Origin of the sequence: Pseudomonas sp. Q1-7, from assembly GCF_028010285.1 — a bacterium.
GTDB lineage: Bacteria > Pseudomonadota > Gammaproteobacteria > Pseudomonadales > Pseudomonadaceae > Metapseudomonas.
Genome location: NZ_CP116304.1, coordinates 1,609,344 through 1,665,630 on the forward strand (window position 1 = coordinate 1,609,344; position 56,287 = coordinate 1,665,630).

Below are 56,287 nucleotides of genomic sequence, written 5' to 3' on the forward strand. Positions count from 1 at the left end.
ACGCGCTTCACCGGGTCGTCCACCAGCATCACCGTGCTGTCCAGGCGCAGGGCCTTGTCCACCGGGTCGAGGGCGCCGGGGCGGGCGAAGTGCTGGCGCACGAAGTCGCCGGCCAGGTCGTCGGTGAGCCAGGCCGGCTGCACCGTGGCCTGGTATTCGCTGTGGGCCCGGTCGAAGAAGGCCGCGCGGTAGCTGCCGAACGGGTCGCGGGTGTCGGCCAGCGGCGGGTACCAGTGGTAGCCGCCGAACAATTCGTCGGCGCCCTGGCCGCTCTGCACCACCTTGCAGTGCTTGGACACCTCGCGGGCGAGCAGGTAGAAGGCGATGCAGTCGTGGCTGACCATCGGCTCGCTCATGGCGGCGAAGGCGGCGGGCAACTGTTCCAGCACTTCGTGTTCGCCGATGCGCAGTTGCTGGTGGCGGGTGCCGTAGTGGCGGGCGATCAGGTCGGAGTATTCGAACTCGTCGCCGCGCTCGCCGCCGGCGTCCTGGAAACCGATGGAAAAGGTCGCCAACTGTTCGACGCCGGTTTCCGCCAGCAGGCCCACCAGCAGGCTGGAATCCACCCCGCCGGAGAGCAGCACGCCGACTTCGCGGGCGGCGCGCTGGCGGATCGCGACAGCATCGCGCAGGCTGTCCAGCAGCCGGTCGCGCCAGTCATCGAAACCGAGGCCCTGTTCGTCCTCGCGGGGACCGTACTCCAGTTGCCACCAGAGCCCCTCGTGGCTATTGCCCAGGGCGTCGATCTGCATCCAGCCGGCTGGTGGCAGCTTTTCCACGCCCTTGACCAGGGTGCGTGGCGCCGGCACCACGGCGTGGAAGTTGAGGTAGAAGTTCAGCGCCTGCGGGTCGAGGGTGGTATCCAGGTCGCCACCCTGGAGCAGGGCCGGCAGGCTGGAGGCGAAGCGCAGGCGTTGCCCGGTGCGCGACAGATACAGCGGCTTGATGCCGAGGCGGTCGCGGGCGAGGAACAGGCATTGCGTATCCCGCTCCCAGATGGCCAGGGCAAACATGCCGTTGAGCTTGGGCAGCATGTCCTTGCCCCAGGCGTGCCAGGCCTTGAGCAGCACTTCGGTGTCGCCCTCGGAATGGAAGCGGTAGCCCAGGGCGAGCAGTTCCTTGCGCAGTTCGGGGTAGTTGTAGAGGGCGCCGTTGAACACCATGGCCAGCCCGCGTTCAGGGTCCAGCATGGGCTGCCCGGAGGCATCGGCGAGGTCCATGATCTTCAGCCGGCGGTGGCCCAGGGCGATCGGTCCCTGGCTGTGCAGGCCCCAGGCGTCGGGGCCGCGAGGTGTCAGGTGGTGGGTAATTCTATCGAGGGCGGCCAGGTCGGCCGGTTGCTTGTCGAAACGCAGTTCTCCGCAGATGCCGCACATGAGTCCTTACCGGTGTTGCCGTTGGGGATTTCGTGCTCCTCGGAGGGGAGGCACTCAAGGGTCCGACCCCAGTGTGCGCCATCCGTTTTATATCGATTGGTTATGTGGACGGTACCCGATTCACGCCAGGAGTTTCTGCACCGCCAACGACAGGCTCACGGCCACCAGCATCAGGGCGAACAGCCGTTGCAGGGTGGCGCCGCGCAAGCGCAGGGCCAGCAGGTTGCCGCACAGCACGCCGATGGCCCCACCGGCCGCCAGGCCACCCAGCAGCGCCATGGGCGGCTGGGCGCCGGTGAGGTAGAGGAGGAAACCGCCGCCGGATACCAGGGCGATGACCGCCATGGACGTGGCGGTGGCGGCCAGCATCGTCAGCGGGGTGAACCAGAGCAGGGCCGGCACGATAAGGAAACCGCCGCCCACGCCCATCACCCCCGAGAGTAGGCCCACGCCGGCGCCGATGGCCACCAGTGGCGCGCTGCGCAACGGGCCGGAGGTGCCAGGGGGCAGCCCCGCGCCGCGCCACATGCGCCAGGCGGACCAGAGCACCAGCAGGCAGAAGCCCAGGATCAGGGCGGATTCGGGAATGAAGCGTCCCAGCCACTGGCCGAGCGCGTTCCCCGGCCAGCCGGCCAGGGTCAGCAGCAGGACCGGGCGCCAGGACACCAGGCCTTGTCGCGCGCGGGGGATGGCGCCGACGGCGGCGGACAGGGCCACCGCCCCCAGGCTGACGCCGATGGCGTCACGCAGGGGCAGGTGCAGGCTGAGCAGCAGGGGCAGGGCCACCAGCGATCCGCCGGCGCCGGTCAGGCCGAGCAGCAGGCCGAGCACGGCGCCGATGCCCAGGGCTTCAAGCAGCAGGAATTCCATGCTCAGGCACTCTGGCCGCGAATCAGGCGGCGCAGGGCGAAACGGTTGGGATGGCAGGCTTCCGCCACGGCACGGGGAACCGGTAGCGGCTCGTCGTCAAGCCAGGCCGCCAGCAGCTCGCCGGACAGCGGCGCGGTGATCAGTCCGCGCGAGCCATGGGCGCTGTTCAGGTACAGGCCGTCGAACCAGGGAGCCGGAACATCCGGCACCTGGCGGGCGTCCCTGGCCAGCACGGCGTAGGCCGTGGCGAAGGCTTCGGCATCGGCCAGCGGACCGACGATGGGCAGGTAGTCCGGGGTGGTGCAGCGGAAGGCGGCACGGCCTTCGAGCAGGGCTGGGTCCAGTTCGTCGGCGTGCAGGCGGCGGCAGAGGTCGGGGGAAATCTCCTCCAGCAGGGCGAGGTTGCCGGCGTGTTCGGCGGCGGTAGGTTCCAGGTCCGTGCTGTGGAAGTCGAAGCTGGCGCCCAGGGTGTGCTCGCCGTCGCGCGGCGGCGCCACGTAGCCCTCGGCACAGAGCACGGTGCCGAGTCCCGCGCTTTCGGCAGTGACCGGCAGGCGGCTGATCTGCCCTCGAATCCGCTTGAGCTGCAGCCCCGCGGCCTGGGGAAAGCGCAACACCTCGGCGGCGCCGGCCAGCACCACCACCGGTGCGGTGGCGAGTGTGACGTCGCCGCTTCGGGCGCTCCACAGGTCGTCTTCACGCTGCAGTTCGAGTACTTCGCGATGGGGAACCAGGTGGATATTCGGGTGCTCGCCCAGCAGGCGGCACAGCGCCGGCGGATGCACCCAGCCGGCCTCCGGGTAGAACAGGCCGCCGGCGGGCAGGGCGACGCCGGCCAGGGCGCTGGCGGCGGCCTGGTCCAGGCGGTGCAGCAGGTTGGCGGGGAACGCCTCGGCCAGCCTGGCCTGGCGTTGCGCTTCCTTGTCGTCGAAGGCCAGTTGCAACACGCCGCAGGCCTGCCAGTCGCGGCCCTGTTCCAGCCGCTGCAGGAGCCGGCGGGTATGCCCGAAACCGCTGAGGATCAGTCGCGACAGCGGTGTGCCATGGGCGGAGAGCTTCAGATAGAGCACGCCCTGGGGATTACCTGAGGCCTCGCGCGCCGGGGCGTCGTGACGCTCCAGCAGGGTCACCCGCCAGCCCCGGGCGGCCAGGCTGGCGGCGCTGGCGCAACCGGCCAGTCCGGCACCGATCACCAGCGCCTCGCGCCGCGCCGGGGCGAAGCGCGGGCGGGCGTACCAGGGCTTGGCCGCGTCGCGGGCCTCACCCGTGAAGCGGCCCTGGCTCATCTCCCACTTCTTGCCGAAGCCCGGCGTGCGCCGGATGGCGAAACCCACGTCCTTCAGGCTCCGGCGCACGAAGCCGGCGGCGGTGAAGGTGGCCAGGCTGGTGCCGGGGGCGGATAGCCGCGCCAACTGGGCGAAGAGGGCGGGGCTCCACATCTCCGGGTTCTTCGCCGGGGCGAAGCCATCGAGGAACCAGGCGTCGATGCGTGCGTCCAGCTCCGGCAGGCAGTCCAGGGCGTCGCCTATCAGCAGGGTCAGGCTGACGCGACCGCCGGCCAGGTTGAAGCGCTGGAAGCCGGGGTGGACCGCCACGTACTGGTCGAGGAGCTGGGCGGCCAGCGGCGCCAGTTGCGGCCACAGGCCCAGGGCGCGCTGCAGGTCGTCACGGGTCAGGGGGAATTTTTCCACGCTGACAAAGTGCAACCGGGCGTCCTCCGGCGCGCAGCGTTCGAACAGCTGCCAGGCGCAGAGAAAATTCAGGCCGGTGCCGAAGCCGGTTTCGCCGATGGTGAAACGCCCGCCCGCTGGCAGCTCGGCGAAGCGTCGGGCCAGGTCGTTGCCGGCAATGAACACATGGTGGGTTTCGTCGAAGCCTGAGACGGGGGAGAAGTAGACATCGTCGAATTCCCGCGACAGCGGTCGGCCCTGTTCATCCCACTCGAGCCGGGCGTGATGGAAATCGGACATGGAGGGTTCCGTGACTGCGAAGCGCGAATGGTAGCCGATCGGCGATGGATCCGAGATCGGGCTTCCGGCTTTTCTTGTGGGGGTGCCTCTCTGGAAAGGCCCACAGACAGCCTCGCACCCATCCGCTACCTTTTCCCCATCACGCCAAGGAGGTCTGCATGTTCGAGTCCGCTGAAATCGGCCACGCCATTGACAAGGAAACCTACGAGAAGGCCGTGCCGGAGTTGCGCGAAGCCCTGCTGGACGCTCAGTTCGAGCTGAGGGAGCAGGGCCGCTTCCCGGTGCTGATCCTGATCAATGGCATCGAAGGCGCCGGCAAGGGTGAGACGGTGAAGCTGCTCAACGAGTGGATGGACCCGCGCCTGATCAACGTGGAAAGCTTCCTGCGGCCCACCGACGAAGAGCTCTCGCGTCCGCCGCAGTGGCGTTTCTGGCGCAAGTTGCCGCCCAAGGGACGGATCGGCATTTTCTTCGGCAACTGGTACAGCCAGATGCTCCATGCCCGGGTCGAGGGCGATATCAAGGATGCCCGCCTGGACCAGGCCATCAACGATGCGGAAGATCTGGAGCGCATGCTCTGCGACGAGGGGGCGCTGATCTTCAAGTTCTGGTTCCACCTGTCCAAGAAGCAGCTCAAGGAGCGTCTCAAGGCCCTGGAAAAGGACCCCCAGCGCAGTTGGCAGCTCAATCCGCTGGACTGGAAGCAGAGCGAGGTCTACGACCGCTTCGTGCGCTTCGGCGAGCGCGTGCTGCGCCGCACCAGCCGCGAATACGCGCCCTGGTACGTGATCGACGGTTCCGACGAGTATTACCGCAGCCTCAGCGTCGGCCGCATCCTTCTCGAAGGCCTGCAGGCGGCCCTCAGGCAGAAGGGCAGGCCCAAGCCGCAACCCCATGCCGCCCCGTTGATGTCCAACCTGGACAAGCTCAGCCTGCTGGACAGCCTCGACCTCAGCCTCACGCTGGAGAAGAGCGACTACAAGGAACAACTGGCCACCGAACAGGCGCGCCTCAATGGCCTGTTGCGTGACAAGCGCATGCGCGGCCACGCGCTGATGGCGGTGTTCGAGGGCAACGACGCGGCCGGCAAGGGCGGCACCATCCGCCGCGTCACCGGTGCGCTGGACCCCCGCCAGTACCGCACCGTCCCCATTGCCGCGCCCACCGAGGAGGAGCGTGCGCAACCCTACCTCTGGCGCTTCTGGCGGCATGTGCCGGGGCGAGGGCAATTCACCATCTTCGACCGCTCCTGGTACGGCCGGGTGCTGGTGGAACGGGTCGAAGGCTTCTGTTCCGAGGCCGACTGGCTGCGGGCCTATGGCGAGATCAACGACTTCGAGGAGCAGTTGCACAACTACGGCATCGTGCTGGTGAAGTTCTGGCTGTCCATCGACAAGGAGACCCAGATGCAGCGCTTCAAGGAGCGCGAGAGCGTGGCCTTCAAGCGCTACAAGATCACCGAGGAAGACTGGCGCAACCGCGAAAAGTGGGACCTCTACGTCGACGCGGTGGACGACATGGTCAATCGCACCAGCACCGAGATCGCGTCCTGGACCCTGGTGGAGGCCAATGACAAGCGCTATGCACGGATCAAGGTCCTGCGCACCATCAACGATGCCCTGGAGCAGGCCTTCAAGGAAGACTGAAGGCGGGATGGGCGCGCATACGCGGGATGAATGATCGTGGTGGCCGAGAATGCAGCGGAACTATGCTCGGTCCACTTCCATTCCCAACGAAAGCGAGGTGCGTCATGCGTGAAGTGGTGATCGTCGACAGCGTGCGGACTGGCCTGGCCAAGTCCTTCCGCGGCAAGTTCAACATGACCCGGCCGGACGACATGGCCGCCCACTGCGTGAACGCCCTGCTGGCGCGCAACGACCTCGACCCGGCACTGGTGGACGATTGCGTGGTCGGCGCCGGCTCCAACGAAGGCGCCCAGGGCCACAACATCGGCCGCAATGTGGCGGTGCTTTCGGGGCTGGGTATCGGCGTCGCCGGCATGACCCTGAACCGCTACTGCTCCTCGGGCCTGCAGGCCATCGCCATTGCCGCCAACCAGATCGCCTCCGGCTGCAGCGACGTGATGGTGGCCGGCGGCGTCGAGTCCATCACCCTGACGCTAAAGAGCATCAACCAGGACAACTTCGTCAACCCGCGCCTGAAACTGGAACACCCCGGCATCTATTACCCCATGGGGCAGACCGCCGAAATCGTCGCCCGCCGCTACAACGTCAGCCGCGAAGCCCAGGACCTCTACGCCCTGCAGAGCCAGCAGCGCACCGCCCGCGCCCAGGCCGAAGGCCTGTTCGCCGACGAGATCGTGCCGATGAACGTGAAGTACTTCGTCGAAGACAAGGCCAGCGGCGAGAAGCGGGTGCTGGACGGCGTGGTGGAGCACGACGACTGCAACCGCCCCGACACCACCCTGGAAGGCCTGAACGCGCTGAAACCGGTATTCGCCGAGGAGGGTTCGGTCACCGCCGGCAACTCCTCGCAGCTCTCCGACGGCGCCTCCATGACCCTGCTGATGAGCCTGGACAAGGCGCTGGAGCTGGGGCTCAAGCCCAAGGCCATCTTCCGTGGCTTCACCGTGGCCGGTTGCGAGCCGGACGAAATGGGCATCGGTCCGGTGTTCTCGGTGCCGAAGCTGCTCAAGGCCAAGGGGTTGTCCATCGACGACATCGACCTCTGGGAACTGAACGAGGCCTTCGCCTCCCAGTGCCTCTACGCCCGAGACCGCCTGGGCATCGACAACGACAAGTACAACGTCAACGGCGGCTCCATTTCCATCGGCCACCCCTTCGGCATGACCGGTTCGCGCCAGGTCGGCCACCTGGTGCGCGAGCTGCAGCGGCAGGGCAAGCGCTACGGCATCGTCACCATGTGCGTCGGCGGCGGCATGGGCGCCACCGGGCTGTTCGAGGCGTATCGCTGAGGCTGTAGGGGGACTCGCGCCGGAAGCCCGCTCGTTCCCTGAACCTTCACCCGGGGCGGCGGCGTCGCCCTTGGCGATGCGTGTCATTCCCGCAACGACGGCGCCTGCCACCACGTTGAACCGTAGACAAGAAAAACCCGCGCCAGGCGCGGGTTCTTTCATGGCGGGGCGGTTATCGGCCCCGAAAGGCGAGTATGGCGTTAGCCTGCTGAATACGGCGGATGTACAACGCAATTTCCCGTTCTGTATCCACACGGGTGAAAAAAGGCCCTTCCAGAGTCCCTTCCCGGGTGGAAAAAAAGTATTGCCCGTTCACGGCACTGACGCGCTCACTGCGGTAGTGGGTGCCTGGCGCCATGTCGGACGCACGTCGACCGAACATCGAACCACCTCCATTTCCCCGTTGGCTATATGAGTCTAACCAGCGCCACCGGCCTTGTTGCGGGGCTCGACGGGCGGCAGCCGGGGACAGGTACAGTTGCGTTTCCGACCGCTCGGGAACTGTTCCTGTGCCCTGGGAACCGGCGCTCCTAGAATGGCGTCCCTTGTCCTGCCCGCCGCCCTGGCGGGCTCGTCTGCAGAGGTTCCCATGCATATCGCTTCCGGCCGTTGGCTCTACGGCCTGTTCCTCGCCCTGGTCACCGCCGTGCTCTGGGGTGTCCTGCCCATCTGGCTGAAGGAAGTCCTGCAGACCATGGACCCGGTGACCGTCACCTGGTACCGCCTGATCGTCGCCGGTTCGCTGCTGTTCCTCTACCTCGGCGCCAACCGCCGGCTGCCGGCCTTCCGCCCGCTGGGCGCGCGTGGTCGCTGGCTGGTGGTGCTGGCCGTGGGCGGCTTGACCGGCAACTACGTGTTCTACCTGATCGGCCTGAAGATGCTCAGCCCCGGCACCACCCAACTGGTGATCCAGGTGGCGCCGATCCTCTTCCTGCTGAGCAGCCTGTTCGTGTTCAAGGAAAGCTTCAGCCTGGGCCAGGCCCTCGGCCTGATGGTGACGGTGCTGGGCTTCGGCCTGTTCTTCAACCAGCGTCTGGAAGAACTGCTCACCTCCATGAGCCAGTACACCCTGGGGGTGCTGGTGATCCTGCTGTCCGCGTTCGTCTGGACCTTCTACGGCCTGGCGCAGAAGCAGCTGCTGAGCCACTGGGGTTCGGCCCAGGTGATGATGGTGATCTACCTCGGTTGCGCCGCCCTGCTGACCCCTTGGGCGCATCCTCTGGAGCTGCTCGACCTGAGCCCGCTGCAAGGCTGGCTGCTGCTGGCCTGCTGCCTGAACACCCTGGTGGCCTACGGCGCCTTCGCCGAGGCGCTGGCCCACTGGGAAGCCTCGCGGGTCAGCGCCACCCTGGCCATCACGCCCCTGGTGACCTTCGCCAGCGTGGCCCTTTGCGCCAGCCTCTGGCCGGACCATGTGCAGCCGGAAACCATCAACTGGATCGGCTATGCCGGTGCGGTGTTCGTGGTCCTCGGTTCGGCCCTCACCGCGTTGGCCCCGTCGCTGATGCGCAGCTGGCGGACGCGCCGTGAGACAACTCTGGTGGGGGGTGAATAGAGGGCACCTGTGGGAGCGAATCCGTTCGCGATGGACAGCGCAGCTGTCCCGTAGGGGGCATGCCGCTCTTTTTATCCACCGTCGGTGTCCGGCCGAGCCTCGATGGTGGACCGGTGAAACATGGTCCACTTGATGGGTTTCGCTCCGCTCAACGCCATCCTACGAAAGCTCTGCGCGCCCCTGGGGGAGGAAAATCATTCGCGAACGACTTCGCTCCCCCATCAGGAAACTAGCAACGGGTGCCGAGCATTTCCGCCTTGCGCAGCCAGGTCTGGCGCTGCTCCTCGGAGGACGGGCGTACCGGGGAAAATTCGGTCAGGCGGCGGGTCTTGATGCCGCAGAAGCCGAGGATGGTGCGCACCATCTGGCGGTGCGCCGGGGCACCGTAGATCCAGCGGAAATACCAGGGCGGGGTGTCCAGGGTCACCAGCAGGTCGGCGGTGCGTCCGCTCAGCAGCTTGTCCCAGGCCTGGGACTGGCCGCGGTAGCGAAAGGCGAAGCCGGGCAGGAAGACGCGGTCGAAGAAGCCCTTGAGCAACGCCGGCAGGCCGCCCCACCAGACCGGGTAGACGAACACCAGGTGCTCGGCCCAGTGGATTTGCCGCTGGGCCTCCAGCAGGTCGGGCTCAAGGGTCTGGTTGTGGTCGTAGCCCCCGCGCAGCACCGGGTCGAACTGCATCTCGCCGAGCTTCAGCAAACGCACCACGTGGCCTTCGCTGCGCGCGCCCTGGGCGAAGGCTTCGCTCAGGGCGTGGCACAGGCTGCCGCCCTTGGGCGTGCCGAGGATCATCAGGATGCGCTTGCCGTCGCCTTCCAGTGGCGTGGCGCCGTGCTTGAGCGCTTCAACCATGCTGACCGGCCTCCAGCATGCTTTCCGGGCGGACCCAGGCATCGAACTCGGCCTCGGTCAGATAGCCCAGGGCCAGGGCCGAGGCGCGCAGGGTCGTGCCTTCGGCATAGGCCTTCTTGGCGATCTGCGCGGCCTTGTCGTAGCCGATGTGCGGATTGAGCGCGGTGACCAGCATCAGGCCGCGCTCAAGGTGTTCGGCCATGCGCGCGGCGTCCGGCTCCATGCCAGCCACGCAATGCTGCTGGAAGTTGCGGCAGCCGTCGCCGAGCAGTCGGATGGATTGCAGCAGGTTGTGCACGATCACCGGCTTGAACACGTTCAACTGCAGGTGACCCTGGCTGGCGGCGAAGCCGATGGTGGCGTCGTTGCCCATCACCTGGCAGGCGAGCATGGACAGCGCCTCGCATTGGGTGGGGTTGACCTTGCCGGGCATGATCGAGCTCCCCGGCTCGTTGGCCGGCAGCTTCACTTCCGCCAGCCCGCCGCGAGGACCGGAGCCCAGCAGGCGCAGGTCGTTGGCGATCTTCATCAGGGCCACGGCCAGGGTTTTCAGGGCGCCGGCCAGGTTCACCAGTGGCTCGTGGCCGGCCAGGGCGGCGAACTTGTTCGGTGCGGAAACGAAGTTCATCCCGGACAGCGCCGCCAGCTCGGCGGCCATGGCGTCGGCGAAGCCATGGGGCGCGTTGAGCCCGGTGCCCACGGCGGTGCCACCCTGGGCCAGTTCCAGCACGGCCGGCAATGCCGCGCGGATGGCCTTGTCGGCGTAGTCGAGTTGGGCGACGAAAGCGGACAGTTCCTGGCCGAAGGTGACCGGCGTGGCGTCCATCATGTGGGTGCGGCCGGTCTTCACCAGGTGGGCGTGGCGTGCCGATTGTTCGGCCAGGCCGCCGGCGAGTTCGGCGATGGCCGGCAGCAGTTCGTGCTGCACCGCCTTGGCGATGGCGATGTGCATCGCGGTGGGGAAGCAGTCGTTCGAGCTCTGGGCGAAGTTGACGTGGTCGTTCGGGTGAACCGGGCTCTTGCCGCCGCGCTGGCCGGTGGCCAGTTCGTTGGCGCGGCCGGCGATCACCTCGTTGACGTTCATGTTGCTCTGGGTACCGCTGCCGGTCTGCCAGACCACCAGGGGGAACTGGTTGTCGTGCTTGCCGGCCAGCACCTCGTCGGCGGCCTGCTCGATCAGGCGCGCGACATCCGGCGGCAGGTCGCCGTCGCGACCGTTGACTCGCGCGGCGGCCTTCTTGATCAGGGCCAGGGCGTGCACCACCGCCAGCGGCATGCGTTCGCCGCCAATGGCGAAATTCTCCAGCGAACGTTGGGTCTGGGCGCCCCAGTAGGCGTCATCGGCGACTTCGACGGGCCCCAGGCTGTCGGTTTCTGTGCGGCTCATGTGGGTTGGCTCCGGCTATTGATTCCGCAGTTTAGGCTCTATCCCAGGCACTCGGTTCAACCGTTCGGGCAATTACCAGCGCGCGCGGGTGGCCCCCAGCCAGCCGAGGATATTGTTCACCGGCACGCATTCGCCGTCCGGACTGCGCAGCACACCGTCGAAGCGGCCGAACCACTGGCGCGTGTCGGCGTACAACGGGCCCAGGCGCGGGCAGGCCTGGTGCAACTGGCGCGGGGTGAAGGTGAGTTCCACCTGGCGGCAGGCGGTGGACAACTGCCAGGGGGCCAGGGGTGTGCTGGGAGTCTGTTCGATCCGCACCGGGCGATCGAGCTTGGCCAGGCGGCCGCCGAACCACAGGGCGTTCTCGGTCAGGCCGCTGGAGTCGGTCCAGCCGGAGCCGAAGTTTCCGGCGATGCCGCCGGGGCCGGCGAAGGCGGCGCGGGTCCAGCGACTGTGGAAGGGCCAGACGCCGCGGCCGAAGTCCAGGGAGGCAAAGCTATGGCCGACGGCGCAGAGGTACTGGCGTTCCCCCAGTTGCACGCTGCCGCTGGTCGGCAGGCCCAGTTGGCGGCTGCTGGCATGGAAGCCGCGGCCGGGCAGGGGGGCGACCAGGTTCACCGAGTCCAGGTGGGCGGGGCGCAGCACCTCCAGGGCGACCTGCAGCCGCTGGCCGCCCAGGTCCGGCGCTTCCACCCGCAGGCTTACCCGGCCGGGGTGTTCGCCCACGCGTATCCGCAGGCGCGGATGCTCGAAGTCATGGCTTTCCAGCGGCGTGTCGGGCAGCCGGCAGCCCAGGGAGAAGGGTCGCAACTGGGTGTGGGCGACGGCCTCGCCGCTGTCGAGATCGAGGAAATAGGCGGCGCCGTAGCCGATGTAGTCGAGGTCCGCCAGGGTCAGCGAGAGCACCCAGCGTGGGGTGGTGATGCACCAGTGGTTCCAGCGCTTGCGCCGGCCGAAGTGGCCGGGAATCGCGCAGTTCAAGCGGGGCCGGTTGGACCAGCCGATGGCGGCGGGCGCGAGCAGACCGCGGGCATCGCAAAGCGCGGGAATTCCCGGCGGCAGGGTGGAAATGTGGCTGTTCATCGGGCACGTCCGTGTGTGTGCGAAGCCTGGGCAGTTCAGAAAACGGCTGGCGGTCGACCTAGGGTCGTTAACTTTTCATACAGTTCTGTCGGCCGCAAGTAGTCGTTTGGTCGGAAATTTCCTCAACCAGAAAGAAAGGATTCCGAGTCATCAAAGGATGCCCAGTGGAGGGGAGCCTGGGCAAGTGATAGCCAGTCGATTCGCGGCGGTATCGCACATTTCGGCGGCCCGATTGTCGAAAGAGTCGCCCTTGAGCCGGATATCCGCTTGAGCGCAGAATGACCGGCCCCCCGGGGCCGCCCCCGCTATCCGTGCCAGACAAGGATTCCCGATGACCAAGTTTCGCGTTCTCTGCACCGCCTTGCTGCTGGCGTGCGCCAGTGGCCAGGTCCTGGCCGATGCCGCCAGCCACGCCGCCGATGCTGAACGTTTCCTCAAGCTGGCCCGCGCCGACAAGCTGACCGTCCCGGTCTACGCCCAGGTGCAGCAGATGTTCGAACAGCGCTTCGAGCAGGCCCAGGCGCCGGCCAGCAAGAAGGCCACCCTGGAAACCTACCAGGCCAAGGCCAATGCCGCGCTGGACAAGGCCGTCGGCTGGGACAAGCTGAAGCCGGAACTGGTGAAGATCTACACCAGCGCGTTCAGCGAGAGCGAACTGAAGGAGTTGATCGCCTTCTATGAGTCGCCCCTGGGCAAGAAAGTCCTGGAGAAGATGCCGGCCCTGACCCAGCAATCCGCCCAGCTCACCCAGAGCCGTCTGGAGGCTGCGGTGCCCGAGGTCAACAAGCTGCTCAGCGAGATGGCCAGCGAGCTGGCGCCCCAGGACAAGAAAAAGCCGTAAGCGGAGTCCACCGATGACCATGCGCAACCGTATCCTGACCGCCCTGGAAGCCTTGGAGCCCCAGCATCTCGATGTGCTGGACGAGAGCCACATGCACAGCCGTGGCCTGGAAACCCACTACAAGGCGGTGATCGTCAGCCCGGTGTTCGCCGGGTTGAACGCCGTCAAGCGCCACCAGAAGGTCTACGCCAGCCTCGGCGAGCTGATGGGGCAGTTCCATGCCCTGGCCCTGCACACCTACACCCCGGAGGAGTGGGCCGAGCAGGGTGCGGCGCCGGATTCCCCGACCTGCCGTGGCGGCAGCAAGCACGACCACTGAGCCTCCGCCCGCCTTGTCTCGGCGGCCTCGCCTGGGTTTTTCCAGCATCCATTCGGCGGCTGGGACAATCTCACGCAGCCTGCGTGCCGCGGCTTTTTGATAGACTTCGCACCGCGCCGGCCCAGCCGGCGCAGTCGTTTCTATTGCCCGGTCCGCCCTTTACGCGGGCGACCACTGGAGGAAGTACCGCATGACTCAAATCGTCGTGGCGGCGTTGTACAAGTTCGTCACCCTGAAGGACTACGTCGCGCTGCGTGAACCCCTGCTCAAGACCCTGCTCGACAACGGCATCAAGGGCACCCTGCTACTGGCCGAGGAAGGCATCAACGGCACCGTCTCCGGCACCCGCGAAGGCATCGACGCGCTGCTTGCCTGGCTCAAGGTCGACCCGCGTCTGGCCGACCTGGACCACAAGGAGTCCTACTGCATTGATCAGCCCTTCTATCGCACCAAGGTCAAGCTGAAGAAGGAAATCGTCACCCTTGGCGTCCCCGGCGTCGACCCCAACCTGCAGGTCGGCACCTACGTCGAACCGAAGGACTGGAACGCCCTGATCAGCGACCCCGAAGTGCTGCTGATCGACACCCGTAACGATTACGAAGTGGCCATCGGCACCTTCGAAGGCGCGGTCGACCCGAAAACCAGATCGTTCCGCGAATTCCCCGACTACATAAAGGCGAACTTCGACCCGGCGGTGCACAAGAAGGTGGCGATGTTCTGCACTGGCGGCATTCGTTGCGAGAAAGCTTCCAGCTACATGCTCGGCCAGGGCTTCGACGAGGTCTTCCACCTCAAGGGGGGCATCCTCAAGTACCTGGAGGAAGTGCCCCAGCAGGAGACCCTCTGGCGCGGCGACTGCTTCGTCTTCGACAACCGCGTCACCGTGCGCCACGATCTTTCGGAGGGGGACTTCGACCAGTGTCACGCCTGCCGTAACCCGATTTCCGTGGAAGACCGCCAGTCCGAGCACTTTTCCCCCGGCATCAGTTGCCCGCACTGCTGGGACAGCCTGAGCGAGAAGACCCGTGCCAGCGCCATGGAGCGGCAGAAGCAGATCGAGCTGGCCAAGGCCCGCAACCTGCCGCACCCCATTGGCCGCGACCCCCGCCAAGCCCTGGAGGATTGAGCGTGTCCACTGCCCGCCTGCTCTATGTGATGGACCCCATGTGTTCCTGGTGCTGGGGCTTCGCCCCGGTGATGACGGCGCTGGCCGGGCAGGCCGCGGCGGCCGGGGTGCCGCTGCATCTGGTGGCCGGCGGCCTGCGCACCGGCCAGGGTGCCGCGCTGGATGCCCATACCCGGCGCTACATCCTCGAACACTGGCAGGCGGTCAACCAGGCCACCGGACAGCCGTTCCGCTTCGACGGTGCGCTGCCCGACGGCTTCGTCTACGACACCGAGCCGGCCTGCCGCGCCCTGGTGGTGGCCCGTTCCCTGGCGCCCGAACTGGCCTGGCCGCTGGTCAGGCTGATCCAGCATGCGTTCTACGCCGAAGGCCGTGACGTGACCCAGGCGTCCACCCTGGTGGCGCTGGCCGAGCAGGCGGGCATCCCGCGCATCGAGTTCGCGCAGGCCTTCGATGCCGCCGCCAGTCATGAGGCGACCCTCGCCGACTTCGCCTGGGTGCAGGACCTCGGCATCGCCGGTTTCCCCACCCTGTTGGCCGAGCGCGACGGCCAACTGGCGCTGCTGACCAATGGCTACCAGGCCCTGGATGAACTGGCGCCGCTGCTGGGCCGCTGGCTGGAACGGGGTACCCATGCCTGATCGCTTGAGCTGGGCGGAGATCCGCCGTCTGGCCCTGCGCCACAGGAAAGCCCTCTGGCTGGCCAATCTGGTGGCCGTGCTGGCCACCCTCTGCAGCGTGCCGATTCCGCTGCTGCTGCCGCTGCTGGTGGACGAGGTTCTGCTGCAGCGGGGCGACGCCGCCCTGCGCTTCATGGACCACTTCCTGCACCAACCCTGGGAAAGCGCCGCCGGCTACATCGGCCTGATGCTGTTGGTGACGCTGCTGCTGCGGGGCATGGCCCTGGTGTTCAACGTGCTGCAGGCGCGCCTGTTCGCGCGGCTGGCCAAGGACATCGTGTTCCGTATCCGCACCCGCCTGATCGAGCGCCTCAAGCGCATCTCCCTCGGCGAGTACGAAAGCCTCGGCGGTGGCACCGTCACCGCCCACCTGGTGACCGACCTGGACACCCTGGACAAATTCGTCGGCGAGACCCTCAGTCGCTTCCTGGTGGCCGTGCTCACCCTCACCGGCACCGCCGCCATCCTGGTCTGGATGCACTGGCAGCTGGCGTTGCTGATCCTGCTGTTCAACCCGCTGGTGATCTACGCCACCGTGCAGCTGGGTAAGCGCGTCAAGCACCTTAAGAAGCTGGAGAACGACAGCACCGCGCGCTTCACCCAGGCGCTCACGGAAACCCTGGAAGCCGTCCAGGAAGTGCGCACCAGCAACCGCCAGGGCTTCTTCTTCGGCCGCCTCGGCCAGCGTGCCCAGGAAGTCCGCGACTACGCCGTGGCCTCTCAGTGGAAGAGCGACGCGGCGGGACGCACCAGTGGCCTGCTGTTCCAGTTCGGCATCGACTTCTTCCGCGCCGCGGCCATGCTCACGGTGCTCTTCTCCGACCTCTCCATCGGCCAGATGCTGGCGGTGTTCAGCTACCTCTGGTTCATGATCGGGCCGGTGGAGCAACTGCTCGGCCTGCAGTATTCCTACTACGCCGCCGGCGCCGCCCTGGGGCGCATCAACGAGCTGCTGGCGCGCGCCGACGAGCCCCAGTACACGCCGAGCGTCGACCCGTTCAAAGGCCGCGAAACCCTGGGCATCGAAGTCAAGGGCCTGCGCTTCGCCTACGCCGAGGAGCCGGTGCTGGACGGCCTCAACCTGTCCATCGCCCCCGGCGAGAAGGTCGCCATCGTCGGCGCCAGCGGCGGCGGCAAGAGCACCCTGGTGCAACTGCTGCTGGGGCTCTACCAGCCCCAGGCGGGGCAGATCCGCTACGGCGGTTGCCGGTTGGAGGAGATCGGCCTGACCCAGGTGCGCGACAACGTGGCGGTGGTCCTGCAGCATCCGGCGCTGTTCAACGACAGCGTGCGCGCCAACCTGACCATGGGCCGTGAACGCAGCGACGAGGCCTGCTGGCGCGCGCTGGAGATTGCCCAGCTGGCCGCGACCATCCGCAGCCTGCCCCAGGGGCTGGACACCGTGGTGGGGCGTTCCGGCGTGCGCCTGTCCGGCGGCCAGCGGCAGCGCCTGGCCATCGCCCGCATGGTGCTCGCCGAACCCAAGGTGGTGATCCTCGACGAAGCCACCTCGGCCCTCGACGCCGCCACCGAGTACGCCCTGCACCAGGCGCTGGGAGCCTTCCTCAACGGCCGCACCACCCTGATCATCGCCCACCGCCTGTCGGCGGTTAAGCAGGCGGACCGGGTGCTGGTATTCGACGGCGGCCATATCGCCGAGGACGGCGACCACCAGCAGCTGATCGCCGAAGGTGGGCTCTACGCCAAGCTCTACGGGCACCTGCAGCAAGGTTGAAACGGCGCAATCCGCCGGCTGGCGCAGCCGTACGCTGAACCAGGCCTCACCGGTCCACCCTCGAGGTCTGGCATCGCGTCGCGGGTGGATGGAAAGCGCCACCCACCCTGCGGGGCTGCGAACTGCTTCGCGAGTGAATTCGCCGCTCAGCCGTACTTCACCGCTTCGAGGAAGCCGATGCGCTGGCCGACATCGTGGAACACCCGCGCCGAGGCGATCTGGTTGTAGTCGATACCGTCCAGCAGGCCGAGCAACTGCGCGTCGAGGCGATAGCGCGGACGCCAGTCCAGCAGCCCTTCGAGGAAAGCGATGGCGTCGATTCCGGGGCGGAAGTTGGCCAGCAGGACGCGGCCGCCCGGACGCAGGGCCTGGAACAGACACGGCAGCAGACGCTCGCAGTGCCGGTCGTCCAGCACTTCGGTGATCCCGGCCGAATACACCAGGTCGTAGCCCTGGAACCGGCACTCGCCGGCCAGCAACTGCTCCAGACTGCCCAGACGGGTGCGCACGCCCAGCGCGCCATAGCTCTTGCGCACGGTTTCCAGGCGCTCCGCATCGTCGTCGAACACCAGCATTTCGCTGAAACGCCCCTGGTGCAGCTCGCGTGCCAGTTCCGCTTCGCGCAGGTGGCCGCCGGCAACGCACAGCATGCGCACGCCCTGGCCGACGCGCTGGCAGGTTTCGTCCACGGCGCGCGCCAGCATGCGCCGCCGGCAACGCAACGCGCGGGCCGCCTGGGCGCCGGTGGCGAAATCGAACAACTGGCGGGTGCGCGCCTCCGGCAGGTCGCGCAGGGCCTCGGACTCCAGTCCGTAGAGGTAATCCAGCAGCACGGGATTGCCGCAGCGCATGGGGGGCTGCCGGCAGGGGAAGGGCAGGATGTTGCTCGGCGCCGGCGGCACCTTGGGGGGTGGGGCGGCCTTATCGAAGTGCAACCGTTCGCGTTCGGCCTTGATACGCGCCAGTTCTTCGTGGAGTTGCCGTTGTTCTCGAACGTCTCTGCTCAGTTCTTCCGGATCTCTGATTTCTTCCACATGCCACCTCCTCTGGCCAGACGTGGACTCCTTGACCCATCACGCGGGATGAAGACAGTCGCTCATTCCGTGAAGAACCTTAGTTGATGGCGATGTGCCTTCAATCGGGCGAGTAGCGGAACGGGGCATTTCGGATGAGTGGTCGGTGCCTTTCCGAAGCGGCGGGCAAGGGGTGGCTCGCAGTCGTCGCCAGAGCTGTTGGCGGCTTGTCCTGGAAGCCTGCCTGAACGCGCCGTCAAGAAAACACTACACAAGGGAGGCGGGCGGCACGTGGTATCGAGCCCGGCCCGGCAGTGTAAGGAAAACTTGCCGTAATGACCGTCCGGCGCTTCGCCCCGGTGGATTCCGCGCCTTGTTCGCCAGGCGCTGCCAGAGTGAGATGACGCAAACAAAAAATCGGCCCGTTGCCATGAATACCGAACTCACCCTCTACGGGTACTGGCGCTCCAGCGCTGCGTACCGTGTGCGTATCGCCCTCAACCTCAAGGGCCTGGCATACCGCCAGGCGCCGGTCCACCTGGTCAAGGACGGTGGCCAGCAGCACCTGCCGGCGTATCGCGAACTCAATCCCCAGGGCCTGCTGCCGTTGCTGGTGGATGCCGGCAATGCCGGTGGCGAGATTCGTATCGCGCAGTCCCTGGCGATCCTCGAATACCTCGAAGAAGTCTTCCCCGTGCCGGCGCTGTTGCCGGCCGATCCGGCCCAGCGTGCCCTGGTGCGCTCCCTGGCCTTGCATATCGCCTGCGATGTCCACCCGCTGAACAACCTGCGGGTGCTGCAGTACCTCAAGGCCGAACTGGGTGTGGCCGACGACGCCAAGGACGCCTGGTATCACCATTGGGTGGGGCTTGGCCTGGCCGCTGTGGAAAAAGGCCTGGAGTCCTTCGACGGCCAGCTGTCCCTCGGCAGCCGGCCGGGCTACCTGGAGGCTTGCCTGATTCCCCAGCTGTACAACGCACGCCGCTTCGGCTGTGACCTCTCCGCCTATCCGCGCATCCTCGAGGTCGCTGCGCGCTGCGAAGCCCTCGAAGCCTTCAGCAATGCCGCTCCGGAGGTACAGCCAGACGCCCAGTGATCCGAGGTTACCCGCCTTGCAGACTTCCGCCGTGCCACAAGCCCGGCGGGTGAAATCCCGTCACGACAACAAAAAAAGGTGACGCAATGAGTGACATGCAACACTCGGGCGAGCTGAAACGCGGCCTGAAGAATCGCCATATCCAGTTGATCGCCCTCGGTGGCGCCATCGGCACCGGACTTTTCCTCGGCTCGGCCGGGGTACTCAAGTCGGCCGGACCGTCGATGATCCTCGGCTACGCCCTCTGCGGTTTCATCGCTTTCCTGATCATGCGCCAGCTCGGCGAAATGATCGTCGAGGAGCCGGTGGCCGGTTCCTTCAGCCACTTCGCCCACAAATACTGGGGTGGCTTCGCCGGCTTCCTGTCCGGCTGGAACTGCTGGGTGCTCTACGTCCTGGTGGGTATGAGCGAGCTCACCGCGGTGGGCAAGTACATCCACTACTGGTGGCCGGAAGTGCCCACCTGGGCCACCGCCGCGGCGTTCTTCCTGGTGGTCAACGCCATCAACCTGGCCAACGTGAAACTGTTCGGCGAGGCCGAGTTCTGGTTCGCCATGATCAAGGTCGTCGCCATCGTCGGCATGATCGTCCTCGGCTGCTGGATGCTGTTCAGCGGTAGCGGCGGCGAGCAGGCGGCCGTGAGCAACCTCTGGGCGCACGGAGGCTTCTTCCCCAATGGCGTCAGCGGCCTGGTGATGGCCATGGCCTTCATCATGTTCTCCTTCGGCGGCCTGGAAATGCTCGGCTTCACCGCCGCCGAGGCCGACAAGCCGAAGCAGGTGATCCCGAAGGCGATCAACCAGGTGATCTACCGCATCCTGATCTTCTATGTCGGCGCCCTGGTGGTCCTGCTTTCCCTGAGCCCCTGGGACGCGCTGCTGGCTTCCATCAACGGTGCCGGCGATGCCTACAGCGGCAGCCCCTTCGTGAAGATCTTCGCGCTGATCGGCAGCGATACCGCCGCCCACCTGCTGAACTTCGTGGTGCTCACCGCCGCGCTGTCGGTCTACAACAGCGGCACCTACTGCAACGGCCGCATGCTGCTGGGCCTGGCCGAGCAGGGCGACGCCCCGCGCGGCCTGGCCAGGGTGGACAAGCGCGGCGTGCCGGTGCGCTCGCTGCTGGTCTCGGCGGCGGTGACCTTCCTCGCCGTGGTGGTCAACTACGTGATCCCGCACAACGCCCTGGAGCTGCTGATGTCCCTGGTGGTGGCCGCCCTGGTAATCAACTGGGCGATGATCAGCTACTCCCACCTGAAGTTCCGCCAGCGCATGGACAAGGACGGTGTCCGCACCGGCTTCCGCGCCCTGTGGTTCCCCATGGGCAACTACCTGTGCCTGGCCTTCGTGGTGTTCATCCTCGGCATCATGCTGATGATCCCGGGCATCCAGGTATCGGTGTACGCGATTCCCGTGTGGCTGCTGGTGATGTGGGGCTGCTACCGCCTGAAGCTCGCCAGCGCGGCCAAGGCCCGCGAAGCCTACGTCGCGGGTTGATTCCCGCGTCCCGGCAAGGCCGGCCCGGTGCCGGCCTGTCGGGTGGATTGCGCGGTACGCGCCGCCAGGTTGCGAACCGCGTCCGCCACCACCGCGAGATCCCGGCCAGCCTCACCGTTGCAGCAATCCCGCCCAGGTCGACAGCGGCACCGCCTGGTCCTCGTGCCAGATGCGTTGCCAGAGCAGGGTCAGGCGCTCCAGGTCGCCGCGGTCGGTGGGCCAGCGGCGCGTCTGCGTCACCGGCTGCCAGCGGCCGTCCCGCTGTTCGGCGAGGATGAAGCGGAACGGGTGGAAGCCGGTCATGCCCAGGCGCAGGTCGGTGACCACCAGCATCTGGTCGATCTGGTCGTAGCGCAGGATGCCGTGGGTGAACCAGGCCAGGCGCAGGTGCTGCGGCGAATCCCGCAGGCGCCGCGCCAGCTCGGTGCCGCGTGGAATGCGTTCGAGCCTGGGGGGCTCCCGGTCGAACCAGCTCACCAGGGCTTCGTGGTAGTCCTCGCCGTCGACCACCACCACGCGCCAGAGCAGCGTATTGAACGGCGTCGGCGTGCTGAACAGGGCCTGCGGGCGGATGCCTTCGCGTTCCAGGACGTCCTGCACCCGCTGCTCGGCCATGAACTTGCCGCCGAGGCTGGAGAGCAGGTACAGGCTCGACAGCGCCAGGGCCGCCAGCGGAATGCCGGGCTTGCGGTCCTTCAGGCCGAACAGCAGGCCGCCGACCACCGCCGCCAGCAGCGGCACGGTGTAGAGCGGATCGATGATGAAGATGCTTGACCAGGCGATGGGCGGCATCTGCAGCGGCCAGAACAGCTGGGTGCCGTAGCTGGTGAAGGCGTCCAGCAGCGGATGGGTGACCAGCACCAGCCAGAGCGCGAGGAACAACCGCCGTGTCGAGTAGGCCGGATTCGGTCGCCATCGTCGCGCCAGCAGGGTGAGCGCGGCCGCCAGGGCACTGAGGACGAAGACCGAATGGCTGAAGCCCCGGTGGTAAGTCATGGCTTCCACCGCATCGGTGTAGCGGATCACCACGTCGAGATCGGGCAGGGTGCCGAGCACGGCGCCATAGAGCAGCGCCTTGCGTCCTTGCCAGCGGCCGAGCATCGCGCCCTGCAGCGTGGCGCCGAGCAGCGCCTGGGTAAGTGAGTCCATTGCCGTCCCCCGTGAAAGATCCACCGGCTAACTTACTGTGCCGACGCGCTTCCCGGCAGGGGGAAATTTCCACGAGATTTTTCCGTCGACGGAGTCAGGCGCCTTTGGCGGGAGCGAATTCATTAGAACTTGGGAAACCACGTCCTGAGGACGTGGTCATGAGTTATCGGCTCTGCCTGTGACGATTGGGCTGCCCGGGTATCAGGATGACGTTCGTAGGATGTGGTTGAGCGAAGCGATACCCATCGGTCCCAGCAAACGGCATAGGTTTCGCAGGCTCAACCCATCCTACGTTGCTGCGTCGTCGTGGCCAGTCTCGTCGCAGGGAAGCGCTTGGGGAGAAGACCCGTCAGTGCTCCCGGATTTCCTCCCGGCTCCGATTTGCCGGGCGGCGCCTGGATGCCCCTTTCTAGGGAGCCAAGAGCAACTCCACGTTCCACGAGCGTGGATGTTTACTCGCGATGGACAGCCTCCGGGCGCGGGGCGCGCCCGGAGGGATGGACAGGCTCAGCTCACTGATCGTACTTCAGGTTCCGATGGTGGATACGTGACTGGTAGCGGGTCTGCGGCATGGCGCCCACGTCCTTGGCTTGCTTGGCGGCGCCGGCCGCGGTGGGTTGTTCCTCCACCAGTTGGACGAAGCGCTCGCTGTCGTCCGCGGTCGTTTGCCTGCGCTGTGCCTGTGCCTCCCGGTACTGGATGAGGCGATCACCGCCTCCTTCCGCCAGCATCAGGAATGGTTGCTGGCCGGCTGCTGGAAGGGACTCGCTGAATGCCTGCATGGAAGTCATGGCAACAAGGGAAAACAGCAGGCTGGACAAGGCGGTGGTGCTAATTGCGGATTTCATGTTTCTTCCTCATTAGTTTCCAGGTAACCCCCCGAGAACGGATAATAAGGAAGTTGCAAAACACCGCTAGCGGTATTTTCAGGTGCCTGACAAGTGGCGAACTTAACGATAATTGGTAAGTTCGTAACGTGCTGATTGGCATGAGTTATTCCGATGATTTTGTTTGTTTTTGGTGCCTGTTACGGACTGTATTGAAGTATGTAATTGTCTGTAATTGGAATGTTTCCCGTCGGTTTCATGGAAACACTTCAGAAACATATGCGGCCATTTCCTGGAAAACCTTGGTCCGACTTTTGAATGGCTGTTTTTTGCGCTAGTTCCAACGGACGATGCCTGCTACCGGAGCAACGGATTCAATCCCTCCCCATGAAGTTCCGCGTTCGCCGTGTGTGGCGATAACGACGCGACAGGCCAACGTGACGAGTATTGAGTGCCTTTGATTTCGTTGCCCTCTCCCGGAAGCGGGAGAGGGGGCCGGGTACACGTGTGGGACCACCCCATGCCCATCTGCCAGAACCGCTTCCTCATCATCACCGGCGCAGAAGGTGTATGGCACCTGAGAATGGGCAGGCACCGGGCATTCTTGTGGGGGCGAGCTCATTCGCCAAGGGCAGCGCAGCTACCCCTGGAGACCACAGGCCTTCGGTTTTGCTTTCCCCAAAAAGAAAGAAGGCGCCACAGGTGGCGCCTTCTGCCTTTCGAGGTGCATACATCATGAATTGCCTGCCTCTGAACTGCTCCGGGAATCAGCTGATGCGGTTGGCGCCAGTGCGGTCGGCACCGCCTTCGGCTACACGCAGGGACTGGGAGCGCTCGGAACCATTTTCAGCGACATCGAAGGCCTTGGTGCGGTCGGAGCCACCTTCAGCTACGCGCAGGGACTGGGAACGCTCGGAACCGTTTTCAGCGACATCGAAGGCCTTGGTGCGGTCGGAGCCACCTTCGGCTACGCGCAGGGACTGGGAGCGCTCGGAACCGTTTTCAGCAACATCGAAGGCCTTGGTGCGGTCGGAGCCGCCTTCAGCGACGCGCAGGGACTGGGAACGCTCGGAACCGTTTTCAGCCACGTCGAAGGCCTTGGTGCGGTCGGAGCCGCCTTCGGCTACGCGCAGCGACTGGGAGCGCTCGGAACCGTTCTCGGCGATGCGGTGGATGCTGGTGCGGTCAGAGCCACCTTCGGCGACGCGGTGGATGGAAGTGCGGTCAGAACCACCCTCTGCAACCGACAGCGCAAAAGCGGAAGCGGACAGGCTGGCGATGAACAGGCTGGCGAGGATTTGCTTTTTCATTTTGGTCACCTTGGTTAGAGGGGGTTGGAATTCGTCTACGGGGCCCATCTTACGGATGTGATTTCGATGAAGAAGTGATGCTGCGTGATGGTTACCATCGACGCCGATGATAGTTGTATGGAGTCCAATAAAAACAATATGTTAGGCGATCAATTGGGTCGTTATTGTGGAATATGGAAAGGCTTTTTCCATGAATTGGTATAATCGATTAAATAGATATATTAGGGCTGGGTTTGCTCGTTTTCTGAGCAACTGGTGAATAATCGCCTTGGCGGCCACCAGGCACGCCGGTGACCGCGAGCGCTTGGCCTGCCTGGGTTTCAGCGGTTGTCGGCATCAATGACGGCCTGGGTGAAGGCCTGCGGATCTTCCTGCGGCAGGTTGTGGCGGATGCCACGGGTGATTGGCCGGTACGCGCGCGGGTGAAGCGCTGGGCGCAGTCCTCGGCTTTCGGGGGCGGCGCACCGTGGCGTCACCTTCCGGGGTGATGGTGGGTTCCCGGCGTGTCAGGCTCGCAGTTGAACACGGGGACTTAAACTGGCCGGCGTCGGTTATCCGGCCAGATCGGTGCCCCTGCATCCGGATGCCTTTCAGACACACCCTGATGCAGGGCGGCCGTTGTCCCCTTCAGGTCGAAGACAATCGCACGACCATCGCTACTGTCGGTGGTTGACGCGTTTATGCAAGGCAACCGCCGCTAGGCTGTTGGAATCGTGCCGCCGTCGATTACAAATTCACTCCCGGTAATAGAGGCAGCGCGAGGCGAAGCAAGGAAAACAATCAGATTGGCAACCTCTGTCGGCGTCGAAGGGCGGCCGAGCGGGATGCCGCCCAGTGCATCCATGATGATCCGCTTGCCACCTTCGTAGTCGGTGCCAGCCTCCTGAGCCAGCCGCTCGGCCAGTGCGACCGACGCTTCGGTTTCAATCCAGCCGGGCGAAACCCGGACCACTCGCACGCCTTTGGGCGAGACTTCTTTCGACAGGCTTTTGCTGTAGGTCGAGAGCGCAGCCTTGGCAGCGGCGTAGGCCGTAGTAGCCTCGGGCAGGGGTAAGCGGCTCTGAATGGAGGTCACATGGATGATCACGCCCCCCTGTCGCGCCAGCATATCCGGGAGCAAGGCGCGATCCAGGCGCACGGCCGGAAACAGGTTCAGATCGAGTTCGCGCTGCCACTGCTCTTCATCCAGCGCGGCGAACCCGCCACCGGGTGCCGACGAGCCACCCAGGACGTGGACGATGATGTCCACATGGCCCAAGCGTCGCCTGGTCGCGGCCACCAGTGCCGCGCAACCTTCCCGGGTCGCGAGATCAGCCTGAACGAACAGGTCATCCGCCATGTCGATGTTCGCCTGCCGCGCCGAGGTGAGCACCTTCGCGCCTTCCGCGAGGAACAGGTTGACCACCGCCCGCCCGACGCCTTTGGTGCCACCGGTGACCAGGACCCGCTTGTCGGCCAACTCGAGGCTCATCATGGCGCAATCTCCAACGAGCTGATCCGACCCTCCTGCAACATGAACACATGAACCAGGTTCACCGGGCTGCCGGGGAAGTTGCCGACCACACGCGCCGTGACGGTCAGCCTACCGTTCTCTCGCGACGCTTCCAGTGGCTCGACACGGTAAGTGAATGCCTGCTGTACCCCGTCATGCCAGGCTTCGATGGCCTCGATGCCCAGGTGCGTCCTGTTTTCGTCGATCACGGTGGCGTCCGCACAGAAACAGGCTGCGAGGCGTGATGCGTCGCCGCCATTGCTGATCTCGAAGTACGTCTCCACGACGCGAGGCAGTTGAAGACTCATGACCTGATCTCCTTTCTCACAATTGCTGGGGGCCGACTGCGATCTTGCCGCTCAGTTGATAATTTGCTCAACTGGGATAGATGTTAACGACCTATCCCGATAATCAGGACAATCGAATGACTGCCCCACGCCTGGGCCTCAATGAGTTGGACGCTGTACTGGCTGTGGCACGCCGGGCCTCGTTTCGGCAGGCGGCCATCGACCTCGATGTTTCAACCACCGCGTTGAGCAACACCATTGCCAAGCTGGAGGCGACGCTCGAAACGCGACTGTTCAATCGCACCACACGCAGCGTGTCGCTGACCGAGGCGGGCAAGATGTACCTGGAGCGTGTCGGGCCAGCCCTGCAGGACGTACGTGCGGCGCTCGACGCGGTGCGGTCACACAATGCCGGGCCTTCGGGCGTCCTGCGCATCAATGCGTTCGCCAGTGCCGCCCGCGCAGCTCTTCTGCCGCTGGTGCTGGAGTTTCTGCGGCGTTACCCGAAGGTGCATGTCGACTTGGTCACCGAAGGCCGAATGGTGGACATCGTCGCTGAGGGTTTCGATCTGGGCGTGCGGTCCGCCAATCTCGTGCCCAGCGACATGATCGTGATCTCGCTCGGCCGGCAACAACGGTATGCCGTGGTCGGTACGCCAGCATACTTCGACAGGTACGGCCGACCCCGTACGCCAGCCGATCTTCCTCACCATCAGTGCATACGTATCCGTCTGCCGAATGGGGCGATCTACCCCTGGCATTTCGAGCGGGCGGGGGAGGTGACCCGGCTTGATGTGGGCGGACAGCTCACGCTCGACGAGCCCAGTGTCGCCAAGGCAGTCGTACAGGAAGGGATGGGGCTCGGCTTTCTCATGGAACAGGACGTCCAGGGTGAAATCGAGGCCGGACAGTTCGAGCGGGTGCTGGAGGAGTGGACGCCTCCCAGAGACAACCTGTGCCTGTACTACCCGAACCGTCGCAACCCCTCCGCTGCGCTCAAGGCGTTCACCGCTCTGGCCCGGGCCAATCTGGCCAGCAAAGACGGATTCGCGTAAGTCGCCGCGCGATCCGCCGGCGCCTCCTCGCCTGCCGTGAAATGAGTAGGCTTGAATTCCGCCCCGTTTCGTTGAGGGTTCTGCGGGACAGATGAATCACCGCATCCATCAGCGCGCTTTCCCAGACCTCGCCCTGCCATTAAGCGCTCAGCCGCAGCTTCGTCGCCTGTTCCATTGCCAGGACCGTTGGCGCTGAGCCTGCGAAGCCCAACATCACGAGGTCGCCTGGTCGAAAGCGCCTCCTGCGGGGGGGCTTCGTTCTCGGCGGCGAACCGGTGGACCGCGTGAACTGGAACGGCCCAAGCTGCGCAGGCGGGTGTTGAAGAACGGCGCGCGCCGTGAGCCGCGCGAGGCCGGCAGGGAACGGCTTTCGCGCGGCGGTCGGTTCGCGGGCGATGGTCTAGAGTCAATGGCTCAAGACCATCACAACAACAAGGGAGTTCTACCCATGCGACCACGATCCTCCATTCGTGCCCTCGCCCTGGTTTCCGCCCTGGCGGCCAGTGCCGCGGCCTTCGCCGCCCCCACCTTCATCAATATCCTCACCGGCGGCACCAGCGGCGTGTACTACCCCATCGGTGTCGGTCTCTCGCAGATCTACGGCTCTGGCATCGACGGCGCCAAGACCTCGGTGCAGGCCACCAAGGCCTCGGTGGAAAACCTCAACCTGCTGCAGGCCGGGCGGGGTGAACTGGCCCTGGCCCTGGGCGACTCGGTGAGCGATGCCTGGACCGGCGTCGAGGAGGCCGGCTTCAAGTCGCCGCTGAAGAAGCTGCGCGCCATCGCCGCCACCTACCCGAACTACATCCAGATCGTCGCCAGCAAGGACGCGGGCATCAAGACCCTGGCCGACCTCAAGGGCAAGCGCATTTCTGTGGGCGCGCCCAAGTCTGGCACCGAGTTGAACGCGCGGGCGATCTTCGCGGCGGCGGGGCTGAGCTACGAGGACATGGGCAAGGTGGAGTTCCTGCCCTATGCCGAGTCGGTGGAACTGATCAAGAACCGCCAGCTCGACGCCACCCTGCAGTCCTCGGGCCTGGGCATGGCGGCCATCCGCGACCTGGCGGCGACCATGCCGATCAACTTCGTCGAGGTGCCGGCGGAGGTCACGGCGAAGGTCGGCAGCGCGGCTTACCAGCCGGCGATCATTCCGGCCAAGACCTATGACGGCCAGGACGTGGACGTGGCGACCGTGGCCATCACCAACATCCTGGTGAGCCATGAGGGCGTCTCCGACGAGCTGGCCTACCAGATGACCAAGCTGATGTTCGACAACCTCGATCGCCTGGCCAACTCCCATGCGGCGGCCAAGGACATCAAGCTGGAAACGGCGGCGCAGAACCTGCCGATTCCGCTGCATCCGGGCGCCGAGCGCTTCTACAAGGAAGCCGGCGTACTCAAGTGATGGCCCGCGCCGGCGGCGGGGGCCGCCGGCGCTCCAGGCAGTAGAGGTTGTGCCATGACTCAAGACCATTCGGGGCTTTCGGCCAGCGTTTCGGACTGGCCCAAGGCGTTGTTCGTCGTCGCCTTGCTGTTTTCCTGTTTCCAGATCGTCACCGCCGCCTTCCACCCGGTGTCCACGCAGATACTCCGGGCCGTGCATGTCGGCTTCCTGCTGATGCTGGTGTTCCTCAGTTATCCAGCCCTGGGCCGGGGACGGCCCTGGCAGCCGCTGGCCTGGCTGCTCGCCCTGGCGGGGGCGGCCACCGCGGCCTACCAGTGGGTGTTCGAGGTGGACCTGATCCAGCGCTCCGGCGACCTGACCACGGGCGACATGGTGATCGGCTTGCTGCTGATCGTCCTGGTGTTCGAGGCGGCGCGGCGGGTGATGGGCATCGCCCTGCCGCTGATCTGCGGTGTATTCCTGGCCTACGGCCTGCTCGGCGAATACCTGCCGGGTGACCTCGCGCACCGGGGCTACGGGCTGGACCAGATCGTCAACCAGTTGTCCTTCGGCACCGAGGGCCTGTACGGCACGCCCACCTATGTGTCGGCGACCTACATCTTCCTGTTCATCCTGTTCGGCGCCTTTCTCGAACAGGCGGGGATGATCAAGCTCTTCACCGACTTCGCCCTCGGCCTGTTCGGCCACAAGCTCGGTGGTCCGGCCAAGGTGTCGGTGGTGTCCTCGGCGCTGATGGGCACCATCACCGGCTCGGGCGTCGCCAACGTGGTCACCACCGGGCAGTTCACCATTCCGCTGATGAAGCGCTTCGGCTATCGGCCCGCCTTCGCCGGTGGCGTGGAGGCCACTTCCAGCATGGGCAGCCAGATCATGCCGCCGGTGATGGGCGCGGTGGCCTTCATCATGGCCGAGACCATCAACGTGCCGTACTTCGAAGTGGCCAAGGCGGCGCTGGTGCCGGCGCTGTTGTATTTCAGCTCGGTGTTCTGGATGGTCCACCTGGAGGCCCGCCGCTCGAACCTGGTGGGTCTGCCGAAGGACCAGTGCCCCAGCGCCTGGGGGGCGGTGAAGCAGCGCTGGTTCCTGCTGATCCCGCTCTTCGTGCTGATCTACCTGCTGTTCTCCGGGCGCACGCCGCTGTTCTCCGGCACCGTGGGCCTGGCGTTGACGGCCATCGTCATCCTCGGTTCGGCGATCATCCTGCGGGTGTCTTCCTTTGGCTTGCGCATCGCCTTCTGGATCGCCCTGGGGCTGCTCTGCGCAGGCTTCTTCCAGCTCGGCATAGGCGTGGTCTTCGGCGTTATCGGTGCGCTGGTGGTGACCTGCTGGTTCATCAAGGGCGGACGGGAAACCCTGCGGCTATGCCTGCACGCGCTGGTGGAAGGCGCCCGCCATGCGGTGCCGGTGGGCATCGCCTGCGCCCTGGTGGGGGTGATAATCGGCGTCGTCAGCCTGACCGGCGCCGCGTCCACCTTCGCCGGCTACATCCTCGCCATCGGCCAGGAAAACCTTTTCCTGTCGCTGGTGCTGACCATGCTCACCTGCCTGGTGCTGGGAATGGGCATCCCCACCATCCCCAACTACATCATCACCAGCTCCATCGCCGCGCCGGCCCTGCTGGAACTGGGCGTACCGCTGCTGGTGTCGCACATGTTCGTCTTCTACTTCGGGATCATGGCCGACCTCACGCCGCCAGTGGCTCTGGCCTGCTTCGCGGCGGCGCCCATCGCCCGGGAGAAAGGGCTGTTGATCAGCTTCTGGGCGGTGCGCATCGCCGTGGCCGGTTTCGTGGTGCCGTTCATGGCGGTCTACGACCCGGCGCTGATGCTGCAGGGCGACAGCTGGGGGGCGAACCTCTACATGCTGTTCAAGGCGGCACTGGCCATCGGCCTGTGGGGGGCGGTGTTCACCGGCTGCCTGCAGGTGCGCCTGGCCCTCTGGGAGCGTTTGCTGGCCTTTGCGGCGGGCGCCAGCCTGATCCTCGCGGCGCCCATCAGCGACGAGGCGGGCTTCGTGCTGGCCGCGCTGTTCTTCGCTCAGCACTTCTGGCGCGCACGCCGCGCCGGGCCCGCCCCGGCATGATCGCGCTGTGCCTGGGCCTGGCCGGCAGCGTCTGGGCGACGCTGCCGGCCGAGCCCTTCACCCTGGCCTGGCGGCATACGGTGGAGAAGGTGCGTTGGGAGGAGGACTACCGCGTGACCCCGCAAGGCCTGCGGTTGGACGAGGCGCGCGTGCGTGGCAGCGGGGCCGGCATGGAGATCCCGCAGGATGCGGTGCTGCGGGATGGCGCCTGGCACTACCGGCGCGAGCTGCCGCCCCTGCAGCCCCTGCGCCTGGGGCGCACGCCCGAGGCCGGGGATTATCAGCTGTGCCGCTCCGGCGAGTGCCGCGAGCTGACCCATTGGCTGGGGCCGCCCAGGGCCGACAGGCCAGCGGTTGAGCTGTGGAGCTGCGAGGGCGCCAGCCAGGGAAGCTGAAAGGGGGGCTACTGAGTCACACAGCCCACGGTTCGTTCCGTAGGTGGGTGCCGAGCGCAGCGAGGCCCAACATCGCAAGGCCCAAACCACGCACTGTTGGGTTTCGTTCCTCTACCCAACCTACGGCAGTCCGCAGCCCGGATGAAATCCGGGGACAATCCAACCGCCGCTCCCGGGTTTCACCCGGGCCACGTTCGGATGAGGGAAGTCAATCCCGCGGCGAGCCTCACACCCTGTTCCCGGTCCCTCTTTTCCTGGCCTGCGCCAGCAGTGCCGGGCCAATCTCCTCCAGCGGCAGCACCTCTTCCGCCGCGCCTAGCTCCGCCGCTTCCCGGGGCATGCCGTAGACCACGCAGCTGGCTTCGTCCTGGGCGACGGTGTAGCCGCCTGCTTCGCGTATCGCCAGCAGGCCGCGGGCGCCGTCCTTGCCCATGCCGGTGAGCAGGGCGGCGATCAGGTTGCGGCCGGCGCAGCGCGCGGCGCTGGTGAACATCACGTCCACCGCCGGGCGGTGGCCGTTGACCGGGGGCGCTTCGGACAGCCGGGCCACGTAGTTGGCGCCGGAGCGGGCGACTTCCATGTGCAGGCCGCCGGGGGCGAGGAGGGCGGTGCCGGGGAGGATGCGGTCGCCGTCGCGGGCTTCGCTGACGCGAACGCGGCAGAGTTTGTCCAGGCGCGCGGCGAAGGAACGGGTGAAGCCGGCCGGCATGTGCTGGGTGATGACCACGCCGGGGCTGTCCGCCGGCAGTCTCAGCAGCACGTCCTTGATGGCTTCGGTGCCGCCGGTGGAGGCGCCGATGGCGATCAGCTTTTCCGTGCCGAGGATAGGCAGGCCGCGTTCGGCGGGGCGTTCCGCCACCGGCGCGCGGTGGATCATTCGCGCGCGGGCGGCGACCTTGAGCTTGGCGCGGATTTCCTCGGCGTAGGCCTGCATGCCTTCGGCGATGCCCAGCTTGGGCTTGGCGACGAAGTCGATGGCGCCCAGTTCCAGGGCGCGCAAGGTGGCCTCGGAGCCGCGTTCGGTGAGGGACGAGATCATCACCACCGGCGTTGGTCGGCCCTTCATCAGTTTGTCCAGGAACGTCAGGCCGTCCATGCGTGGCATTTCCACGTCCAGGGTGATGACGTCGGGGGCGTGCTGCTTGATCAGGTCGCGGGCTACATAGGCGTCGGGCGCCACGCCCACCAGTTGCAGCTCGGTGTCGGCGCGAATGATCTCACTCAGCAGGCTGCGGATCAGCGCCGAGTCATCCACCACCAGTACCTTGATCGGCACGTGGTCACTCCTTGAACAGGTCGTAGGGGCCCAGCGCCTCGCCACGCTTGAGGTAGAGGAAGTACTCCAGCTCGCGCTGGAGGATGGTGTCGTTGTGCAGGTTCTTCAGCTTCTTCACCAGCACCTTGCCGCTGGACGGGAAGATGTAGACCTTGCGCGCCTGGGCGCCCATCACGTCCTCGGCGAGCAGCGGCAGGCCCTCGGTGTCCAGGTAGCTGTGGACGAACTCCACGGTGCGCAGGGTGGTGTCGGGGCGCAGCAGTTCGTGGGGCAGGTTGCCCGCGCCGAACACCTTGGCTGCCAACTGGTGGCGGCGGGCACCTTCACGCAGCAGTTCGTCGATCAGTTGCTCCATGATGCGCACGCCGTGGTGGACGCTGGCGAGGTCGGGCAGCAGGAACTGGTTCACGCCGCCGATGCCGCGCTGGCGATCGAACAGGCAGACCGCGACGCAACTGCCGAGGGCCGAGACCAGCACCTGGTCCTGCGCGGTGGCGTAGAACTCGCCGGGCAGCACCTTTACCGCCGGCAGCTGGAAATCGGGGTCGAAGTAGCGCGTGGCGGCGATGGCGCCGGCGGTTTCGCCTTTCATGTCGGCCCTCCTGGCACGGGCTGGTAGACGGTGCGGCAGACCAGTTTCACCACATGGCTGGCCTGGACGAAACTCTCCGAATGCCCAGCGAAGAATAGGCCGTCCGGCCGCAACAGGCGCACCATGCGTTCCAGCAGGCGCACTTGGGTGGGCTTGTCGAAGTAGATCATCACGTTGCGGCAGAAGATGGCGTCGAACCCGCCGCTCAGGCGCCAGTCGGTTTCCAGCAGGTTGATGCGGCGGAACTCGACCATCTGCCGCAATTCCGGCACCACGCGCGCCAGGCCCGCGTTGCTGCCGGTGCCGCGCTGGAAGTAGCGCTTCTTCAGCGCCGGGTCGAGCGGGTCGATTCGCTCCAGGGGGTAGATGCCGCGCCGCGCGGTTTCCAGCACGCCGGTGTCGATGTCCGAGGCGATGATCTGCACCCGGTGGGCCTGTTCGCCCAGGGCCTGGCGTAGCGCCATGGCCATGGAATAGGGCTCTTCGCCGGTGCTGGAGGCGGCCGACCAGAAACGCAACGGTCGGCCTCGGCGCTGGGGCTCGCGGGCCAGGCTGGCAAGCTGCTCGAAGTGGTGCTGTTCGCGGAAGAAGGCGGTGATGTTGGTGGTCAGGGCATTGATGAAGGGCTGCCATTCCTCGGGGTGCTGGTCGAGGTAGGCCAGGTAGCTGGAGAAGCTGCGCAGGTTCAATTCGCGCAGGCGCCGCGCCAGGCGGCTGTAGACCATCTGTTGCTTGCTGCTGGCCAGGCTGATGCCGGCGCGGCGATAGAGCCGGTCGCGCACCTGCTCGAAATCGTCTTCGTCGTAGCCGAACTCGTGTTCGCCCAGTACCCGCGCGTTCATCGTCTCACCTCGAGAGCCCTCGGCGCCGGGGCGCCGAGGGCGACGGGACTAGAACTCTTCCCATTCCTCTTCCTTGCTGCGGGACGCGCGTCCGGCCCGCGCCGGACGTGCCGCCCTGGGCTGGCGTTCGGTGCCGTGGCTGGCGGCGGGCTGGCCGGCGTGGGCCGGGTCCAGCTTGAACACCGCCACCGATTGGGCCATCACCCCGGCCTGGTCCTGCAGGGCATCGGCGGCCGCGGCGGCCTGTTCCACCAGGGCGGCGTTCTGCTGGGTCATTTCGTCCATCTGGCTGACCGCGCCGTTGACTTCCTCGATGCCCCGGCTCTGCTCGGCGGAGGCGGCGGCGATCTCGGCCATGATGTCGGTGACCCGCTTGATGGCGACGACGATGTCGCTCATGGTCTGGCCCGCCTGGGCCACCAGGGTGTTGCCGTTCTCCACCTTGCTCACCGAGTCGGAGATCAGGGTCTTGATCTCCTTGGCCGCCGCCGCCGAGCGTTGCGCCAGGGTGCGCACCTCGGCCGCCACCACGGCGAAGCCACGGCCCTGTTCGCCGGCGCGGGCGGCCTCCACCGCCGCGTTGAGGGCGAGGATGTTGGTCTGGAAGGCGATGCCGTCGATGACGCCGATGATGTCGGAAATCTTCCGCGCCGACTCGTTGATGGCGGTCATGGTGCTGACCACTTTCTGCACCACGTTGCCGCCCTCGGTGGCGACTTCCGAGGCGTTCACCGCCAGCGAATTGGCCTGCCGGGCGTTCTCGGCGTTGAGTTTCACCGTGCTGGTCAGCTCTTCCATGCTGGAGGCGGTTTCCTCCAGGCTGGAGGCCTGTTGCTCGGTGCGGGTGGAGAGTTCGGCGTTGCCGCTGGCGATCTCGCCGGCGGCGGTGTTGATGGTGTCGGCGGCTTCGCGGATCTGCCCGAGCATGCGCGACAGGCTCTGGGCGGTTTCGTTGGAGTAGTCCTTCAGTTCGCCGAAGGTGCCCTGGTAGTCGGCGCTGATGCTTTGGGAAAGGTCGCCCTGGGCGAGGGCGCCGAGCATCCGGGTGACGTCCTTGAGACCCTTGTCGGCGGTGTCCACCAGGCTGTTAAGGCCCTTGGCCAGGTTGAGCAGGAAGCCGCTCTTGCCGTCTTCCTCGATGCGCTTGGAGAAGTCCCCGGCGGCGGCGGCGCCGACCAGCCCGGCCACTTCGCGCTCGACCTGGACTTCCAGCGTGCGGTCGGCCCATTCCACCACCGAACCGAGGCGCTCACCGCTATCGCTGATCACCGGGTTGGCCACCAGGCCGAAGGTGCGGCCGCCCACTTCGATCTGGGTGCGGAAGGTGCTGGTGAAGGTGGCGAGCAGGCGCTTCTGGTGCTCGGGGTTCTTGTGGAACTGGTCGATGGAGCCGCCCAGCAGCCTGCTCACCGAGAAGCTCGGCAGGGCTTTGCGCAGGTCCGCCTCGGCGTTCTGCAGCATGCTGGTGACGGTCTTGTTCATGTAGATGATGGTGCGTTCGCCGTCGGCGATCATCACGTTGGTGCTGCAGTTGTCCAGGGCGCTGCGGATGCGGATGTTCTCACTGGCGACCTGGGCGGCGGCGTGCAGGCGGTCGCGCACGCGGTCGATGGTTTCGGTGATCTGCGCCTTCTTGCCCGGCAGGCGCTCCATGGCCTGGCTGAAGTCGCCGTCGCCGTAGGCGTTGACCACGCGCACCACCTGCATCTTCACGGCGATGTGGGCGGCCACCAGGTCGTTGATGCCCTGGGCGATATGGGCGTGCACGCCGCCGAAGCGCTCCACCGGAATGATTTCGTCGATCCAGCCGTCGCTGTGCTGGCGGGTCATCTCCGCCAGGGCCTGGTCCAGCGCCACGGTCTGGGCCTGCTCCGCCTCACGTTGGCGCAGGTGTTTCTGCAGGCCCGCGAGGGCGTCATGCACCGGCGCCCAGATCGGGTCGTCGGCGCTGCCGATGCTGTGCTCCAGATTGCCCTCGGCCAGGTTCCGGATCAGGCCGGCCAGGTGTTGGGCGCGCTGCTGTGCGTGTGCTTTTCCGTTGAACAGACCCATGGGTTCTCCCCTTGTGTGTCAGGCTGCGGCCGATTCGACCAGGGCCATTTCGCGGCTGGTCATCAGCTTCTCGATATCCACCAGAATCAGCATCCGCTCGGCCACGCTGGCCAGGCCAAGCAGGTACTCCGTATCGAAGCTGGCGCCGAATTCCGGTGGCGGTTTGATGTCCCCGGCCGTCAGGGCGATCACGTCGGACACCGAGTCGACTACCACGCCGACGATGCGCCGGCCGATGTTGAGGATGATCACCACGGTAAAGGGGTCGTAGGTGACGTCGGCCAGGTTGAACTTGATGCGCAGGTCGACGATGGGAACGATGGCGCCCCGCAGGTTGATCACGCCCTTGATGAAGGCCGGGCTGTTGGCGATGGCGGTCACCTGGTCATAACCGCGAATTTCCTGCACCCGCAGTATGTCGATGGCGTACTCCTCGCGACCGAGGGTGAAGGTCAGGTACTCCTGGGCCGGTTGCCCGGCCTGGTCCGCACTAGGGGCGTTCATGCGTCACGGCTCCTTGTTGTTGCGCCAGCCCCGGCAGGGCGTCGACGTCGAGGATCAGGGCAACGCTGCCGTCGCCCATGATGGTGGCGCCGGCGATGCCATCGATCCGGCGGAAGTTCTGTTCCAGGCTCTTGATCACCACCTGCTGCTGGCCGACCAGGTCGTCCACCTGCAGGGCGAAGGGGCGGCCGTCGGCTTCGAGGATGACCACGATGGATTGCTCGGCCGGCAGCGCGGGGGCGGATTCGCCGAGCAGGTCGTGCAGCGAGAGCAGCGGCAGGTACTCGCCACGCACGCGGATCACCGCGCCTTCCTCGCCGGCCAGGCCGCGGATGTCGGCGGCTTTCGGTTGCAGGGATTCGACGATGTAGGTCAGCGGGATCACGTAGTGGGCGCGCGCCACGGCGACGATCAGGCCGTCGAGGATGGCCAGGGTCAGCGGCAGGCGGATGCTGATGTGGGTGCCCTGGCCCTTGGCCGAGTCGATGTCGATGCGCCCGCCCATGGCCTGGATGTTGCGCTTGACCACGTCCATGCCGACGCCGCGCCCGGAGAGGTCGGTGACCACCTCGGCGGTGGAGAAGCCGGGCATGAAGATCAGCTGCCAGACCTCGGCGTCGCTCATCCCGTCGTGCACGGCGAGGTCATTCTCGCGGGCCTTGGCGAGGATGCGCTCGCGGTCCAGGCCCCGGCCGTCGTCGCTGATTTCGACGACTATGCTGCCGCCCTGGTGAAAGGCGCCCAGGCGTACCGTGCCGCTGGCCGGCTTGCCGGCGGCCAGGCGCTCCTCCGGCAGCTCGATGCCGTGGTCGATGCTGTTGCGCACGATGTGGGTGAGGGGGTCGCTGAGGCGCTCGATCACGCCCTTGTCCAGCTCGGTGTGTTCGCCCTGCAACTGCAGGTCCACCTGCTTGCCCAGGCGCGAGGAGGTGTCGCGTACCAGGCGCGGGAAGCGGCTGAAGATGAAACTGATGGGCAACATGCGGATCGACATCACCGATTCCTGCAGGTCGCGGGTGTTGTGCTCCAGCTGCGCCAGGGCCTGGTGGATGCGCTCGTGGACGCTGGGGTCGAGGGCGCCGCCGAGCTGGCCGAGCATGGCCTGGGTGATCACCAGCTCGCCTACCAGGTTGATCAGGCTGTCGATCTTCTCGACGCTGACGCGGATCGAGCTGGACTCGCTCTCAGCGTTGGCCGGCCTGCTGGCGAGCGGAGTGGGGGAGGGCACCGGGCGAGCCGGCTCGACGGCGGTCACTGGGGTTGTCGCGTCGCCGAAGGCTTCCGTCGTTCCGGCGGGCGTGCCCGGGGCATCGTCGAAAAAGCCGAAGTCGTCGTCCGTCGCCGCAGCGGGTGTACCCGGCGCGTCATCGAAGAATCCGAAGCCCTCGTCCGCACCGCCAGTCGGCGCCTCCTCCAGCAGTGCGCGCAGGCGGGCGACGGTGTCCTCCACCGGCACGCTGGGGTCGTGGCGCTGCTGGCGATGGCCGTCGAGCAGGCGCATCAGCACGTCGCGGGCCTGCAGGAAGAGGTCGACCATTGCGCCGTGCAGGGCTATCCGGCCGCTGCGGATGCGGTCGAGCAGGGTTTCCAGTTCATGGGTCACGGCGGTCAGGTCATCGAAGCCGAACATGCCGGCCGAGCCCTTGATGGAGTGGGCGGCGCGGAAGATGCCGTTGAGTTCTTCCGCGTCAGGCTGCTGCAGGTCGAGACCGAGCAGCAGCAGTTCGAGGCTGGCCAGGTGTTCTTCGGTTTCCTCGAAGAACACCTGGAGGAACTGATTCATCCCGTCGCTCATGGAAAGCGCCTTGTTCCGGAGTCAGGGGAGGACCTTGCGGGTGACTTCCAGCAGTTTCGGCGGATCGAAGGGCTTGACCAGCCAGCCCGTGGCGCCCGCCGACTTGCCTTGCTGCTTCATGGCGTCGCTGGACTCGGTGGTCAGCATCAGGATGGGGGTGGCGCGGTAGCCGGGCAGCCCGCGCAGGCTGCGGATCAGGCTGAGGCCGTCCATGTTGGGCATGTTCTGGTCGGTGAAGATCAGGCTGTAGGCCTTGCTTTGCGCCTTGCCGAGGCCGTCCTTGCCATCGACCGCCTCGTCCACGAGATAACCGGCGGCCTTGAGGGTGAAGCTCAGCATCTGCCGAATGGATGCGGAATCATCGACTATCAGGATCTGCTTGCTCATCAGGTGCCGCTCTCCATGCCGCTTGTCTATGTGGTGCGCAGCGCGTTCCCGGTGAGGGGACGCCGTTGTCCCAGCTTTGCCCGGCAGACTGTCGGCCTGCTTGGCGAATGAATTCGCCCCTACGGATTGGTGGACCCATGATGGCTACGGGCCATGTATTTTTTTAGACGGGCGTACCATGTGCGTCCAGTCTTTGGCGCCAACCGTTCGTCGCTCGATGGGCGGCGGCCGATAACCGACCCGTGGTTCAGAACAGCTCCACTTCTCCCGCGCTGACGTTGCTCTGGCTTACGGGGTTGGCAATGGGTTTGCGCAGCTCGCCGGCTTCCTCGTCCAGCCGCTGCGCCCAGTGCTCCGGGGCTACGGCGTGCAGTCCGCCAAGGCCGGCGGCGAACCCGCCGAGCCGGGCGAAGTGCTTGCGCATCTGGCCGAGCAGTTGGCCGCTCATGTCCTGGAACTGCAGGGCGGTGATGGCCTGGTCGACGCCCGCGCCCACTTCCAGGGACAGGCGGTCCAGCTCCTGGATCACCTTCAGAGTGTGGCGGTTCATGCCTTCCAGGTCCTCCAGCATGTGATGCAGGTGCTGCCGGGAGTCCACGGCGAAGCCCATGTCCTTGTCCGCCAGTTGGGCGATGGCCGATTCGGCATCGCGGATTTCCCGGTAGACCACGTCCACGTGCTCGCGAATCTGCTCGGAGAAACCCGTGGAGCGGGTGGACAGGGCGCGCACCTCGTCCGCCACCACGGCGAAGCCGCGCCCGCTTTCCCCGGCGCGGGCGGCCTCGATGGCGGCGTTCAGCGCCAGCAGGTTGGTCTGCTTGGCGATGGCGTCCATATCGTGGGTGGATTTGAGGATGTCGGAGATTTTCTGCGTCACCCGGTCCATGCGCTTCACCAGCTCCTGGGAGGTCTGGCTGGTCTCCAGGGCGGCCTCGACGAACAGGCCCAGGGTGCTGCGGGTGGTGGCGATGAATTCCTGGAAGTTCATGCCGTCGTCCAGGCCCTGCTGGTTGCCGTAGCGCTCGATCAGGGAATGGGAGTGGGCGCGCTGCTGGTCGATGCGCGCCGCCAGGCCATGGAAGCTGTCGCCCAGCCGGCCGATGGCGTCCTGCAGCAGGCCGTCGATCTGTCCGGCGTGGGCCTGAAGGGTGCCGAGGTGCTCGTCCACGGCGTTCTGTGCGCGCTGCCAGTCCGGCGCCGGCACGGGTTCCTGTCGGGCCTGCGCAGGCGCCGGGTGTGCATCCGACTGTAGCCAGACCAGCAACAGGGTGGCCAGCCAGCCGCTGCCCAGGGCCAGCCAGGGCGGCATGTCCAGGGCCAGCATGCCGGCGCAGGCCAGCCAGATGAGGGCGTGCAGGGCCAGGCCCTTGATGGGGGCGGACGATGGATGCGGCATGGAGCACTCCCTGGCGAGGATGGATGACCGGACGGCGGCCCCGGCCACGGGAAGGCGACGGGGCTCGGTGGTCCGGCGCGGGATCGGCCGGGCCACCTTTGCCCGCGAGGCCTTCTTGCAACCTGTTGCAAGGCCATCGGCAACGCTGGTTAAAGCTAGAGCCCTAGAGCCTGCTGTCAAATGGCTATCGATCGACCGCTTTGTCCATTCAGCCCGCCGTTTCCGCCTCCTCCTCCGGTGGGCTCACATAACGGTGGGCGCCGCAGCGCAGGCAGCGCTGGCAGATCATGGGCACGGCGCCCACTGCGGTACGGAAACCCTCGGTCCATTGGCAACCGAGCAGAAAGCAACGAATACGCATGGCTCCTCCCCCGGGGGCGTACCCCCTGGTTCGTTCGGGCAGTGGTGGATGGAACTGCACTTGCCTTGTTCTTGTTGGAGGCATGGATCGCGGCCGAGCATCGGTCGGGCGCTCTAGAACGAACAACCTAAAGGGGCAGGCGGGCCTACCGCCGGTCGGGCGGCGTCATTTCACGCCCTTGTCCTCGATCGGGTCGGTATCGAACAGGTTCTCCAGTTCAGCGCGGGCTTCGCGGGCGGTCTGGATCATCGCAGCGTCGTCGTCGTAGACCTTGTGCTGGGCGGCCAGCACGTCCTCGTCATGACGCTGGAAGCGGCGGATACGGGCGTCGGCCTGGTCTTCGTCGAGACCCAGGCCGAGCAGGGCCAGGCGGCTCATCTCCAGGGCGGAATGAAAGGTTTCGCGCACCGGGATGGCGTCCAGGTCGAGCAGGCGGTGGACGTGCTGGCGGTTGCGCGCGCGGGCGATGACCTTGAGGTGCGGGTAGAGGCGCTTCACCCGCTCGGTGAGCTTGAGGTTGGTGTCCGGGTCGTCGGTGGCGACGATGAGGAATTCGGCCTTGTCCACCTTCGCCGCGCGGAGGATTTCCGGGCGCAGCGGGTCGCCATAGTAGACGGGCATGCGGCCCAGGCTGCGGCCGTATTCGATCATTTCCACGGCGGTGTCCAGCGCTACGTAGGGCACGCGCTGGGCGCGCAGCACGCGGGCGATGATCTGCCCCATGCGCCCCATGCCGGCCACCACCACGCGCGGGTCGTCGCTCTCGATCCGTTCGAACTCCGGCGGCACCGCCCCCGGCGCCGAGGGAACGTCGAGCCGGCCGAACAGGGCCATCACCAGCAATGGCGTGATCGCCATGGACAGGGTGATGCCGAGCACCAGCAGGCCGTGCAGGTGGGCGTCGAGCATGCCGTGCTCGAAGGCCAGCTTGAACACCACGAAGGCGAACTCGCCACCGGCCGCCAGGATGATGCCCAAGCGCAGCGCATGGGCTCGCGCCAGGCCGCCGGAGAAACGTCCCACCAGATAGAGCAGCGGCAGTTTCACCAGCATCAGCACCAGGGTCAGCGCCAGAACCGCGAAGGTCTCGTCGACCAGCAGGCCGAGGTCGGCGCTCATGCCCACGCTCATGAAGAACAGGCCCAGCAACAGGCCCTTGAACGGCTCGATCTGCGATTCCAGCTCGTGGCGGTACTCCGAGTCCGCCAGCAGCAGGCCGGCGATGAAGGCCCCCAGGGCCATGGAGACGCCGGCCAGTTCCATCAGCCAGGCGGTACCGATCACCACCAGCAGGGAGGTGGCGGTGGACACTTCCTTCAGCCCGGCCTTCAGCACGGTGCGGAAGATCGGCCGCAGCAGGTAGCGACCGCCGACGATCACCACGCCGATGCTGGTCAGTGCCAGGAGGATATCCGGCAGCTCGACCCGGTCCGTGTCCAACTGGCCGGTGCCGCTGAGCAACGGCAGCAGGGCGATCATCGGGATGGCGGCGATGTCCTGGAACAGCAGGATGGCGAAGGCCAGCCGGCCGTGGGGGTTGGTCACTTCCCGGCGTTCGGCCAGTATTTGCAGGCCGAAGGCGGTGGAGGACAGGGCCAGGCCGAAACCCAGCACGGCGGCGGTGTTCAGGTCCTTGGCGAACACCAGCCAGGCCATCAGGCCGAAAACCAGCGCGGTGAGCAGCATCTGCGCGAGACCGGCGCCGAATACCGAGTGGCGCATCACCCACAGCCGCCTGGGCGACAGCTCCAGGCCGATGATGAAGAGCAGCAGCACCACACCGAGCTCCGACAGGTGGGCGACGCTCGCCGGATCGGTGACCAGGCGCAGCACCGAAGGGCCGATCAGTACCCCGGCCAGCAGGTAGCCGAGCACGGAGCCCAGTTGCAAACGCTTGGCCAGGGGGACGGTGATTACGGCGGCGAACAGGAACACCACCGCAGCCTGCAGCAGGCTGCCGTCATGGGACATGGGTCACTCCTTGGTCTGACTGCATGAGGGGTCGACATCTTAGTGCCGGGAGGAATCCGCGGAGGGGCTTCGCGCCAATCTGACGTGCTTCCCCCGCGTCACGTACCGGCGAGGTTGCCGTAGCGGGTGATCGGCGCATGGGGTGGATCTCGCTATTCACACCCACCAGCGGAGTATAGGGGAACCCCGATGCCGGGCCGGTGAGACGCGGTCCGTCCTGCGGGGTGAAGGCTCGGGACGCAGCGGGTGTCGTCCTTCCTATCCGTCGGCGGAGCCCCAGTGAACCGCGAAGGGGGCGCGGCAGGGTGCAGGCGACTCACCGCGCCGCGCTCACCCCTTCCAGCGTGGCAAACGAGGTGTCCTTGGCGGTCAGCAGGAAGTCGCGCATGAAGGGCGCATCCAGCATGTCGGCGCGGATCGCCGCGTGGAGCGTGCAATACAACCCCTTCTCGCCCAGGCGCCTGGCGGTGACATAGCCGCGCGAGCTGTACTCGTGCAGTGCCCAGTTGGGCAGGCAGCAGACGCCGCGGCCGCTGGCCACCAGTTGCATCATCATCACCGTGAGTTCCGAGGTGCGTACCTGGGCCGGTTCCACGTCGGCCGGCTCCAGGAAGCGGGTGAAGATGTCCAGGCGGTCGCGCTCCACCGGGTAGGTGATCAGGGTCAGGCTGGCCAGGTCTTCGGGCACGATGAAGGGCTTGCCCGCCAGGGCGTGCTGGTTGTCCACCGCCAGCAGGGCCTCGTAGGTGAACAGGGGCACGTAGGTGATGCCGGCCAGGTCCACCGGGTCGGCGGTCACCACCAGGTCCAGGTCGCCGCGGGCGAGGGCGGGCAGGGGGGCGAAGGAGAAACCCGAGGCGAGGTCCAGCTCCACTTCCGGCCAGGCGTCGCGGAACTGGTCGATGGTGGGCATCAGCCACTGGAAGCAGCTGTGGCATTCGATGGCCATGTGCAGGCGGCCGGCAGTGCCACCGGCCAGGCGTGCCAGGTCGCGCTCGGCGCTGCGCAGTTGCGGCAGCAGGCTGTCGGCCAATTGCAGCAGGCGCAGGCCGGCGCTGGTGAAGCGCACGGGCTTGGTCTTGCGCACGAACAGCTGCATGCCCAGGCGCTCCTCCAATTCCTTGAACTGGTGGGAGAGGGCGGACTGGGTCAGGTGCAGGCGGTCGGCGGCTTCCACCAGGCTGTCAGCCTCGCGCAGCGCATGCAGGGTCTTGAGATGGCGCAGTTCGAGCACGGCGGTCTCCATGAAGAAAATTTGAGATCAACGCGAATTTGTTGAGTTTGTCTCAAGTGGCGGGGCCTGTCGACAATGCCGCCATCACGTTCATGGAGATTCGACACATGGCCTTGTCCCATTCCCTTGGCTTTCCGCGCATCGGTCGCGACCGCGAACTGAAAAAGGCACTGGAAGCCTTCTGGAAACACGAGCTGGATGAGACCGGCCTGCGCGCCGTCGGCCGCCGGCTGCGTGCCGAGCATTGGCAATTGCAGAAGGATGCCGGCATCGAACTGCTGCCGGTGGGTGACTTTGCCTGGTACGACCAGGTGCTGACTCACTCCCTGACCTTCGGCGTCATCCCCGAGCGTTTCCGCTCCCATGCCGGCAAGCCCGACCTGCAGACCCTGTTCGCCATGGGCCGTGGCGCCGTGGCGACGGACCGCAGCGACAGCTGCTGTGGCGGCGCTCACGCGCAGGAGATGACCAAGTGGTTCGACACCAACTACCACTACCTGGTCCCCGAGTTCTCCGCCGACCAGCAGTTCGCCCTCGGTTGGGAGCAACTGTTCGAGGAAGTGGAGGAAGCCCAGGCCCTGGGACACAAGGTCAAGCCCGTGGTGATCGGCCCGCTGACCTACCTCTGGCTGGGCAAGGCCAAGGGGGCTGCCGCTGAAACCGAGGGCTTCGACAAGCTGGAGCTGCTGGAGCGCCTGCTGCCGGTGTACGGAGAAATCTTCCAGCGTCTGGCCGCCCAGGGCGTGGAGTGGGTGCAGATCGACGAGCCGATCCTGGTGCTGGACCTGCCCCAGGACTGGAAAAACGCCTTCGAGCGCGCCTACAACCTGCTGCAGAAAGAGCCGCTGCGGAAGTTGATCGCCACCTATTTCGGCGGTCTGGAGGACAACCTCGGCCTGGCCGCCGGCCTGCCGGTGGACGGCCTGCACATCGACCTGGTGCGCGCGCCCGAGCAGTTCCCGACCATCCTCGACCGCTTGCCGGCCTACAAGGTGCTTTCGCTGGGCGTGGTGAACGGCCGCAACGTCTGGCGTTGCGACCTGGAAAAGGCCCTCGACGTACTGCGTCACGCCCACGAACGCCTGGGCGAGCGCCTCTGGGTGGCGCCGTCCTGTTCACTGCTGCACAGCCCGGTGGACCTGAGTCGCGAAGACAAACTGGATGCCGAGTTGAAGAGCTGGCTGGCCTTCGCCGTGCAGAAGTGCGGGGAAGTCGCCGTGCTGGCCCGCGCCCTTGCCGAGCCCGAGGCCCCCGCCGTGCTTGAAGCCCTGGCCCGGAGCCGCACCGTGCAGGCCAGCCGCGCGGCCTCGCCGCGTATCCACAAGCCCGCGGTGCAGGCTCGCGTCGCCGCCCTGCGGCCGGAGGACAGTCAGCGCGCCTCGCCCTTTGCCGAACGCATCGAGACGCAGCGGGCGCGCCTCTACCTGCCGGCCTTCCCGACCACCACCATCGGTTCCTTCCCGCAGACCTCCGCCATCCGCCTGGCGCGTCAGGCGTTCAGGCAGGGCAGGCTGTCCCTGGCCGAATACACCGAGGCCATGCGCAGTGAAATCCGCCACGCGGTGGATGTGCAGGAGAAGCTGGGGCTGGACGTGCTGGTGCACGGCGAGGCTGAGCGCAACGACATGGTGGAGTACTTCGCCGAGCAACTGGATGGCTACGCCTTCACCCGTTTCGGCTGGGTGCAGAGCTACGGCTCCCGCTGCGTGAAGCCGGCGGTGATCTACGGCGACCTGAGCCGCCCGAAGGCCATGACCGTGGAGTGGATCACCTACGCCCAGGGCCTGACTGCCAAGTGGATGAAGGGCATGCTGACCGGCCCGGTGACCATGCTGATGTGGTCCTTCCCGCGCGAGGATGTGTCCCGCGAAGTGCAGGCCAGGCAACTGGCGCTGGCCATTCGCGACGAAGTGCTGGATCTGGAAGCGGCCGGCATCCGCATCGTGCAGATCGACGAAGCGGCGTTCCGCGAGGGGCTGCCGCTGCGCCGGGCCCATTGGCAGGCCTACCTGGACTGGGCCACCGAGGCCTTCCGCCTGACCGCCAGTGGCGTGCGGGACGAGACCCAGATCCACACCCACATGTGCTACAGCGAGTTCAACGACGTGATCGAATCCATCGCCGCCATGGACGCCGATGTCATCACCATCGAAACCTCGCGCTCGGACATGGAGCTGCTGGATGCCTTCGAGGCCTTCGCCTACCCGAACGAGATCGGCCCGGGTGTCTATGACATCCACTCGCCGCGCGTGCCGGACAGCGGCGAGATGGCCAAGCTGCTGCGCAAGGCCGCCGGGCGCATCCCCGCCGAGCGGCTCTGGGTCAACCCGGACTGCGGCCTGAAGACCCGCGCCTGGCCGGAAACCGAAGCCGCGCTGGTGAACATGGTGGCGGCGGCGCGGCAACTGCGGGTGGAGTTCGCCTGAGGGCAGGTCGTCGGGGCGAGCTGCCGTCAGCCGCGGTAGTAGCGCTGCGGCACGAAGGGGGTCTTGGCGACTTTCATCGCCACGCGCTTGCCGCGCACCAGGGCCCAGACCTCGGTGTCCAGGGCGGCCTGCTCGGCGGCCAGGTAACCCATGGCCACCGGCGCGCCCAGGCTGGGGCCGAAGCCGCCGCTGGACACGCGGCCGATCACCGCGCCCGCGGCGTCGACGATTTCCGCGCCTTCGCGCACCGGCACGCGCTCCTGAGGCAGCAGGCCGACGCGCTTCTCGGCGACGCCGTCGCGCTGCTGGGCGAAGAGGCGCCCGGCGCCGGGGAAGTTGCCGGCGCGCGCGCCGTCGGCGCGGCGGGCCTTGGAGATGGCCCAGGCCAGGCTGGCCTCGATGGGGGTGGTGGCGCTGCTCATGTCGTGGCCGTAGAGGCACAGGCCGGCTTCCAGGCGCAGCGAGTCGCGGGCGCCGAGGCCGATCGGCTGGACTTCCGGCTGGGCCAGCAGGGTGCGCGCCAGGGCCTCGGCCTGGGCCGCGGGCACGGAGATCTCGTAGCCGTCTTCGCCGGTGTAGCCGGAGCGGCTGACGAAGCATTCGACGCCTTCCAGGCGCACGCTGCCGAACTGCATGAAGGTCATCTTCTTCACGTCCGGCGCCAGGCGGCCGAGCACTTCGACGGCGGCGGGCCCCTGCAGGGCCAGCAGCGCGCGGGACTCGAACAGCGACTCGATCGCGCACTGCTCGCCGAGGTGCTGCCGGAGGTGGGCCAGGTCCTGCTCCTTGCAGGCGGCGTTGACCACCAGGAACAGCTGGTCTTCGGCCAGGCGGGCGACCATCAGGTCGTCGAGGATGCCGCCGTTGTCGTCGGTGAACAGCGCGTAGCGCTGGGTGCCCACCGGCAGGTCGAGGATGTCCACCGGCACCAGGCTTTCCAGGGCGCGGGCGGCATGCTCGCCACGCAGGAGGATCTGGCCCATGTGGGAGACGTCGAACAGGCCGGCCTGCTCGCGGGTGTGCAGGTGCTCCTTGAGCACGCCGAGGGGGTACTGCACCGGCATGGCGTAGCCGGCGAAAGGCACCATGCGGGCGCCGAGTTCGAGGTGCAGGGCGTGCAGCGGGGTGTGGGCGAGAATCTCAGTGGTCATCGGTCACTCCAATCGGGTTGTTCCTTTCTCCCGTTGGGCGACGACGCCCCCTCTCCCGCTGGCGGGAGAGGGCCGGAGAGAGGGTGATAGGACTCAGCGGTACACGGGGAAGTCGGCGCAGAGGCCGGCGACCTGCCTGGCCACCTGGGCCTCGACATCGGCATCGCCGAGGTGGTCGAGGATGTCGCAGATCCAGCCGGCCAGTTCGGTGCTCTGGGCTTCCTTGAAGCCGCGGCTGGTGATGGCCGGGGTACCGATGCGCACGCCGGAGGTCACGAAGGGCGACTGCGGGTCGTTGGGCACGGCGTTCTTGTTCACGGTGATGCCGGCGCGGCCAAGGGCGGCGTCGGCTTCCTTGCCGGTCTTGCCCTGCTTGATCAGGCTGACCAGGAACAGGTGGTTGTCGGTGCCGCCGGAGACCACGTCGTAGCCGCGCTCGACGAACACCTGGGCCATGGCCTGGGCGTTCTTGATCACCTGGGCCTGGTAGTCCTTGAAGCCGGGTTCCAGGGCTTCCTTGAAGCACACCGCCTTGGCGGCGATCACGTGCATCAGCGGGCCACCCTGGGCACCGGGGAATACGGCGGAATTGAGTTTCTTCTCGATCTCTTCGTTGGCTTTGGCCAGGATCAGGCCGCCGCGCGGGCCGCGCAGGGTCTTGTGGGTGGTGGTGGTGACCACGTCGGCGAAGGGCAGCGGGTTCGGGTACAGGCCGGCGGCGACCAGGCCGGCGACGTGGGCCATGTCGACGAACAGCAGCGCGCCCACCTTGTCGGCGATGGCGCGAAAGCGCGGGAAGTCCAGGGTTTTCGAGTAGGCGGAGAAGCCGGCGACGATCATCTTCGGCTTGTGCTCGATGGCCAGGCGCTCGACTTCATCGTAGTCGATCAGCCCGGTGGCGGTGTCCAGGCCGTACTGCACGGCGTTGTACAGCTTGCCGGAGGAGGACACCTTGGCGCCGTGGGTCAGGTGGCCGCCGTGGGCCAGGCTCATGCCGAGGATCGTGTCACCGGCATTCAGCAAGGCCAGGTACACGGCGCTGTTGGCCTGGGAGCCGGAGTGCGGCTGGACGTTGGCGTAGTCGGCGCCGAACAGCTGCTTGGCGCGGTCGATGGCCAACTGCTCGACCTTGTCGACGAACTCGCAACCACCGTAGTAGCGCTTGCCCGGATAGCCTTCGGCGTACTTGTTGGTCAGCGCGCTGCCCTGGGCCTCCATCACCTGCGGGCTGGTGTAGTTTTCCGAGGCGATCAGCTCGATATGGTCTTCCTGGCGCCGGGCCTCCTGGCGGATGGCCTCGGCCAGGACCGGGTCGAAGTCGGAGAGGGTGAGGCTCTTGTGGAACATGGGTCGGTTTCCTTCTTGTTCGGTTTTTGGGGCAAAAACCTTGTAGGAGCGAATTCATTCGCGAAGGGCTGCGCAGCAGCCCCCTGAAAGCTTGATCGCGAATGAATTCGCTCCCACGGACGGTCGGGTCAGGCGTCCTGGTAGGCCTCGATGGACGGGCAGGCGCAGACCAGGTTGCGGTCGCCGTAGACGTTGTCGACGCGGCCCACCGGCGGCCAGTACTTGCCGTCCACCAGGCTGGCGGTGGGGTACACGGCCAGTTCGCGGCTGTAGCGGTGGGGCCATTCGCCGACCAGCTCCTGCGCGGTGTGCGGGGCGTTCTTCAGCGGGTTGTCGTCCCGGTCCAGTTCGCCGCTCTCCACCGCGCGGATTTCCTCGCGGATGCGGATCATGGCGTCGCAGAAGCGGTCCAGCTCTTCCTTGGACTCGCTCTCGGTGGGCTCGATCATCAGGGTGCCGGGCACCGGGAAGGACATGGTCGGCGCGTGGAAGCCGTAGTCGATCAGGCGCTTGGCGACGTCGTCGACGCTGATGCCGCTGGTTTCCTTGAGCGGGCGCAGGTCGAGGATGCACTCGTGGGCCACCAGGCCGTCGGCGCCGCTGTAGAGCACCGGGTAGTGCTCTTCCAGGCGGCGGGCGATGTAGTTGGCGTTGAGGATCGCCAGCTGGGTGGCGCGGCGCAGGCCGTCGCCGCCCATCATGCGGATGTACATCCAGGTGATCGGCAGGATGCTGGCGCTGCCGAAGGGCGCGGCGCTGACCGCGCCTTGCTTGCGCGCCATCTGCGCGTGGCCGGGCAGGAAGGGCGCCAGGTGGGCCTTCACGCCGATCGGGCCGACGCCCGGGCCGCCACCGCCGTGGGGGATGCAGAAGGTCTTGTGCAGGTTCAGGTGGGACACGTCGCCACCGAACTGGCCCGGGGCGCAGAGGCCGACCATGGCGTTCATGTTGGCGCCGTCGATGTACACCTGGCCGCCGTTGGCGTGGATGATCTCGCAGATCTCGCGGATGCCTTCCTCGAACACGCCGTGGGTGGAGGGGTAGGTGATCATGATCGCGGCGAGGCGGTCCTTGTGCTCCTCGGCCTTGGCCTTGAGGTCGGCGATGTCGACGTTGCCGCGGGCATCGCAGGCGGTCACCACCACGCGCATGCCGACCATGCTGGCGGTGGCCGGGTTGGTGCCGTGGGCCGATTGCGGGATCAGGCAGATGTCGCGCTGGTCGTCGCCCCGGCTCTGGTGGTAGGCGCGGATCGCCAGCAGGCCGGCGTACTCGCCCTGGGAGCCGGCGTTGGGCTGCAGGGACACGGCGTCATAGCCGGTGGCCTGGCAGAGCATGGCTTCCAGTTCGGTGGTCAGTTCCTGGTAGCCGGCGCTCTGCTCGGCGGGGGCGAAGGGGTGCAGGGCGCCGAACTCGGCCCAGGTCACCGGGATCATCTCGCTGGCGGCGTTCAGCTTCATGGTGCAGGAGCCCAGCGGGATCATGCTGCGGTCCAGCGCCAGGTCCTTGTCGGCGAGCTTGCGCAGGTAGCGCATCAGCTCGGTTTCCGAGTGGTAGCGGTTGAACACCGGGTGGCTGAGGATCGCGCTCTGGCGCAGCAGGGCGGCCGGCAGGCGGCTGGCGACGGACGCGGCGAGGGCGGCGAAGTCCGGCAGGGCCTGGCCGTTGGCGAAGATCGCCCAGAGGGCCTCGACGTCGGCCTGGGTGGTGGTTTCGTCGAGGGACAGGCCGAGGCGGTTGGCGTCCACTTCCCGCAGGTTGATGCGCTGGGCGCGGGCCTTACCGTGCAGCTCGGCGGTCTGCTCGCCGGTGGCCAGGGTCAGGGTGTCGAAGAAGTGCTGCTGCTCGACGCTGACGCCGAGCTGGGCCAGGCCGTCGGCCAGGACCGCGGTCAGCTGGTGCACGCGACGGGCGATGCGGGTCAGGCCCTGCGGGCCGTGGTAGACGGCGTACATGCTGGCGATGTTGGCCAGCAGCACCTGGGCGGTGCAGATGTTGCTGGTGGCCTTCTCGCGGCGGATGTGCTGCTCGCGGGTCTGCATCGCCAGGCGCAGGGCCGGCTGGCCGTGGCGGTCGATGGAGACGCCGACCAGGCGGCCGGGCATGTCGCGCTTGAAGCTGTCGCGGGTGGCGAAGTAGGCCGCGTGCGGGCCGCCGAAGCCCAGCGGCACGCCGAAGCGCTGGGCGCTGCCGAGGGCGACGTCGGCGCCGAACTCGCCGGGCGGGGTCAGCAGGGTCAGGGCCAGCAGGTCGGCGGCCACGGCGACCAGGGCGTTGGCGGCGTGGAAGCGCTCCACCAGTGCGCGGTAGTCGAAGATGTCGCCGTCGGCGGCCGGGTACTGCAGCAGGGCGCCGAAGTAGGCGCTGGCATCGCCGATCTCGCGCTCGTCGCCGATCACCACCTCGATCCCCAGGGGCTCGGCGCGGGTGCGCAGCACGTCGAGGGTCTGCGGGTGGCAGTGCCGGGAGGCGAAGAAGGCGTTGCTGGCCTTGTTCTTCGACAGGCGCTTGCAGAAGGTCATGGCCTCGGCGGCGGCGGTGCCTTCGTCGAGCAGCGAGGCGTTGGCCACCGGCAGGCCGGAGAGGTCGCTGACCAGGGTCTGGAAGTTCAGCAGGGCTTCCAGGCGGCCCTGGGAGATTTCCGGCTGGTAGGGGGTGTAGGCGGTGTACCAGGCGGGGTTTTCCAGCAGGTTGCGCAGGATCGGGCTGGGGGTGTGGCAGGGGTAGTAGCCCTGGCCGATATGGCTCTTGAACAGCAGGTTCTTGCCGGCGATGGCCTTGATCGCGGCGAGGGCTTCGGCCTCGCCCTGGCCGGCCGGCAGGTCGAGCACGCTGGTGCCCTTGATGCTGGCGGGCACCACCCTGGCGATCATCGCCGTCAGGCTGTCGAAGCCGAGCATTTCGAGCATGGCGCGGATATCGGCGTCACGCGGGCCGATATGGCGGGCGATGAATTCGTTGCGTGTGTCCAGGGGGAACTGGGCGAGGCTCATGGCGGTTCCTCCGGCTCAGGCGTTGGCGGCAAGGAAGGCGTCGTAGCCGGCCTGGTCCATCAGGTCGTTCAGGACTTCGGGGTTATCCGGGCGGAAGCGGAAGAACCAGCCGTCGTTCATGGGGGCTTCGTTGACCCGCTCGGGGCTGTCGGCCAGTGCCTGGTTCACCTCCAGCAGTTCGCCGGTCAGCGGCATGGCGATGGTGCTGGCGGCTTTCACCGATTCCAGCACGGCGACTTCCGCGCCCTGTTCATAGCGCCCGGTGTCGGGCAACTGGACGAACACCACGTCGCCCAGGGCTTCCTGGGCGAAGCTGGTGATGCCGACGGTCACTTCGCCGTTCGCTTCGATGCGCAGCCATTCGTGCTCGGGAGTGAAACGCAGGATGGTCATGGGGCTTCCTCTTGTTATCCGGTCGGTTCCGAGCATTGGCTCGGCTGATGGAGCAAGAGCAAGTGCAGTGCCAGTTGTTAAAACATATTAAATATCAATGTATTAGCGTGTTTATGGCGGTCGGGTGAAAAGGCGTGTGGAGCGATATCGCTCCATGGCCACTGCGCGCTTTCAACCGCCTGGGACGAGGGGAGCCCCGGAAGACGGGACTTGAAGGGCGGTGGAGCGATTTCGCTCCAATGGAGCGAAATCGAACCGGGGCGCTGACGGGGCTTGAGTCATCGGGCCTGCCTGTGACGCTTGTTGGGCTTAACGGTGTGCCAGGAAGCTGCAGGCTTTTCGCCGTCCTTGCCGAGTGAATTCAGACCCTACGCATAGGCCGCGCCCGCCTCAGCGAGAGATGCCGTATTTCCTCAAGCGCTGGCCGATGGCCGTGTGGGACGTGTTCAGCCGCGCCGCCAGTTGCCGGGTGGACGGGTAGTGGGCGAAGAGCTGTTGCAAGAGGTTCTTTTCGAAACCCTGCACGGCTTCTTCCAGGCTGGAGACTGCCATGGGATCGGCTTTCTCGCTGACGAGGGCGGTGCCGGCCAGTTCCAGTCCGTCGCAGTCGATCAGCTCGCCTTCGCTGATGGCGGCGGCGCGGAAGATCACGTTCTGCAACTGGCGCACATTGCCTGACCAGGGATTGCCGAGCAGCAAGGCGAAGGTGGCCGGGGCCAGGCGGCAGGGCGCGCGCTGGATCTGCGCGCAGGCCTGGTGGAGGAAGTGCTCGGCGAGCAGGAGGATGTCCTGGCCGCGCTCGCGCAGGGGCGGCACGTCGAGGTTGAGGACGTTGAGGCGATAGAACAGGTCTTCGCGGAAACTGCCTTCGCTGACCATGCGTTCCAGCGGCCTGTGGGTGGCGCCGAGCACGCGGACATTCACCTGGACTTCGCGGTCGCCGCCGACCCGGCGGAAGCAGCCGTCGCTGAGGAAGCGCAGCAGCTTGGCCTGCAGGTAAGGGGACATCTCGCCCACCTCGTCGAGGAACACCGTGCCGCCGTCGGCCAGCTCCAGCAGGCCGGGCTTGCCGCCGCGCTGGGCACCGGTGAAGGCGCCCGCCGAGTAGCCGAAGAGTTCGCTCTCGGCCAGGCTCTCCGGCAGCGCCGCGCAGTTCAGCGCCAGGAAGGGCGCATCCCGACGATCACTGAGGGTGTGGCAGGCGCGAGCCACCAGTTCCTTGCCGGTGCCGGTTTCGCCACGGATCAGCAGGTGCGCGTCCAGCCGGGCGACCTTGCGCAGGCGTGCCTTGAGCTGCTTGATCGACGGCGACCGGCCGAGCAGGTCGTCGAGTCCGTCGCCGCCGTCATGGCGCAGGGAGGCGAGGCGTTCGCCAATGCGGCTGGGCGGGTAGAGGGTCAGCAGTCCACCCGCCAGTTCGCCTGGGCCGGCACTCACCGGCGTTGCGTCGAGCAACAGGGCCTGGCCCTTGAACGCCACTTCGCACATGGGGATGCGGAAGCCCCGCGCGATCAGTGTCTGGGCCAGGCCGGGGTCGTCGAACAGCCTCGACAGCGGTTCACCCGTGGGGTCACTGCCATGCAGGCTGATCAGCGCCGGATTGGCCAGCAAGGCGTGGCCGCTGTCATCCACCGCCAGCACCGGGTCGCTGACGGCGGCCAGCAGGGCATCGAGCTGAAGATGGCGGCGCTGGCCGGGCAGGATGTCGACCACCTTCACCGCCTGCACGCCACGCACGGCCAACAGGGCCTCGCGCAGTTCGTCGAGCACCTCGGCACCGAGGGTCGGGGCGTCGATGTAGACATTCGGTGGAACCATCTCCACGGCTTCGAGGTTGAGGTTGCGGCCACCCAGCAGGGCCAGGACCTCCTGGGTGATGCCGACGCGGTCGATGAAGGTGACATGGATGCGCATGGCTTCAGTCCTTGGCCGGGCCGCCCGAGCAGGCGGTGAGATCTTCGAGGAAGGCGCGGAGGATCGGCGGCGCCGCTCCCCGGCGAGTGATCACGTCGAACGGCGATTCGAGCTGGAGCCCGGCGAAGGGCAGGCAGCGCATCTCGCCGGTGCGTACCCACTGGTCGGCGACGTGCATCGGCAACAGGCCGAGGTAGGCGCCGGAAATGATCAGGATCGCCAGGGCCTCGATGTTGTCCACGGTGGCGGCCGCCTTGCTCACGCCGAGTGCGTCGAGGTCGTACTGCTGCATGTAGCCGCGCACCACGATGCGGCTGGCACCGATGGCCTCGCGCAGCGCTGGGCCGTCCAGGGTGCTGGCGAACAGCGGGTGGTGGCGTCCGCAGTAGAGGCCCAGCGCTTCCCGGTAGAGCGGCGAATAGTCGAGACCGGCGACCCGAGCGGGGAAGTGACCGATGGCCAGGTGCAGGCGGTTGTCGAGCACCCGTTCCTCCAGTTCGGCGGGCGTACCGACGTAGACGCTCAGGTGCACGTCGTGCCCGCGGGAGACGAAGCGCTGGGTGGCGCGGGGCAGGGGGGAATCGCGGTCGGTCAGCGTGCTGTCGATGATGCCGAGGTTGAGCTTGCCGCTGATGCTCTGCTTGAGCACGTCGGCATCCATGCAGAAGGCTTCCACCGCCGAGAGCAGGCGCTGGGTCGCCTCGTGGATGGCGACGCCCTGCTCGGTTAGCCGGAAGCCGCCACGGCCGCGCTGGCAGAGCTTGACCCCGAGGCGGGTCTCCAGGTGGCTCATCTGTTCGCTGATGGTGGATTGGCCTGCGTTGAGCGCGGCCTGGGCGGCGGAGAAACCGCCGCATTTGACGATGGTGGCGAAGACCCGGAGGAGCTTCAGGTCGACATCATGCAACTGGATCATGGCGCGGCTCCCTGTCGGGCGGATACTTCGATTTTAGCGATATGAGTATCTGATGTTTTGCATTTTTCCAAATTAAACCTGCGCCCATAGTGCCTGCAACGGCGACTACCAAGCCGGTTCGCCGACGACAGAAAACAAGAAACGGAGGCGCATGAACATGCCGAAGAACGCTTATGAAACCGGGCGCTTGAACCTGCCATTCGTAGGTCACTGCACCTTTGCCAAGGCGCCCGTCTGCACCGATTGGGAGGCCATCGACGCCGACGTGGCGATCCTCGGCGCGCCGAATGACATGGGTACCCAGTGGCGCTCCGGTGCGCGCTTCGGACCGCGCGGCATCCGCGAGGCATCCACGTTGTTCTCCTTCGGCCATTCCGGCGCCTACGACCACGAGGACGACGCCCTCTACCTGACCCAGGACCAGGTGCGCATGGTCGACGTGGGGGACGCCGACATCGTCCACACCGACATGGCCTCCAGCAACGACAACATCGAGTTCGCCGTGCGCAAGATCCTCGCTTGCGGCGCCATGCCGGTGGTGCTGGGCGGCGACCATTCGATCCACGCTCCGGTGATCAAGGCCTTCGAGGGCCACGCGCCGATCCACATCGTGCACTTCGACGCCCACCTGGACTTCGTCGACGAGCGCCACGGCGTGCGCTACGGCCACGGCAATCCGCTGCGCCGCGCATCCGAGCTGGACCATATTGTCGGTATGACCCAGATGGGCATCCGCAACGTGTCCTCCTCCAACCGCGACGACTACGACGCCGCGCGCGCCGCCGGCTCGCAGATCCTCTCGGTGCGCGACGTGCGCAGGCTGGGCACCGAGGCGGTCCTGGCGAGGATTCCGGAAGGCCTGGATTACTACATCACCATCGACATCGATGGCTTCGACCCGTCCATCGCCCCCGGCACCGGCACGCCGAGCCACGGCGGCTTCCTCTACTACGAAGTGCTGGAAATCATCCAGGCGCTGGCCCGCCGCAGCGGCGGCCGGGTAGTCGGCATGGACCTGGTGGAGGTGGCGCCCGCCTACGACCCCACCGGCATGACCTCGATCCTCGCCGCGCAACTGCTGATGAACAGCATCGGCTTCATCTTCCACGAGCGCGCGCGCAACCGCTGAGCGGCGGCCCACCCGTATTCGGCCAGGCCCGCGAGTGGCCCGGCCAAGAGGAGAAGACAGTGGATAACAAGGTAAAAGACTATCTGCAGACGTTCGGTGTATCCGAGGCGACCCAGCGCTTTCTCGGCAAGGCGCAGAAGCTGTTCATCGGCGGCGCCTGGCTGGATGCTGCCGACGGCGCCAGCGCCGAGGTGATCGAGCCTGCCAGCGAAGGCGTGCTGACTCGCATCCCCATGGGCACGGCACAGGACCTGGACCGCGCCGTGCAGGCCGCCCGTGCGCAGTTCGACGGCGGTCCCTGGCGCCAGCTCAAGCCGCTGGAGCGCGAGCGCCTGCTGCAGCGCCTGGCCGACCTGATCGAGGCCAATGCCGACGAGCTGGCGGAGATCGAGTCCATCGACATGGGCAAGTCCGTCGTCCAGGCGCGCGCCGTGGATATCCAGGGCACCATCGACACCTTCCGCTATTTCGCCGGCTGGGCCAGCAAGATCCACGGGCGCACCGTCGAGCCCTCGCTGCCCGGCAATTACCTGGCCTATACCCGCAAGGAGCCGGTGGGCGTGGTGGGGGTCATCGTGCCCTGGAACTTCCCCCTGCAGACCATGGCCTGGAAGCTCGGCGCCGCCCTGGCGGTGGGCTGCACAGTGGTGGTCAAGCCGGCCGAACTCACCTCCCTGTCGGCCTTGCGCTTCGCCGAACTGGTGCAGGAGGCGGGCATTCCCGACGGCGTGGTGAACATCGTCAGCGGACGCGGCAGCGTGGTCGGCACGGCCATGTCCGGTCATCCCGGCATCGACAAGCTGAGCTTCACCGGATCGACGCCGGTGGGCTGCTCGGTGGGCAAGGCAGCCATGGATCAGATGAAGCGTCTGACCCTGGAGTTGGGCGGCAAGTCGCCGGTGATCGTCTTCGCCGATGCCGATATCAAGGCGGCGGCCCAGGCGGTGGCCAATGGCGTGTTCTTCAACTCCGGGCAGGTGTGTGACGCCGGCACCCGCGCTTACATCCACCGCAGCGTCTATGCCGAGTTCCTGCGCGAGCTGGCAGCCTATACCGCGACCCTGAAGATCGCCCCCGGCCTGGACCCGGACTGTTTCATCAGCCCCATGGTGTCGCGCCAGCAACAGCAGCGTGTGCTGGAGTACATCGAGGCCGGCAAGGCGGAAGGCGCCGAGTTGTACTACGGCGGCGAGCCGGTCGAGGGGGCGGGCTTTTTCGTCCAGCCGACCATCTTCGCCAACTGCCGCAACGACATGCGCATCGTCCAGGAAGAA

At 66.7% G+C, this 56,287-nt stretch carries 47 protein-coding genes and 2 pseudogenes (2 of these 49 only partly in view); 17 read left to right on the forward strand and 32 right to left on the reverse strand.

Features of this window, described 5'->3' with window-relative positions:
- From PJW05_RS07485 to mnmC, 3 genes are all read right to left on the reverse strand, one after another.
- Positions 1-1,376, reverse strand: the 5' portion of a protein-coding gene (locus tag PJW05_RS07485) for an N-acetylglutaminylglutamine amidotransferase (protein WP_271411085.1). The gene continues 394 nt to the left of window position 1, outside the view; only the first 1,376 of its 1,770 coding nucleotides appear in the window; the start codon lies at positions 1,374-1,376; its stop codon lies beyond the left edge, outside the window.
- Positions 1,377-1,496: 120 nt separating this feature from the next.
- Complete coding sequence (locus tag PJW05_RS07490; RefSeq protein ID WP_271411086.1) at positions 1,497-2,246, reverse strand: sulfite exporter TauE/SafE family protein; 750 nt, start codon at positions 2,244-2,246, stop codon at positions 1,497-1,499.
- Positions 2,247-2,248: 2 nt separating this feature from the next.
- Complete coding sequence (mnmC, locus tag PJW05_RS07495; RefSeq protein ID WP_271411087.1) at positions 2,249-4,216, reverse strand: bifunctional tRNA (5-methylaminomethyl-2-thiouridine)(34)-methyltransferase MnmD/FAD-dependent 5-carboxymethylaminomethyl-2-thiouridine(34) oxidoreductase MnmC; 1,968 nt, start codon at positions 4,214-4,216, stop codon at positions 2,249-2,251.
- Between the two features lie 158 nt (positions 4,217-4,374).
- On the opposite strand from mnmC, the gene pap reads away from it, so the two are divergent.
- A complete protein-coding gene (pap, locus tag PJW05_RS07500) occupies positions 4,375-5,862 on the forward strand; it encodes a polyphosphate:AMP phosphotransferase (RefSeq protein WP_271411088.1) in 1,488 nt (495 codons plus the stop codon).
- Positions 5,863-5,966: 104 nt separating this feature from the next.
- Complete coding sequence (locus PJW05_RS07505) at positions 5,967-7,151, forward strand: thiolase family protein (protein ID WP_271411089.1); 1,185 nt, start codon at positions 5,967-5,969, stop codon at positions 7,149-7,151.
- A gap of 172 nt (positions 7,152-7,323) precedes the next feature.
- Here the strand turns inward: PJW05_RS07505 and PJW05_RS07510 are convergent, their stop codons facing one another.
- The gene (locus tag PJW05_RS07510; RefSeq protein ID WP_271411090.1) at positions 7,324-7,533 is read right to left on the reverse strand and encodes a DUF6316 family protein; all 210 of its coding nucleotides are present in this window, start codon (positions 7,531-7,533) and stop codon (positions 7,324-7,326) included.
- A 207-nt stretch (positions 7,534-7,740) separates the two neighbouring features.
- On the opposite strand from PJW05_RS07510, the gene PJW05_RS07515 reads away from it, so the two are divergent.
- Positions 7,741-8,706, forward strand: coding sequence for a DMT family transporter (locus tag PJW05_RS07515; RefSeq protein ID WP_271411091.1), 966 nt, complete (start codon positions 7,741-7,743; stop codon positions 8,704-8,706).
- A gap of 229 nt (positions 8,707-8,935) precedes the next feature.
- On the opposite strand, the gene PJW05_RS07520 is transcribed toward PJW05_RS07515, so the two are convergent.
- The 3 genes from PJW05_RS07520 to PJW05_RS07530 form a co-directional block, all read right to left on the reverse strand.
- On the reverse strand, positions 8,936-9,556 hold the full coding sequence (locus PJW05_RS07520) for an NAD(P)H-dependent oxidoreductase (protein ID WP_271411092.1): 621 nt from the start codon (positions 9,554-9,556) through the stop codon (positions 8,936-8,938).
- Positions 9,549-10,943, reverse strand: a complete 1,395-nt coding sequence (locus tag PJW05_RS07525; protein WP_271411093.1) for a class II fumarate hydratase — start codon at positions 10,941-10,943, stop codon at positions 9,549-9,551. The genes PJW05_RS07520 and PJW05_RS07525 overlap by 8 nt, the downstream gene beginning before the upstream one ends.
- A 72-nt stretch (positions 10,944-11,015) precedes the next feature.
- Positions 11,016-12,026 (reverse strand): DUF2804 domain-containing protein, encoded by a 1,011-nt coding sequence (locus tag PJW05_RS07530; RefSeq protein WP_271411094.1) that lies wholly within the window; start codon positions 12,024-12,026, stop codon positions 11,016-11,018.
- 331 nt (positions 12,027-12,357) lie between these two features.
- Here PJW05_RS07530 and PJW05_RS07535 point away from each other — a divergent pair, with 331 nt between their 5' ends.
- The 5 genes from PJW05_RS07535 (at position 12,358) to PJW05_RS07555 (ending at position 16,727) form a co-directional block, all read left to right on the forward strand.
- Entirely contained in the window at positions 12,358-12,867 is a 510-nt protein-coding gene (locus PJW05_RS07535) for a DUF2059 domain-containing protein (RefSeq protein ID WP_271411095.1), read from the forward strand.
- A gap of 13 nt (positions 12,868-12,880) precedes the next feature.
- Positions 12,881-13,186, forward strand: a complete 306-nt coding sequence (locus PJW05_RS07540; protein WP_271411096.1) for a BolA family protein — start codon at positions 12,881-12,883, stop codon at positions 13,184-13,186.
- 190 nt (positions 13,187-13,376) lie between these two features.
- Positions 13,377-14,312 (forward strand): oxygen-dependent tRNA uridine(34) hydroxylase TrhO, encoded by a 936-nt coding sequence (gene trhO, locus PJW05_RS07545; RefSeq protein ID WP_271411097.1) that lies wholly within the window; start codon positions 13,377-13,379, stop codon positions 14,310-14,312.
- A 38-nt stretch (positions 14,313-14,350) separates the two neighbouring features.
- Positions 14,351-14,953, forward strand: coding sequence for a DsbA family protein (locus PJW05_RS07550; protein ID WP_271412188.1), 603 nt, complete (start codon positions 14,351-14,353; stop codon positions 14,951-14,953).
- Positions 14,946-16,727: an ABC transporter ATP-binding protein gene (locus PJW05_RS07555; RefSeq protein WP_271411098.1), complete on the forward strand. Its 1,782-nt coding sequence runs from the start codon at positions 14,946-14,948 to the stop codon at positions 16,725-16,727. The genes PJW05_RS07550 and PJW05_RS07555 overlap by 8 nt, the downstream gene beginning before the upstream one ends.
- 146 nt (positions 16,728-16,873) lie before the next feature.
- Here the strand turns inward: PJW05_RS07555 and PJW05_RS07560 are convergent, their stop codons facing one another.
- Positions 16,874-17,761: a class I SAM-dependent methyltransferase gene (locus PJW05_RS07560; protein WP_271411099.1), complete on the reverse strand. Its 888-nt coding sequence runs from the start codon at positions 17,759-17,761 to the stop codon at positions 16,874-16,876.
- Between the two features lie 409 nt (positions 17,762-18,170).
- Between PJW05_RS07560 and maiA the strand changes: the two genes are divergently transcribed.
- Together maiA and PJW05_RS07570 are read left to right on the forward strand one after the other, a co-directional pair.
- Positions 18,171-18,836: a maleylacetoacetate isomerase gene (gene maiA, locus PJW05_RS07565; protein WP_271411100.1), complete on the forward strand. Its 666-nt coding sequence runs from the start codon at positions 18,171-18,173 to the stop codon at positions 18,834-18,836.
- An 86-nt stretch (positions 18,837-18,922) separates the two neighbouring features.
- Entirely contained in the window at positions 18,923-20,332 is a 1,410-nt protein-coding gene (locus PJW05_RS07570) for an amino acid permease (RefSeq protein WP_271411101.1), read from the forward strand.
- Between the two features lie 35 nt (positions 20,333-20,367).
- Here PJW05_RS07570 and PJW05_RS26715 read toward each other — a convergent pair.
- The 7 genes and pseudogenes from PJW05_RS26715 to PJW05_RS07600 all read right to left on the reverse strand — a co-directional run.
- A pseudogene (locus tag PJW05_RS26715) lies at positions 20,368-20,448 on the reverse strand (hypothetical protein); the annotation flags it as partial.
- Positions 20,444-21,481 (reverse strand): metal-dependent hydrolase, encoded by a 1,038-nt coding sequence (locus PJW05_RS07575; RefSeq protein ID WP_271411102.1) that lies wholly within the window; start codon positions 21,479-21,481, stop codon positions 20,444-20,446. The gene PJW05_RS07575 and the pseudogene PJW05_RS26715, both read right to left, overlap by 5 nt.
- A gap of 512 nt (positions 21,482-21,993) precedes the next feature.
- Positions 21,994-22,329 carry a hypothetical protein gene (locus PJW05_RS07580; RefSeq protein ID WP_271411103.1) on the reverse strand — a complete coding sequence of 112 codons (336 nt, stop codon included), beginning with the start codon at positions 22,327-22,329 and terminating at the stop codon, positions 21,994-21,996.
- A gap of 746 nt (positions 22,330-23,075) precedes the next feature.
- Complete coding sequence (locus PJW05_RS07585; RefSeq protein WP_271411104.1) at positions 23,076-23,618, reverse strand: hypothetical protein; 543 nt, start codon at positions 23,616-23,618, stop codon at positions 23,076-23,078.
- A 320-nt stretch (positions 23,619-23,938) separates the two neighbouring features.
- A pseudogene (locus PJW05_RS07590) lies at positions 23,939-24,113 on the reverse strand (alpha/beta hydrolase); the annotation flags it as partial.
- 202 nt (positions 24,114-24,315) lie between these two features.
- Positions 24,316-25,089, reverse strand: coding sequence for an SDR family oxidoreductase (locus tag PJW05_RS07595; RefSeq protein ID WP_442969247.1), 774 nt, complete (start codon positions 25,087-25,089; stop codon positions 24,316-24,318).
- Positions 25,089-25,418 (reverse strand): nuclear transport factor 2 family protein, encoded by a 330-nt coding sequence (locus tag PJW05_RS07600; RefSeq protein WP_271411106.1) that lies wholly within the window; start codon positions 25,416-25,418, stop codon positions 25,089-25,091. The genes PJW05_RS07595 and PJW05_RS07600 overlap by 1 nt, the downstream gene beginning before the upstream one ends.
- A 116-nt stretch (positions 25,419-25,534) precedes the next feature.
- Here PJW05_RS07600 and PJW05_RS07605 point away from each other — a divergent pair, with 116 nt between their 5' ends.
- From PJW05_RS07605 to PJW05_RS07620, 4 genes are all read left to right on the forward strand, one after another.
- The gene (locus tag PJW05_RS07605; protein ID WP_271411107.1) at positions 25,535-26,452 is read left to right on the forward strand and encodes a LysR family transcriptional regulator; all 918 of its coding nucleotides are present in this window, start codon (positions 25,535-25,537) and stop codon (positions 26,450-26,452) included.
- Between the two features lie 448 nt (positions 26,453-26,900).
- The gene (locus tag PJW05_RS07610; protein ID WP_271411108.1) at positions 26,901-27,857 is read left to right on the forward strand and encodes a TAXI family TRAP transporter solute-binding subunit; all 957 of its coding nucleotides are present in this window, start codon (positions 26,901-26,903) and stop codon (positions 27,855-27,857) included.
- Positions 27,858-27,911: 54 nt separating this feature from the next.
- Positions 27,912-29,939, forward strand: coding sequence for a TRAP transporter permease (locus PJW05_RS07615; protein WP_271411109.1), 2,028 nt, complete (start codon positions 27,912-27,914; stop codon positions 29,937-29,939).
- Positions 29,936-30,334 (forward strand): DUF1850 domain-containing protein, encoded by a 399-nt coding sequence (locus PJW05_RS07620; RefSeq protein ID WP_271411110.1) that lies wholly within the window; start codon positions 29,936-29,938, stop codon positions 30,332-30,334. The genes PJW05_RS07615 and PJW05_RS07620 overlap by 4 nt, the downstream gene beginning before the upstream one ends.
- A 226-nt stretch (positions 30,335-30,560) precedes the next feature.
- Here the strand turns inward: PJW05_RS07620 and PJW05_RS07625 are convergent, their stop codons facing one another.
- The 11 genes from PJW05_RS07625 to metR form a co-directional block, all read right to left on the reverse strand.
- On the reverse strand, positions 30,561-31,610 hold the full coding sequence (locus tag PJW05_RS07625; protein ID WP_271411111.1) for a protein-glutamate methylesterase/protein-glutamine glutaminase: 1,050 nt from the start codon (positions 31,608-31,610) through the stop codon (positions 30,561-30,563).
- A 4-nt stretch (positions 31,611-31,614) separates the two neighbouring features.
- A complete protein-coding gene (locus PJW05_RS07630) occupies positions 31,615-32,202 on the reverse strand; it encodes a chemotaxis protein CheD (RefSeq protein ID WP_271411112.1) in 588 nt (195 codons plus the stop codon).
- Positions 32,199-33,044 (reverse strand): CheR family methyltransferase, encoded by an 846-nt coding sequence (locus PJW05_RS07635; protein WP_271411113.1) that lies wholly within the window; start codon positions 33,042-33,044, stop codon positions 32,199-32,201. Before PJW05_RS07635 ends, PJW05_RS07630 begins: the two co-directional genes overlap by 4 nt.
- A gap of 48 nt (positions 33,045-33,092) precedes the next feature.
- The gene (locus tag PJW05_RS07640) at positions 33,093-35,096 is read right to left on the reverse strand and encodes a methyl-accepting chemotaxis protein (RefSeq protein WP_271411114.1); all 2,004 of its coding nucleotides are present in this window, start codon (positions 35,094-35,096) and stop codon (positions 33,093-33,095) included.
- Between the two features lie 18 nt (positions 35,097-35,114).
- Positions 35,115-35,600 (reverse strand): chemotaxis protein CheW, encoded by a 486-nt coding sequence (locus PJW05_RS07645; RefSeq protein WP_271411115.1) that lies wholly within the window; start codon positions 35,598-35,600, stop codon positions 35,115-35,117.
- On the reverse strand, positions 35,587-37,395 hold the full coding sequence (locus PJW05_RS07650; RefSeq protein ID WP_271411116.1) for a chemotaxis protein CheA: 1,809 nt from the start codon (positions 37,393-37,395) through the stop codon (positions 35,587-35,589). The genes PJW05_RS07645 and PJW05_RS07650 overlap by 14 nt, the downstream gene beginning before the upstream one ends.
- Positions 37,396-37,416: 21 nt before the next feature.
- Positions 37,417-37,782, reverse strand: a complete 366-nt coding sequence (locus PJW05_RS07655) for a response regulator (RefSeq protein ID WP_271411117.1) — start codon at positions 37,780-37,782, stop codon at positions 37,417-37,419.
- A 247-nt stretch (positions 37,783-38,029) separates the two neighbouring features.
- A complete protein-coding gene (locus PJW05_RS07660) occupies positions 38,030-39,178 on the reverse strand; it encodes a methyl-accepting chemotaxis protein (protein WP_271411118.1) in 1,149 nt (382 codons plus the stop codon).
- Between the two features lie 208 nt (positions 39,179-39,386).
- Positions 39,387-39,539: a PSPA7_2676 family Cys-rich small protein gene (locus tag PJW05_RS07665; protein WP_271411119.1), complete on the reverse strand. Its 153-nt coding sequence runs from the start codon at positions 39,537-39,539 to the stop codon at positions 39,387-39,389.
- A gap of 165 nt (positions 39,540-39,704) precedes the next feature.
- Positions 39,705-41,510 carry a monovalent cation:proton antiporter-2 (CPA2) family protein gene (locus PJW05_RS07670; RefSeq protein WP_271411120.1) on the reverse strand — a complete coding sequence of 602 codons (1,806 nt, stop codon included), beginning with the start codon at positions 41,508-41,510 and terminating at the stop codon, positions 39,705-39,707.
- A gap of 316 nt (positions 41,511-41,826) precedes the next feature.
- Positions 41,827-42,744, reverse strand: coding sequence for a transcriptional regulator MetR (metR, locus tag PJW05_RS07675; protein WP_271411121.1), 918 nt, complete (start codon positions 42,742-42,744; stop codon positions 41,827-41,829).
- A 107-nt stretch (positions 42,745-42,851) separates the two neighbouring features.
- Between metR and metE the strand changes: the two genes are divergently transcribed.
- Positions 42,852-45,170 (forward strand): 5-methyltetrahydropteroyltriglutamate--homocysteine S-methyltransferase, encoded by a 2,319-nt coding sequence (gene metE, locus PJW05_RS07680; protein ID WP_271411122.1) that lies wholly within the window; start codon positions 42,852-42,854, stop codon positions 45,168-45,170.
- Positions 45,171-45,196: 26 nt separating this feature from the next.
- On the opposite strand, the gene gcvT is transcribed toward metE, so the two are convergent.
- The 6 genes from gcvT to PJW05_RS07710 all read right to left on the reverse strand — a co-directional run bounded on the left by gcvT (position 45,197) and on the right by PJW05_RS07710 (position 53,884).
- Positions 45,197-46,321 (reverse strand): glycine cleavage system aminomethyltransferase GcvT, encoded by a 1,125-nt coding sequence (gcvT, locus tag PJW05_RS07685; RefSeq protein WP_271411123.1) that lies wholly within the window; start codon positions 46,319-46,321, stop codon positions 45,197-45,199.
- 93 nt (positions 46,322-46,414) lie between these two features.
- Complete coding sequence (gene glyA, locus PJW05_RS07690) at positions 46,415-47,668, reverse strand: serine hydroxymethyltransferase (protein WP_271411124.1); 1,254 nt, start codon at positions 47,666-47,668, stop codon at positions 46,415-46,417.
- 128 nt (positions 47,669-47,796) lie between these two features.
- The gene (gene gcvP, locus PJW05_RS07695; protein WP_271411125.1) at positions 47,797-50,661 is read right to left on the reverse strand and encodes an aminomethyl-transferring glycine dehydrogenase; all 2,865 of its coding nucleotides are present in this window, start codon (positions 50,659-50,661) and stop codon (positions 47,797-47,799) included.
- 15 nt (positions 50,662-50,676) lie between these two features.
- Entirely contained in the window at positions 50,677-51,054 is a 378-nt protein-coding gene (gene gcvH / locus PJW05_RS07700) for a glycine cleavage system protein GcvH (protein WP_271411126.1), read from the reverse strand.
- Between the two features lie 390 nt (positions 51,055-51,444).
- Positions 51,445-52,968 (reverse strand): sigma-54-dependent transcriptional regulator, encoded by a 1,524-nt coding sequence (locus PJW05_RS07705; protein WP_271411127.1) that lies wholly within the window; start codon positions 52,966-52,968, stop codon positions 51,445-51,447.
- 4 nt (positions 52,969-52,972) lie between these two features.
- Positions 52,973-53,884, reverse strand: coding sequence for a LysR family transcriptional regulator (locus tag PJW05_RS07710; protein ID WP_271411128.1), 912 nt, complete (start codon positions 53,882-53,884; stop codon positions 52,973-52,975).
- A 157-nt stretch (positions 53,885-54,041) separates the two neighbouring features.
- Between PJW05_RS07710 and speB the strand changes: the two genes are divergently transcribed.
- Positions 54,042-55,013, forward strand: coding sequence for an agmatinase (gene speB / locus PJW05_RS07715; protein WP_271411129.1), 972 nt, complete (start codon positions 54,042-54,044; stop codon positions 55,011-55,013).
- A gap of 59 nt (positions 55,014-55,072) precedes the next feature.
- Positions 55,073-56,287, forward strand: the 5' portion of a protein-coding gene (locus PJW05_RS07720; RefSeq protein WP_271411130.1) for an aldehyde dehydrogenase family protein. The gene runs 294 nt beyond the window's last position; 1,215 of the gene's 1,509 nt are visible here — the first part of the coding sequence; the start codon lies at positions 55,073-55,075; its stop codon lies off the right edge, out of view.

Bases quoted from the DNA above. Each gene is read 5' to 3' on its own strand.
- PJW05_RS07610 (WP_271411108.1), top strand. From the start codon at position 26,901: ATGCGACCACGATCCTCCATTCGTGCCCTCGCCCTGGTTTCCGCCCTG.
- PJW05_RS07520 (WP_271411092.1), bottom strand. From the start codon at position 9,556: ATGGTTGAAGCGCTCAAGCACGGCGCCACGCCACTGGAAGGCGACGGC.
- PJW05_RS07580 (WP_271411103.1), bottom strand. From the start codon at position 22,329: ATGAAATCCGCAATTAGCACCACCGCCTTGTCCAGCCTGCTGTTTTCC.
- speB (WP_271411129.1), top strand. From the start codon at position 54,042: ATGCCGAAGAACGCTTATGAAACCGGGCGCTTGAACCTGCCATTCGTA.
- PJW05_RS07595 (WP_442969247.1), bottom strand. From the start codon at position 25,089: ATGAGCCTCGAGTTGGCCGACAAGCGGGTCCTGGTCACCGGTGGCACC.
- PJW05_RS07630 (WP_271411112.1), bottom strand. From the start codon at position 32,202: ATGAAAGGCGAAACCGCCGGCGCCATCGCCGCCACGCGCTACTTCGAC.
- PJW05_RS07620 (WP_271411110.1), top strand. From the start codon at position 29,936: ATGATCGCGCTGTGCCTGGGCCTGGCCGGCAGCGTCTGGGCGACGCTG.
- PJW05_RS07550 (WP_271412188.1), top strand. From the start codon at position 14,351: ATGTGTTCCTGGTGCTGGGGCTTCGCCCCGGTGATGACGGCGCTGGCC.
- PJW05_RS07570 (WP_271411101.1), top strand. From the start codon at position 18,923: ATGAGTGACATGCAACACTCGGGCGAGCTGAAACGCGGCCTGAAGAAT.
- gcvP (WP_271411125.1), bottom strand. From the start codon at position 50,661: ATGAGCCTCGCCCAGTTCCCCCTGGACACACGCAACGAATTCATCGCC.
- PJW05_RS07490 (WP_271411086.1), bottom strand. From the start codon at position 2,246: ATGGAATTCCTGCTGCTTGAAGCCCTGGGCATCGGCGCCGTGCTCGGC.
- PJW05_RS07505 (WP_271411089.1), top strand. From the start codon at position 5,967: ATGCGTGAAGTGGTGATCGTCGACAGCGTGCGGACTGGCCTGGCCAAG.
- PJW05_RS07655 (WP_271411117.1), bottom strand. From the start codon at position 37,782: ATGAGCAAGCAGATCCTGATAGTCGATGATTCCGCATCCATTCGGCAG.
- PJW05_RS07645 (WP_271411115.1), bottom strand. From the start codon at position 35,600: ATGAACGCCCCTAGTGCGGACCAGGCCGGGCAACCGGCCCAGGAGTAC.
- PJW05_RS07615 (WP_271411109.1), top strand. From the start codon at position 27,912: ATGACTCAAGACCATTCGGGGCTTTCGGCCAGCGTTTCGGACTGGCCC.
- trhO (WP_271411097.1), top strand. From the start codon at position 13,377: ATGACTCAAATCGTCGTGGCGGCGTTGTACAAGTTCGTCACCCTGAAG.
- PJW05_RS07555 (WP_271411098.1), top strand. From the start codon at position 14,946: ATGCCTGATCGCTTGAGCTGGGCGGAGATCCGCCGTCTGGCCCTGCGC.
- mnmC (WP_271411087.1), bottom strand. From the start codon at position 4,216: ATGTCCGATTTCCATCACGCCCGGCTCGAGTGGGATGAACAGGGCCGA.
- PJW05_RS07640 (WP_271411114.1), bottom strand. From the start codon at position 35,096: ATGGGTCTGTTCAACGGAAAAGCACACGCACAGCAGCGCGCCCAACAC.
- PJW05_RS07665 (WP_271411119.1), bottom strand. From the start codon at position 39,539: ATGCGTATTCGTTGCTTTCTGCTCGGTTGCCAATGGACCGAGGGTTTC.
- pap (WP_271411088.1), top strand. From the start codon at position 4,375: ATGTTCGAGTCCGCTGAAATCGGCCACGCCATTGACAAGGAAACCTAC.
- PJW05_RS07585 (WP_271411104.1), bottom strand. From the start codon at position 23,618: ATGAAAAAGCAAATCCTCGCCAGCCTGTTCATCGCCAGCCTGTCCGCT.
- gcvT (WP_271411123.1), bottom strand. From the start codon at position 46,321: ATGACCACTGAGATTCTCGCCCACACCCCGCTGCACGCCCTGCACCTC.
- PJW05_RS07660 (WP_271411118.1), bottom strand. From the start codon at position 39,178: ATGCCGCATCCATCGTCCGCCCCCATCAAGGGCCTGGCCCTGCACGCC.
- PJW05_RS07515 (WP_271411091.1), top strand. From the start codon at position 7,741: ATGCATATCGCTTCCGGCCGTTGGCTCTACGGCCTGTTCCTCGCCCTG.
- PJW05_RS07535 (WP_271411095.1), top strand. From the start codon at position 12,358: ATGACCAAGTTTCGCGTTCTCTGCACCGCCTTGCTGCTGGCGTGCGCC.
- PJW05_RS07705 (WP_271411127.1), bottom strand. From the start codon at position 52,968: ATGCGCATCCATGTCACCTTCATCGACCGCGTCGGCATCACCCAGGAG.
- gcvH (WP_271411126.1), bottom strand. From the start codon at position 51,054: ATGACCATCCTGCGTTTCACTCCCGAGCACGAATGGCTGCGCATCGAA.
- PJW05_RS07575 (WP_271411102.1), bottom strand. From the start codon at position 21,481: ATGGACTCACTTACCCAGGCGCTGCTCGGCGCCACGCTGCAGGGCGCG.
- PJW05_RS07600 (WP_271411106.1), bottom strand. From the start codon at position 25,418: ATGAGTCTTCAACTGCCTCGCGTCGTGGAGACGTACTTCGAGATCAGC.
- PJW05_RS07525 (WP_271411093.1), bottom strand. From the start codon at position 10,943: ATGAGCCGCACAGAAACCGACAGCCTGGGGCCCGTCGAAGTCGCCGAT.
- PJW05_RS07605 (WP_271411107.1), top strand. From the start codon at position 25,535: ATGACTGCCCCACGCCTGGGCCTCAATGAGTTGGACGCTGTACTGGCT.
- PJW05_RS07670 (WP_271411120.1), bottom strand. From the start codon at position 41,510: ATGTCCCATGACGGCAGCCTGCTGCAGGCTGCGGTGGTGTTCCTGTTC.
- PJW05_RS07635 (WP_271411113.1), bottom strand. From the start codon at position 33,044: ATGAACGCGCGGGTACTGGGCGAACACGAGTTCGGCTACGACGAAGAC.
- PJW05_RS07510 (WP_271411090.1), bottom strand. From the start codon at position 7,533: ATGTTCGGTCGACGTGCGTCCGACATGGCGCCAGGCACCCACTACCGC.
- metE (WP_271411122.1), top strand. From the start codon at position 42,852: ATGGCCTTGTCCCATTCCCTTGGCTTTCCGCGCATCGGTCGCGACCGC.
- PJW05_RS07710 (WP_271411128.1), bottom strand. From the start codon at position 53,884: ATGATCCAGTTGCATGATGTCGACCTGAAGCTCCTCCGGGTCTTCGCC.
- maiA (WP_271411100.1), top strand. From the start codon at position 18,171: ATGAATACCGAACTCACCCTCTACGGGTACTGGCGCTCCAGCGCTGCG.
- PJW05_RS07540 (WP_271411096.1), top strand. From the start codon at position 12,881: ATGACCATGCGCAACCGTATCCTGACCGCCCTGGAAGCCTTGGAGCCC.
- PJW05_RS07650 (WP_271411116.1), bottom strand. From the start codon at position 37,395: ATGAGCGACGGGATGAATCAGTTCCTCCAGGTGTTCTTCGAGGAAACC.
- glyA (WP_271411124.1), bottom strand. From the start codon at position 47,668: ATGTTCCACAAGAGCCTCACCCTCTCCGACTTCGACCCGGTCCTGGCC.
- PJW05_RS07530 (WP_271411094.1), bottom strand. From the start codon at position 12,026: ATGAACAGCCACATTTCCACCCTGCCGCCGGGAATTCCCGCGCTTTGC.